Origin of the sequence: Ferruginibacter lapsinanis (genome assembly GCF_020783315.1) — a bacterium.
Lineage (GTDB): Bacteria > Bacteroidota > Bacteroidia > Chitinophagales > Chitinophagaceae > Ferruginibacter > Ferruginibacter lapsinanis.
This window is the reverse complement of record NZ_CP086063.1, coordinates 1,499,456-1,557,126: the sequence shown is the minus strand read 5'-3', so window position 1 is coordinate 1,557,126 and position 57,671 is coordinate 1,499,456. Positions and strand designations below refer to the sequence as shown.

The window sequence follows — 57,671 nt, the reverse complement described above, 5'->3', positions numbered from 1 at the left end:
TTTTCATAAATTAAAAGCACTTTGAATTTCAAAGTATAAATACAAAAAAAATTATTTTGTTGAATTGATCATTTTTTCTAATGCAGCAATATGTGCTTTGAACGCTTTTTCACCTGCTTTTGTAACAGCATACGTCGTGTTTGTTTTTCTACCTATAAACCCCTTTTGAACTTTGATCGTACCGCTCTCTTCCAAAGCTTTTAAATGACTGGCCAAGTTACCATCGGTGATACCCAACAACTCTTTCAACTCATTAAAGTTCACTTCCTCATTCACCATTAACGCACTCATTATACCGAGCCGGACACGGTTATCAAAAATTTTATTTAATTGCTCAATTAAATTCATATCCTACTCCTCTCTTTAATAAATTAAATGCCAAAATTATGTCTACTACTATTGCCTTTCATATTTATACCACATTACTATTCCATAAAAAATATGCAATATCCCAAACCCTATAGCCCAAAAATAAAGACCATAACCGATCAACCACAAATTTAATATCCCCAACACCAATTGGCCATAGCCGAGGTAACGAACCTCTCCCAGTGTGTATTTGCTTGCATTGACCAATGCCAATCCGTAAAATATCAAACAACCAGGTGCTACTAATTCAAACTCACCTAACTGCATCAACCTTATCAAAAAAAGCCCCCCAACAGCAATCGGTATAGCCGTATTCCAAAATAAACGAATGGTTGCAGCACCCCACATCGGCGTATTATTTTTTCTGCTGCGTAAATAAGTAAAAAAGAAAGCTGATATAAGAGCTGCTGCAAAAGTTATCAACGCTATCCAGATCAAGTCATTCAATAACTGAAGATCTGATTCTCTCATTAATCTGTTCAATCCGCAATCACCATTTAACCAACAGTTGATCTTTCTTCCGGCAAACCAAGCGCCAATTAAAGCACAGATGCCCGCTGAAATACCGCTGAGTCCGCTTAAACTGATAAAACGACTGCTGCGTTCCATCATCGTTTTGATGTGCTGCAGCTCTTCGAGGGTTTGTTGTTGTTCACTCATAAAAAGCACTTTGAAAAACAAAGTAAACACATAAATTTTACATTTGCAAGAAAATTCTTGATAAATTAAAAAATACCTTTATTCCGAAGATGAGGAAGCTTTAGCAAACTTTACCAGTTGCCAATAAGGAGCCTGGTAACCATTTTGTTGTTTAAACTTTGCGGCAAGTGCTTCTACTTTAGTTTTGGTATTTACATGCATGGCAACAAAGGTTTGATTCTTTAATGCTTGTGTGGCACTCATCCCTTCCGGTATCATACCAGGTTTCCCAAAGATATTCTGTATCATACAATACCCTTTAATGATACGTACAAGTGGCAGCTGCCAGATATTGTAACCAATCTGTTTTCCTTCATTCGCCTTTTCAAGCAATGCATCCATTACCGCATTATCAATATGATCTTTAAACAATGTCTCCGGATCACGCCATTCAGCCACCACTGATAATTGCGGATCATACTCCAAATCAGCTGGCATTTGTGTTACAAAATTTTCTACCCCAAAATCATGCAACCAGTTTACTACACCTTGCGAAGAGATAGTTGAAACAGCCTGCCATAATTGTACACCATTATTTTTATATGTATAAGAGGCCACTTCGGAACAGAACAAAGCGGAGGAGTCATGAAAATTCATTTTAAAATCATAAGGTATATGCCCTTCCAACGCATGTTCATACATTTGTTTAGCAGCCTTTTGCGGCAACATGCTATCTGCCTTTACCGAAGACAAATCTGCTCTTAACCGCATTACCATAAAACGCAATTTTTTATCCTTCACATATTGCTCAACAGAAGAAACAGCCACACCTTTTTCAATATGCGCTTCTATCAGATACGGACGATTGGTCTTTTCTTCTACATAGATTAACGCTACATGAGAAAAATTTCCGGGATAATCATTCCCTCTTGAAATCAGTGCAGATACTTCTGCACCACCTCGTGACACCAACAGATCACCACTATGCACTTCTATCCCAAAAATTTTTGTAGCCGGTGTATAGGATCTTTCAGGAGTTACAAACATAGCGGAGGGAAATTTTACAGTGTCCCTTTGCAACAACACTTCCTCTACTGCCTGACGCATCCCGTACAGCAACGAATAGATCGAATTTCTTGATGCAGGATCATTTACATCCCACTGCCTGGATTGTTGTTTTATAAACACCCTGAAATGGTTGTAGTAATCAATAAAATCTGGCAAAGCCTGTTGTCTTACTGCTACCAAAGGTGCCAAAGAAAAAAATATATTTTGTATCGAAGCCAGATCTGTATCGGTTGCTGCAACAGTTTTATTTTGAAGAGCTACTAATTTAGTATTCAATACCTGATTGAGTGATTGAATACCTGAATCAAGTGTAGCTACAGAACTTTGCCTGGCTTCCCTGAAATTTTCCTCTAACTGCAGCCATAAAGCATCACTCTTCCATTCAAATGGTTGCTGAGAAGGCTGAACTATTTTATTATTGTTGCCCATGTCGGGGATCAATAATACCAGATACAGAACAACAGCTACTATAATGGTACGAAGACTAACCTTTTTTAATGTTGTCATAAATAATGAGGATTGCTCTTATTAAGCGGTCAATAACTGAATGATCTTTACACAGGCAATTTTTATTTCTTCTTCACTTATCGTCAATGGAGGTGCGATACGCAAGCAATTGCTGGCAAATAAAAACCAATCAGTAAATACACCTTCCAGAATCAGGGCATCAATTAGTTTTTTATTGGTATCAAAATCTTTAAAGGCAACTGCAATCATCAAACCACAACTGTTTACTGATAGAATTGCAGGATGCTTCAATAATGAAACAAATAATTGTTCTCTTTCCTTTACTGCATCTACCAGTTTTTCTTCCAGCAATATATTAAATGCAGCCAACCCTGCGGCACAACAAACAGGATGCCCACCAAAGGTATTGATATGCCCAAGCACAGGATTATGTGATAACGAATCCATTATTTTTTTATCGGCAACAAAAGCACCTAAAGGCATTCCTCCTCCCAACGCTTTGCCCAACAATAATATATCCGGCACAATATTGAATTGTTCAAATGCCCATAAAGAGCCATTTCTGCCAAAGCCACATTGTATCTCATCCAATATAAACAAAGTCCCGGTCTCTGTACAGCGTTTACGCAATGCCGTAAGCCATTCCTTTTCAGGTGTAATTACTCCGGCTTCTGCCTGCACTGTCTCTGCAATAACACAGGCTGTTCGGTCAGTAATATGCTCCAGGTCTTCGAGTGAATTATAATTGAGTTGCCTGGTATCGGGCAATAACGGACGAAAAGCATTTCTCCAATACTCATCTCCCATTATACTTAAAGCTCCTTGTGTGCTCCCGTGATATGAATTTTTAAAAGAAATGATCTCTGTTCTACCAGTAAATCTTTTTGCCAATTTCATAGCCCCTTCAGTAGCTTCGCTGCCACTGGCAGTAAAAAAAACAGCATTAAGTGATGAGGGTAAATACTGTGTCAATTTTGTCGCATAGGCTACCTGCGGACTTTGCACCAACTCTCCATACACCATAATGTGCATGTAATCATCTAATTGCCTTTTAATGGCCTCAATCACTTTTGGATGCCGGTGCCCCACGTTGCAAACACTAATGCCACCAATCAGGTCAATATATTCTTTCCCGTCTACGTCATAGAGTTTGCAACCCTCTGCCTTCACAATTTCTAATGCCAACGGAGCTTCGGAGGTTTGTCCTACATGTTGAAGAAATAAGCTACGATTATTCATAAGTAACAAATTTCGTGAAGAAAGTTTGATATTTGTAGTACAAGGCAAAAAAGTAATTACACTTTTCCGTTTTCACTTTCGAATTCGGACTTTGCTGAATAAAGATTTACTGTACAAGAGTGCGACGCCAATGAAGCTAAATAGCTATTCTGAAGCCGGGCTCAAAAAAAAAACAAAAATTATGGCTTTAATTCTTCCGGTAAAAGGTGTGCTGCCGCAAATGGGTGGCAACTGTTTTATAGCTCCCAATGCCACCATTGTGGGTGATGTAATAATGGGTGATGACTGTAGTGTATGGTTCAATGCGGTGATCCGTGGAGATGTAAATAGTATCCGTATGGGCAACAAGGTAAATGTGCAGGATGGGGCAGTTATTCATTGTACTTATGAAAAAACCAAGGCCATTATTGGAAATAATGTTAGCATCGGACACAATGCAATTATACATGGATGCGTTATAGAAGACAACGTGTTGATCGGTATGGGGTCGATTGTGATGGATAATGTAAAAGTTGGCTCTAACAGCATAATAGCTGCGGGGGCTGTGGTACTCGAAAATTCAGTGGTTGAACCGGGGAGCATTTGGGCAGGAGTTCCTGCAAAAAAAGTAAAAGACATCAGCCAAAACTTGATAAGTGGCGAGATTGACCGGATTGCCAATAATTATTTAATGTATAGTGGTTGGTTCAAGAACGTTTAAAAGGTTTAACGTTTGATGGCATTGGGTTTAAAAGAAAATTTTTATCTTTACTACATGAAAAAAATTATTGTTGCAGCGGTTTGTATTTCTTTAATAGGCAGTTTAAACAGTTGTTCTGTTTTTAGAAAAAAAGAGAAATACGGTTGTCCGGGTAGTCCGCAAGCAGGGCAGTTAACTACTGACCAAAGAATTGCATCCGGAGAAAATGTAAAACAGAAAAAAATGAGAGTCAAGACGGGTAATGTGTGGAGAGGGCAATAGACAGAAACCAATAAAATCCTAATACCATGAGTTACCAATTACAAAATCAATATGGCAACACCGAAGCCGTGATTGATGACAATTGTGGCATTTCAAAGTTCTACGCCATTGCTGAAACATTAGCTGCAACCCTCAGAGTGAAATTCCTAAACCAGGTAGATGATGCAGAAGTATTAAACTGGGATTTTAAATACAAGAAACAGTTTTTAACGCTGCACTATAACATCTTCAACGGGGTATCTATATTCCCTCATCATGTAAAAAATGTAAAGGAAGAAAATAATGCAGTGATGGAGATCGCTCATTTTTTAGAGCGTAGGGCTTACTAGATCAATATGATTTTTCTTCGATCTTTTCAAGGATGTTACAATAACTGATGTAACGATCCATATGTATTGTGCCGTTTTCAACGGCACTTTTTATTGCACATTTTTTTTCATTGATATGCATACAATTATTGAACTGGCATTCATTGATCAATTGCCTCATTTCAGGGAAATAATGCGATAGCTCTTGCTTTGGAATATCTACCAATCCTAATTCTCGAATGCCGGGTGTATCAATTATTCTTCCGCCAAAAGGCAGATCGAACATTTCTGCAAAAGTGGTAGTATGCATTCCTTTTCCGCTCCAGTCGCTTACTTCCAACGTTTTTAAATGTAATTCAGGAAAGATAATATTAATGAAAGAAGATTTCCCCACTCCGGAATGACCACTCAATAAAGTGGTTTTATCTTTTAATAAGTTCTTAACTTCTTCAACTCCCACATTTTTTTCGATGCTCATGCTCATCACTTTGTAACCGATCGATTCGTAGATAGATTTTACTTCGGTAAATTTTTCGGTTTCTTTCTCTCCGTACAGATCTGATTTATTAAATACAATGATGGAAGGAATATGATATGCTTCGGATGTAATTAAAAAACGATCGATAAAACCCTGGGACGTTTTGGGGTCTTTTAATGTAGCAAACAGCAAACTCTGATCTAAATTAGATGCGACAATATGATGTTGATTTTTATTATGCGGAGAGATACGGGTGATATAATTTCTTCTCTGTTCAATGTTGATGATCGTTAAAGTATTTTCTAACTCATTTTCCATTTCTGCTATCACTACGTCTCCAACTGCAATAGGATTAGTGGAGGTAATATTACCGATCTTTAATTTACCTTTTATACGGGCATTAAACATCTTTCCCTCATCATCTTTAACAATGTACCAACTACCGGTGCTTTTATAAACTGTTGCTCTCATTTTCACTAATTAAAAAAATTACACAGATTACACGAATTAGTAATCACGGGTTTAACCGATATTAACTTAAATACTTCCCTACTATTGGAACACGTCTTCCTACGCCAAATGCTTTGGGTGATACACGTATGATCGGACAAAATTGATTTCGTTTGTATTCATTCACATTTACCATTTTCAATACCCTGTCAACCAGTGCGGCATCAAAACCTTGCGCTTTTATTGCTGCCGGCCCCTGCCTACATTCGATGTATTGATATAAAATTTTATCCAATATTGAATAATCAGGCAAAGAATCTGAATCTTTTTGACCTGGCCTCAGTTCTGCAGAAGGTGCTTTGGTGATGATATTATTTGGAATGATCTCTTTGTCTCTGTTGATATACTTCGCCAATGCATACACCTGTAACTTGTAGCAATCTCCTAATACACCGATGCCGCCGGCCATATCACCATATAACGTACCATAGCCTGTCGCCAGCTCGCTTTTGTTAGAAGTGTTCAACAAAATATACCCGAATTTATTAGCAATGGCCATCAATAAATTTCCTCTTGTTCTGCTTTGAATATTTTCCTCGGCCAGGCTAAACGGCAGTTCGTTGAAAATAGGTTTCAGTTCAGTTAAAAAACTTTCATAAATATTTTTTATCGGCACTATATCATAAGGGTTGCCTAAATTTTTACTCAATTGCTCTGCATCATCTACTGAATGGTTAGTAGAATATTGCGAAGGCATCAGTATCGCTCTTACATTTTCTGCTCCCAATGCACTGCAAGCCAATGCCAGCACAACTGCACTATCTATACCACCACTACTACCTAGAATAGCTTTAGAAAAATTCATTTTAGAAAAATAATCTCTGATACCCATTACCAATGCATCATGTATATGCCCAATGTTCAACCGTTCATCGAGTACGACTGGATTCAATTCTTTATCAGGAATTTCTGCAGCATATTTAACAACAGCTCCATCGATCATACCATCATCCTGCAGCATAAAAGATTCCAATGATGTTTCAAACAATGGTAATTGTCCGCAAAGATTGGCTGCCTTATCAAAAACAAGCGATGCCCCATCAAATACAATTTCAGTTTGACTCCCTACTGCATTGCAATAAAACATCGGTAGTTTATATTTCAACACATTCGCCTTAATAATGGCCATCCTGTCTTGCTCATGTGTATAATCAAATGGAGATGCAGATATATTGATCATCATATCCGGATGATGTTCCATTAATTTGTCCATTGGACATATCCGGTATAATGGATTGTTGCCCAAATTCCAAATATCTTCACAAATAGTAATCGCTATTTTCTTACCCTTGTATTCAACAATATCCCATTCATAAGCCGGCTCAAAATACCGATACTCATCAAACACATCGTAGGTTGGTAACAATGTTTTATGAGCAATATGTTGCACCTGCTTATTATTCAAAAAATAAGCGGCGTTAAAAAGATCCTTCCCTTCCTTGATCGTATTTCTGTCCGGTGCACCAACGATCACCGCTATGCCATCCGCATACACTTTGATTGCATCGATGGCTGCATAACATTTATTAATAAAATCATCGAATTCTAAAAAATCTCTCGGAGGATAACCGCAAACACACAATTCGCTAAACACAATTATATCACCTCCCTGCTGCTTGGCTTCTTCGATAGCGCAAATAATTTTTTGCGTATTACTTTCAAAATTGCCGATGTGATAGTTTTGTTGTGCTAAAAATATTTTCATGCCTCTTTTCCTTAAAGGAGAATATTTACGTTTCGTTTACAAATGATTCTATTACTTTGTAAAGTTAAATCATTCAACAATGCGATCATTACTTGCTTTATTTATAAGTGTTTTAGCCTTTTCCTGTAACAACAGCAGTAAAACGCCTGACGTATCAAATATTAAAGTAGAACTTTCTACAAAAAGATTTGAACAGGAGTTATTCAAAATAGATTCAGCAAACTTATCTACGCAACTAGAACAGCTGATTGCCAAATACCCTTCTTTTGGAGAAAATTATCTAAGTACAATTTTAGGTGCAGACCCCAGATGGCCGATGGATAGCACAGCTGCATATGTTGGGGGCTTTATTAATTCGTACAAATATTTGTACGATACAAGCCAATTGATCTTTAAAAATTTCGACCGATACGAAAAAGAAATAAAGAAAGGGCTGCAATTCGTAAAATATTATTTTCCTCAGTACAAAACCCCAAACAAAATAATAACCTATATCGGACCGGTAGATGGATACGGAGATATCTTAGCCGACGATGCTTTCCTGGTTGGCTTACAGCAACATCTTGGTAAAACCTATTCGCTATACAAATCTACTTTGGTACAGGAAACTTATGCTGAATATATCTCTAACAGATTTGAACCGGAGTATATTTCAATTAATTGTTTAAAAAATATTACAGACGATCTTTTTCCTGAGAAAAATGAAGACAAGCCTTTGGTCAATCAAATGATTGAAAAAGGGAAACGATTATATCTGTTAAGTAAATTTTTGCCCGATGTTGATGAATACAAACTAATCGGTTATACTAAAGAACAACTGGCTGATTGTTACAATCATGAAGCGGTAATATGGGATCTGTTTGTAAAAAATTCTTACCTGCAGGTAACAGATAAAAATATTACCAAGAACTATGTTGACGAAGGCCCAAAAACTCAGGAATTGGGAGAAAAGGCTCCAGGTAATATAGGCTCTTTTTGCGGATGGCAAATTGTAAAAAAATACATGGAGAAGCACAATGAAATAAGTTTACCACAATTAATGGCAACAGATGCTGAAACTATTTTTCAGGAAACTAAATATAAGCCTTAAGCAGCTTTTCCTTGAACCTGCACCATTTCAACTGGCTTCTGCCCTAATGATTTCATTACCCTGAAATGTGATGCCAATGCTTCCCACATTCCATCGTATTTGTTGTAAGGCAGATTATACTCTTTACATTTTTCCATCACAATCTTACTGATGGCAGGATAATGTATGTGGCTTATACGAGGAAATAAATGATGTTCAATCTGATAATTCAATCCTCCTACAAACCATGAAATAGCTTTGTTACCCATTGCGAAATTTGCAGTAGTTCTCAGTTCGTGTTCTGCCCAGGCTGTTTCTAAATGTTTTGTTTCATCCAAAGCCACATTTTCAAATTCAGTTATTTCTACCACATGTGCTAATTGAAATACCAGAGACAATGTAAGGCCCATCACTGCGTGAGCAATGAAGAAACCTGCAAGCCAAGGTAAAAATCCGAACTTAATGATAGGAAGTACAATATAAAAAGTCAGGTATCCTGATTTGGTAAGCCAGAAAACAATTTTATTTTTTAACGACATTTTCCACGCTTCTGTTGTATAAATTTTTCGTGAAAAATATTTAGTGAAATCCATGATGAATATCCAGAAAATAGAAGACAATGCATAGATAGGTACTAAATATAAATGCTGGATCTTATGTGCCGGCACCCATTTTTGTGTTTCACATTGACGAATGATCGGGCTTTTTGCAATATCATCATCTATACCGTCTACGTTAGTATATGTATGGTGAATGATATTATGTTTTTGTTTCCAGAAATAAGAGTTAGCACCAAGAAAGTTGGCAGATAGACCAATGGCATCATTCAATAACGGCCTGGTACTGTAACTGCCGTGATTGGCATCATGCATCACACTAAAACCAATACAGGCAAATGTGAAACCTAACAACGCACATAATAAAACCGCAGGTAATGCTGGCACATTCAATAACATTAAAGCGGAATACGCTGCTATAGCAGTGCCTATAAGAATAACCGATTTCAGATACAATCTGTAGTCGCCTGTTTTTTTAATCTTATTGTCTGAAAAATATTTATCGACGGATATTTTTAAACTTTGATAAAACTCATTATTTCGGTTGTCGAAAGTGACTTTGGCCATACAAAAGTTATGTGTTAAAAATGATTAAAACAGGATGTTGATTTATGATGCTAAGGTACGCCATTATAGCTTATTAATCTAATTCATCTTATACGGAACCATCATCTCAAAAGCTGGAATGATCACTTCAAATTGCTTTTGATTACTGATATTTTCCATAGTATAAGTACCCTGCATTTTCCCCATCTCCGTACGTAAATTACAACCACTTACATATTGATAATTTTCGCCGGGATTTATTTGAGGTTGCACACCTACAACTCCTTCACCCTCAACCTCTCTCAGGCTACCATTCGCATCATGAATATGCCAGCATCTTCTTAATAATCTTACAGAAAAATTGTTATTATTCACTATAGTAATGCGGTACGCAAACATAAACTCACTGTTTACAGCATTGCTGTAATCGGGTTGAAAAAAGACCTCAACACTAATTTTAATGCCTTCGGAAACTTGTGAGACCATTTTATGATGGGTTTATTGTAAAAATAACTGAAAAAATCTATCTTTCGTTGTAAATTGAAACAACATTTATGTTAAAGACAATTCTATTCTATGCCGATAAAAACTCATAAATACACCAATGGAGAAATTACTGTATTGTGGCAACCCGATATCTGCATTCATTCTGCTATCTGCTTTAAAGGACTAGCTGAGGTTTTTGACCCACGAAGAAAACCATGGATCGACATGAATCAGGCTGATACTGAACGTATTATCGATCAGGTAAAGAAATGTCCGAGTGGGGCGATCAGCATTATAGAGAAGAAAAATTAAGTATTGATCAACCGATCTTTTTAGCTCCGGAATAACCATTTTTGAGGAACCATTGGATAACTTTGTCCCTGTTATCTCCTTGCACAATGATTTCTCCATCTTTTACAGAACCTCCTGTACCACAGAAAGTTTTTAACTTTTTGCCAAGTTCTTCCATGTCACTTGTTATACCTACAAAACCCTCTACAAGCGTTACAGCTTTACCTGCTCTGTGCTTTTTATCCAGTCTTACTTTTATTTTTTGCTGAGCTGGTAATAAGGTTTCTTGTTCTTCCTCATTAACTGACTCCGGTTTAAAATTCGGATCAGTTGAATACACCAGCCCGCCAAATGAATTTATTTTTTTTCCTGCCATTATATTTATTTTAAAGAGTCATCAAATTAATACTGCCTTCAAACTCAAGTCCAGGCTCCTGGCCTGGTGAATGACCGCTCCACTGCTGATGTAATCAACTCCTGTAGCAGCATAGGTTTCAATATTTGACAAATTAATACCACCACTTGCTTCTGTTTCATATTTGCGATTGATAATTTTTAATGCTTCGCTGATCTTTTCAGGAGTAAAATTATCCAACATGATACGATCAACTTTCCCTGTATTCATCACCTCTTTAACATCATCAATTGTTCTGGTCTCTACCTCGATCTTTAATTGCTTGTTATGCTTTTGTACATAGTCGTAAGCTTTATCAATCGCTTTCTTTATTCCACCGCAATAATCAATATGATTGTCTTTCAACATGATCATATCATACAAACCAAACCGGTGGTTTACGCCACCCCCGATACGAACAGCTTCTTTTTCTAACAACCTGAAATTAGGCGTGGTTTTTCTGGTATCCAGTAATTGGGTGGTGTATCCTTGCAATTTATCAGTGTAAAGCCTGGTCAAAGTAGCAATACCACTCATTCGCTGCATTGTATTAAGCACCAGTCTTTCACATTGCAAAATAGTATGCACTCTTGCCTCCACCTCAAAAGCTATTTCACCATATTTCATTGTATCGCCATCTTTTTTAAATGCCGTAAAAATGACGTCGGGCTGCATATAATAAAATATTTTTTCTGCAACAGTTACCCCTGCCAATACCCCTGCCTCTTTAATTTTCAATACCGCTTTCCCTTTTGCCTGTGCATCAATACTTGACAAGGTAGAATGATCTCCATCTCCTATATCTTCTGCCAAAGCATTTTTAATCAATGTATGTAATTGCTCTTCGTAATTCATCATCTGCAAATCTATTAAAAATAAAAGTCGACAGGGTATCCTGTCGACTTATTTAAAAAAATATGGTTATTGATCAGTTATCTGTTCTCGAATCTCAACTCCTGCAGCACTTGCACATCTGCTTTTTGTTTCATAAAGATCGTTGTGCGATAAGTACCATTTTTGGATTTAAGTGTTCCTATGCAGTACTGAGATCCTCCGTTTTCGCCTTTATGGATAATATCAAACCCTTTAATACTGTTTGTAGTAAAAAAATCTTTTAAAACCAATGCAGCCTGACTACGGCTATAGCTATTACTCTTGTCGGGCATACTTATCTCTACATTAGTATCAAAAAATTTTGCCACTTCGTTATAATTACCTGCTTTCATCGCATCTACTACATCATCAATACCCGACTGTATGGTAAAAGATGAAATGATAGCTACTAATGATATATATGTAATAATTCTCTTCATAAAATCCTGTTTGTTTCTAATTATTTTACTAAAAACGTGCCAACCTGTGTTAAAAATACATTTTTAGTGCTCCTATTTGTACACAAAAGATAAGAAGCTTTTATTAAAACAACTAATTTTGCAAAATGAAAGCAAAAAAAGCAATATTAGTTATCATGGATGGCTGGGGATTGGGCAAAGTTAAAAGCAGCGATGCAATTCAACATGCCAAAACCCCATTTGTAAGTTCTTTATACAGTAAGTACCCTAATGCTACATTAATCACTTGCGGCGAGGATGTAGGACTTCCCGAAGGACAAATGGGAAACAGTGAAGTAGGGCATTTGAATTTAGGTGCTGGCAGGATCGTTTATCAGGAATTACAAAGAATTAATGTCGCTATTCGTAGCGGAGAATTTCAAAAAAATGAAAAACTGCTTAGAGCGATCAACTACGCCAAAACAAATAATAAACCGTTGCATCTCATTGGATTGGTAAGTGATGGTGGCGTACATTCTCATATTAACCATATCAAAGCCATTGCAGATGTTTGTAAAGCAGAAGGATTGAATAATCTGTTGATTCACGCCTTTACCGACGGCCGTGACACAGATCCAAAAAGTGGTCTTGGCTTTTTAACTGATCTTCAGAATCACCTGAATACCTCAACAGGAGCTATTGCAACCATTACAGGCCGATATTTTGCCATGGACAGAGATAAGAGATGGGAAAGAGTAAAAATTGCTTACGATGGTATGGTAAATGGCATTGGAGAAAAATCTGACGATATTTTATCTGCTGTAAAAAAATCTTATGAAGCAGGAACAACAGATGAATTCATAAAGCCGATCATCAATACAAAAGTAAAAGATGCTTCCATTAAAAATGGCGATGTTGTAATTGCTTTTAATTTCAGAACAGACCGTTGCAGAGAGATCACTGAAGTACTTACACAAAATGACATGCCTGATTTTGGTATGAAAAAATTAGACTTGCATTACACTACTATGACTCAATATGATCATACATTTAAAAACGTAAATGTTATGTTTGAAAATGATGATCTGAAAAATACATTGGGTGAAATATTACAGCAAAATAATAAAACCCAAATACGTATTGCTGAAACAGAAAAATACCCACACGTAAGTTTCTTTTTTAGTGGTGGCAGAGAGAAACCATTTGAAGGAGAAAGCAGGATCATGATCCCTTCTCCTAAAGTTGCTACCTATGATCTGCAACCAGAAATGAGTGCTTATGAAGTTGCTGCAGCTATTGTTCCCGAAATAGAAAAAGGTTCGGCAGATTTTATTTGCTTAAACTTTGCAAATGCAGATATGGTAGGCCATACAGGAGTTTGGGATGCTGTCATTAAAGCAGTAGAAACAGTGGATGCTTGTGTAGAAAAAGTAGTGACTGCTGCGCTGAAAAGCGACTATGCTGTTTTTCTTTTAGCCGATCATGGCAATGCAGATTATGAGATCAATGAAGATGGAAGTCCTAATACAGCGCATACCACCAACCTGGTGCCATTGGTAGTTATTGACAACGAATGGAAAGGCACAGTTAAAAATGGCAAATTAGGAGACATTGCACCAAGTATTTTGAAAATGATGGATCTGCCTATACCAAAAGAAATGACTGGTAACGTATTAATTTAATTTCCCCCTTATGAAAAAAAAGATCAAAGTTTTTTTACTGATTTTATTGTGTGCATTTGTTATCATTCAGTTCTTTCATCCCGCCAAAAATGAGGATACAAAACAAGATGGGGTCATAAAAGATATCGCTACAGTTTTTTCTGTTCCGGACAGCGTTAAAAATATCCTGCAGACAAGTTGTTATGATTGTCACAGTAACAGTACCAAATACCCTTGGTATGCCAGTTTTCAACCTGTAGATTGGTGGCTCAACAATCACATACAAGAAGGTAAGAAAGAACTTAATTTCAGCGAATTTGCATCATACAGAATAAGAAGGCAGTATAAAAAATTTGATGAAATAATTAAAGAAGTAAAAGAAGATGAAATGCCTTTGTCATCTTATACACTGATCCATACAGATGCCAAATTAAGCGATGGGCAAAAAAAATTGCTGATAGATTGGGCTACAGGTTTGAGAGCTCAAATGAAAGCGCAATACCCGGCAGACAGTCTTGTTAAAAAATAAAGTTATTTTATTATTTAATATACAAATAATTGATATACAATAAAATAAAATTTTCCCCTTTACTAGCCTCAACTTTTAAACACTTTCTCAAAAGCAGCAATACTTAAAAGTATTTTGTCTATATTTATAGTCTAAAATATTTATATGACCGAAGAGCAGATGCTTGCCGGATGTCTCAATAATAACGCTGCTTCTCAGGAAGTTTTGTATGCCAGATTCAGCCCCCGCATGTTAGGGGTATGTTATAGGTTTGCAAAAAACAGAGAAGATGCAGAAGACATGTTGCAGGAAGGATTTATTAAGATTTTCTCACAAATACATCAATATAGAAACGAAGGTGCTCTTGAAGGCTGGATAAGAAGAATTATTGTTCATACTTGCATAAACGTATTGAAGAAAAATAAGAAATTTTCTGATTGCGTAGATATCTCCCATGCACAAGGCCTCCACATAAAAGAAGAAAGCGTTACATCCATCATACAGGCAAAACAAGTAGTTGAATGCATACGATTGTTACCTCTTGGATATCGTACTGTATTAAATCTTTATGCAATTGAAGGATATTCACACCGGGAGATCGGTTATTTGTTAGACATTGAAGAAAGTACAAGCAGATCGCAATACACGAGAGCTAAGGTTATGCTTGAAGACATTCTAATAAAAAAGAGAATTTTGTCAAAACCAAAAGAAAAAAAACTATTGACGGCTATTGCTAAATAAACCTTATTAAACAACCAGTTTTTGCCAGATGGAAAGAAGAATGAACACAGACAATTTTGAACGCATGCTTCGGGAAAAAGCAGATGAGTTTAAAATGTACCCCTCTGCAAGAGTGTGGCATAGCATATACAACAATATGCACCCTAGCCGTCGTTGGCCTTCATTAACCATGAGTATTGTATTGATCGCATTACTTATGCTGATTGGGTATACCAATAGTGAAGTAACTCCAAATCAATCTGGTAAAATCGCTGCAAATAATATATCTTCTGAGCATAAAATATCTACTAATAACAGTTCCGAAATAGTAGCAAGTAACTTTAAAGTTACTTCTACAAAAGAAAATATCTCATCTGCAAACAATACAGCAACGCCACAATCGATTGTGCCAGTCTCTGTTAAAGTACATACGCAACAATCAATACATCCTATTAATACAAGATCGATCAATACAGCTGAGCTGAACATTAATAAAACATCAGCAAAAGAATATGCCAGCCCAAAAACTACTCATACGATAGCAATTGCGGAAAATCCTGAACTGACAAAAATTATACCTGTCAGAAATCTGCTTGAAACAGATGAAAAAGGAAATTTGGAAAATGCCTCAATTGAAAACAATAATTTGACTTCAAAAAAAGAACAAGGAAAATTGGGCTTGCAGATTTATGCCGCTCCTTCAGTTGTTTATGGAACTGAAAATTTTGAAGACAATTCATCTGCACAAAAGCCTTCAGTTGGTTTAGAAGTTGGTGCCTCTATGCAATATGCCATATTTAAAAAGCTCAAACTAAAAACCGGATTACAACTTAATTATACCAACTATAATACGCAAGGATATCAAAATCCGGATTTTTATGCCTCAAATAATATCTATGCGCCGGTAAAACTTAATAATGAAACGTATCAATTATCCTTACCAGTTGGTGTAGAATTAAAATTACTTGGAAAAGACAGATTGCATTGGGATATAGGAGCAACAATACAACCTACATACGTAATTGGAGGAGGAAATGCCTATACAGTGGCTTCCGGAAAAGCCAGCTACATCAAAGAATCATCGATGCTTAATAATTGGAACCTGAATGCCGGATTTGAAACTTTTATTACATACAAAATCAATGGTTTAACCTGGCAATTAGGGCCTCAATTCCGTTATCAGTTTATGCCTACATACAATAAGAACTTCATAATAAATGAAAATCTTGCCAATTATGGTGTTAAACTAGGTGTAAGTAAAGTATTACAATAAAACCTTCCGATAAAATTCCTCTCATCACACAATTTTTTATTTGATATTACGTTTAAGTAATATCTCATAGTAGTTAATATTTAAAAAGCCGCTGCTTCGTACCCTGCAGAGGCTTTTTTATTTTACTATACTTTACGCTAATTTTGAAAAATGAAAATTAAATTAGCCGTTGCCGCAGTAATCCTAACCTCACTTTTTTGCTGTACACAAAAAAAGCAAACAAAAGCATTCGCTGAACAGGATACACAAAAACAAAAAGCAGATTCTTTTTTCCCTGTCACATCTTTTTTAAAAGGACAATTAACAATAATAGACTCTCTGCCAATCACTCCTTTGTATAAGATAACCGTAAAGGAAAAAATGGACTCTCAGTGGTTGAAAAAGGATGAGCTGCGTAAATTTTTACAACCTTTTATGTCTTCTGAAATCAATGAAACAAATCTTACATCCTTGTTTAAGGAAACAAAATTTAGCGACTTAAGCATTAATGCGATCACTTTTACTTATGATCCTATTGCTCAATTGCCCGACTCCGTTCAATTACATCATTGGGATGTATATGTAAATCCAGAAACGGGAGTAGTGAATAAAATATATCTTGTAAAAGAATTTAAAGAAGGCAAGAAAAACATTACTCAGCAACTTACCTGGCAAACAGGTAAATATGCAAAAATTGTTTCTATCGAAACCAAGCCGGATGAATCTTCTGAAATAATGAAAGAAGAGGAAATCATCTGGAGTTTTTGATATTCGATTAAATGATGCATTACAATGACCCAAAAAGAATTCTCCTCGATTGCTGGCACTATCCCTCTTCAGCCCGGAATATATAAATATTTTGATGCTGACAGTGAATTGCTGTATGTTGGTAAGGCAAAGAGTTTACGCAAAAGAGTCAGTTCATATTTTTCAAAAACTATAGACAATGCAAAAACCAGAGAGCTTGTAAAACGAATCACTAAAATAGAATTTACCATTGTTAATGATGAACAGGATGCTTTCTTACTTGAGAACTCTTTAATAAAACAGTTTCAACCTGTTTTTAATATTAACTTAAAAGACGATAAAACTTATCCTTACATCGTTATCAAAAATGAACCGTTCCCAAGAGTTTTTTTTACAAGGAAAAAAATAAATGACGGCTCAAAATATTTTGGGCCTTACACTTCAGTAGAAAATGCCAAAGAACTACTTGCTTTTATTAAACAAACTGTTTTACTTAGAACATGTAAACTCAATCTTACAAGCAGAAATATTGAAAAAAAGAAATTCAAAGTTTGTTTGGAGTATCATTTAGGTAATTGCAAAGGTCCTTGCGAAGGACTACAAAGCGCAGAAGATTACAATGATGGCCTACAACAACTGGAAAGTATTTTAAAAGGAAATTTACAACCGGTAATTCAACATTATAAAGTATTGATGCAAGAGTATGTGCAGTTGTTAGAATTCGAAAAAGCGGCCCAGATAAAAAATAAGATCGATTACCTCTATCAATACAAGGCTAAATCAACCATTGTAAATAATAATATAGGAGATGTAGACGTATTCAGTATTTTAGAGGAGGGTGATACAGCTTATGTCAATTATCTTGCTATCAGTAACGGGACAATCGTCCAAACAAAAACCACAATCCTCAAAAAGAATCTGGATGAACCCGCCAGTGATGTGTTGATATTTGCAATAGCTCAAATAAGAAATACTTTTAGCAGTACTACAAAAGAGATCATAGTACCCTTTTTAATCGATTATCCTGAAAAGGATATCATCATTACGGTTCCCAAGGCCGGAGATAAGAAAAAATTACTCGAGCTTTCAGAAAAAAATGTGAACTACTTTAAGGAAGAGTTGAGAAGAAAAAAAATACTGCATGTAGAAAGTAAAACGTCGGAAGAGATGAACAGTATATTGAGCCAGATACAAAAAGATCTTCATTTAAGCTCTCTTCCTTCGCACATAGAGTGCTTTGATAACTCTAATTTCCAGGGGAGTTACCCTGTTTCGGCAATGGTGTGTTTTAAAAATGGATTGCCCAGCAAAAATGATTATAGAAAATTTAATGTAAAGACAGTTGAAGGCATTAATGATTTTGCGACTATGACAGAAGCTGTTTACAGGCATTATAAAAGAGTTTTAGAAGAAAAGAATCCAATCCCTCAATTAGTGATCATTGACGGCGGAAAGGGACAGTTAAGCGCTGCTATGCAAAGTATTAACAGTTTAGGCCTTGCAGGTAAAACAACAGTTGTTGGATTAGCAAAAAATGAAGAAGAGATCTTTTTCCCCGGAGATAGTCAATCTATAAAATTGGCGTGGGATAATGAAGGACTAAAGCTCATCCGAAGAATTAGAGACGAGGTACATCGGTTCGGCATTACATTTCATAGAAACCAACGCAGTAAAGGAACTTTTAAAAATGAACTGGAACAAGTAGCCGGAGTAGGAAAATCTACTATTGATACCTTATTAAAAAAATATAAATCAGTAAAGAAAATAAAGCTTTTGACAGAGGCAGAGCTTGCAGATACAATAGGTGCATCTAAAGCGGGCATCTTATTCGCCGGACTTCATAAAATCTAAACAGCCCACTCAAAAATGAATGGGCTGTAATGTTATTTTATACAACAGGATTAATAACTCCACAAATCCTGTTCATAGTTAAATATCTTTTCTTTAATGCGTTCGCCTTCTAACAATTGGAAAACACCATTTTCCTTAAGTCCTGGCATCTCTTTAAATTGTCTGTCAAACGGATTATCGATGGTACTTTTTATAATTCTACCACTGAACATACGACTTTCGAATAATTCTTCCCAACTCATTCTTGCTCCAAAGTTTTTACCGTTGTAAATTTCGTATTTAGCAAAAATTGGTCTCATATCCGGATAGTACACCCAGAATAATTCCGTTTCACCCAACACAACACCGGTAGAACCTACAACAACACTTTTTACAGGAGCTATACCCAAGATCCTCCAGAATAAACGAGATGCTTCCTTATCAAAAACAACCTCTTCTTTAATTCTGAATTTGTAGAAAGAATCTAAGTTAACTTCCGCAGTAATTTCTTTTGTACCAGTTTGAACACCTAATGAATCAAAAATAGGTACTGAGACTTTACCACCAGAAATTTTCTGAGCAACCTGAGAAATAGTTAATGGAGTGGTGAATCTATCATCAATCGCATCAAAAACTGTAACAGCACTATCTTGTATTGCTTTCATCAAGATAGAAATAAAGCGCTGGTTACCATTATTCTCATCAGCAGCATACATGAATGGCAAATTGATCTTTTCTCTTGCATCAATCTCTCTCCATATTTTTTGACGATAAACGGCATCATCTACTCTTAAATGTTCGTAATCCAAAGGCAATCTATCTTTAATATCCTTTGAATCTACCGCCTCATCTCTGCGAAGAGATTTTTTCACTACTCTGATAGGTAAACTATCAACTGTAGGAGGAGCAGCAGCAGGTGCAGGAGCTACTACAGCTGTTGCCAAAGAGTCAACGCTTGCAGTAGGAGATATCTTTGCCTTTGTTTTTGATTTAGTTGTTTTACGGGTCGTCGTACCGGTACGCTTAGTAGCAGAACGACCTTTCTTTTGTGCATCCGCTATATTTACGACTAAACACAAACAAAAAGAAATCAAAAAATATTTAACCAAATGCTTCTTCATAGCACGAATTTTTTACAAAATTAATATAACACAATACCAACACCTTGAATTGTACGTTGCTTACCATCCGGGCCTTGAACTTTTACATTATCAAATGTAATAGCACTACCAGGACCACAACGTTGCATATACGCACTTAACGAACTAAGATTGTTTCCTGTTAATGTAGCAGTTTGCACATTACCAAAGTTTGCACCAGAGAAATATACAGTGGCACTTACTACACTAAATCTTGCATCGAAGTCAAAGTTTTCCAGATCAGCACGACAGAACTGTTGATTTTTAAAGGCAACAGAAGCCATTCTTGTTCCACCCGGACCTACTTTAAATACAGGGTTAGGAATTTCTTTTACTCTGAATTCGAAACTGCTTGTTTTACCGTCAGCAGTTACATTGATGGTAGCTTTACCCGGAGTTGATACAGATACTACTCTGTTTCCGTTACTTCCGCTAAGGGTACCACCTGTCATTGAAACAGTTGTTTTATCCCAACCTGTACCTGATGAAATGGTAATAGGGTTTGGTACACCAATATAAAACACATTCATTTTGTCAAGCATGATAGCTGCTCCACCCGGAGTACCCACTACATATTTAACTTCAGAAGTAGCAGTTTGATCCACGCCATTCTGATCTTTATAATGAATAGTTACCGGAATAGATCTTGAGCCTGCACCACTAACAGTAGTTTTGTAAGTTCCTTTACCATCTATTACGGCTACAGATGAACCACCTATAGATATTTGAGGAGCTGCAGCAGAGCTATAAGCGCCCACACCTGCAGTAACTTCCAATTCCTGACCTGGCATTAAGTAGTTAGAACTTTGCCCAACTAATACACCGAATTTATCAAACCGAACTTTTACCTCACCAATTTTACTGTGACAAAATGAAGCTACCTGGTTTTCAGCATTTTTGATATTATTTTGAAATTTACTCAAAATAGTTAATGCAGCCACCGTAGGCGTCATATGAAAATATGCATTGGTGAAATCTTTTTTTGTTCCATCCTGACCAATTGGAGGAGAAGCATCTACTGGAAAATTTTGTTCAAATTTTTCTTTGATTTCAGGATCTATTGCAAGAATAGCTTTCTTAAAATCTTCCAATTTTTGTTTTAATTCAGGACCCTTTTTCTTTCCGTGCTCGCCATCACCAAATAAACGTGTAGCAGCATCAAGATTATCTTCTTTGAAAGTTTCTTTTCCGTCAACTAATGCCAACCCTGATTCTACTTTCAATTCTTTTTTAAGATCGTTTAAGTAAGCATCCATTTCATCAGCCAGTTTATGTGCTTGCTCGGCTTTTGGTTGCCAAACTTTAGCCATTTCTGCTGATTTAGGATCCGTTAACTTTTCTTCTAATGATTTGTATAAAGTTGAGCTTGCGTTGGTAAGGTTCAAGTTTGAATTGATCAAACTTTTATCCACCACTTTAAAGGCATTTAAGATTTCACTTGATACGTTCATGGCTAACAAGGCTGTTAGTACCAGGTACATCAAGTTAATCATCTTCTGCCGGGGCTCTTTAGGTAAAGCCATAAATAATTAATATTTTGATATTGTTAATTGAATATTGTTGAATCCATCTTGAAAATTGACAATCGTCAATTGACAATATTATCTTCCTTGCATTGCACTTAGCATATTTCCGTATACTGAGTTCAATTTACCCAAGTTAGTAGCCAAAGCACCAATTTGTTCTTTTGCTTTATTTGCATCATCAACACTACTCATCATAGCCTGACTAGCTTCAGCCATTTTACCGTAGAAGCCATTTAATGCTTTAAGGTGATTGTTACTTTCTTTCAATTCCAATTCATAAATAGTATTTAAAGAACCTAAGTTTTTAGTCAATACCTGAACTTGTTCGTGGAACCCTCTTGCACTTTCAGATGCATTGTTGAACGAAGCCATTGTATTAGCGCTATTAGTGAATGCTGTAGACATTGAACCAATTGCAGCTGTAGCTTCTTTAGTTTTTGCTCCAAAATCGCTGGTAGATTTTACCACATCTCCAATTTCAGTCATACCACCTACAGTAGCACCTAATTTTTGGAAACCTTCGCTTAATTTTTTCATGTTTGCAGGAGTAATATCTGCTTCCTGTAACATTTTGTCCATACTTTTTAAGGCAGGGTTACCGCTTTCAGCAGCAGCAGCCGCTGGCATTGGAGCTTCTGGAGGAGGAGCAAACACATATAATAATGCATATCCTAAGAAGATCACAGACTCAGTATATAAACCAATTTTTAACCAGATATCAGCACCCGGAGCATGGGTGATTTTGAAAAGTGCTCCTAGTAATACCGGCACTGCAGCCGCAGAAACAAAAATGTTAAGAATACGATCGATTGGACGAGATTGACCAGCTGCCATAGTTTTTAAAATTTAGATTTTTTGATTGAGAGTTATTATAGTTTTTAATTTAAAAGCAATCGTTAATACATTACACACACAGCCATCCACACGAATGAACAAGGTTCATAAGTTATGCAAAATGCATTGTTAGTTTTGGAAACACTTCTTCTTTTCTTCTATTTTTTACCTTTAGGAGACGGAGGCAAATCGATCACACAACGGAAACCGATATAGCATTTCGATGTATCCTGATACTCATAGTTACGAGTACTGGTTTGCAAGAAATACCCAACATCTTTCCAGCTTCCACCACGAACTACCTTACGTTTCATACGTGGAGGATCAGTATCTTTTGCATTCCAACGAATATCCGGATTCATATCATGTTGAAAATTATAACCACCTTCATAATATAGAGAAGAAGTCCATTCTGATACGTTACCGGCCATATTATACAAACCGAAATCATTTGGCCAATATGCATCCGCTCTTACAGTGTAAAAACCTCCATCTTCTGGATAATTTCCACGACCAGGTTTGAAGTTAGCTAACAAACAACCTTTTCTATTTCTTAAGTAAGGACCACCCCAAGGAAATTGAGCTTGAGAACGGCCACCACGAGCAGCATATTCCCATTGTGCTTCTGTAGGTAATCTGAAATCAGATTCAGCAGAACGTTTTTTGCTCTCTAGGAAAGAATTCAAATAATGAGTTCTCCACTCACAAAAAGCAGTTGCTTGCTTCCAGGTTACACCCACCAAAGGATAGTTACCAAATGCAGGGTGACTAAAATATTTTTTAGCCATTGGCTCATTGTAAGAATAAGAGAAATCTCTAACCCATGACAAAGAGTCCGGGTAAACCATGATATCTTTTTTTACGATAAATTTTGAACGGGGAACAGAAGCGTTTTCTCTTTTAGCAGCTTCTTTATAATCGAATATTTCTGAATGATAAACGATCTTAGACGGGTCTAGTTCTTTTTTACCAAAAATCCTATTGTCCGGTGTAACGATCATAGCATCGATCTTTTCCAACGTTGCTTTATCACCCCATTTAATAGTAGCAGCTTTCTTCCAATCTATATATTCATTACCATCAGCACCTTGTTTGATATATCCCATTTGCTTTGCAGCAATAGAATCTCTTACCCAATAGGTAAACTGACGATATTCATTATTGGTAATTTCTGTAGCATCCATCCAAAAACCACTGATAGACACTTGTTTGTTACGTGCAGTATAGGCATAGTTAACATCTTCATCACTAGGCCCCATGTGGAAAGTTCCTGGTGGGATATACACCATTCCGGGAGGTTTTGGTAAACTCCAGTGTGATGCCGGAGCAACACCATGTAATTGCCCGTCATTAGGTAAGTTTTTACCTTTCTTATTTTTACCAAGCATTTTACAACTTGATAACGATGCGATAGAGACTACCGCCACAAGAATTAGCAACCGATTCTTCATTGTTATAACATTGAGAGTTAATGAACAAATGTAATGATTATTTTCGTTTCCGAACAAATTTCACTACTTAATTAGGATATTTTTGCGATAACGTTTGCATTATCACGTCCAAGTGAAACGGTATTTGGATGAAAATATTGTGCCTGATCATTCGAAATAATCAGTCTTTTCAATGATTTTCATTAATTCTTCAACACTGGTGAAAGGAGCTAGACACATATAATTTTTACACAAATAAATAAATGTTAAACTTTTCGAAAATTTGCCTGTTGAAATAGGGAAGTCATTATCACCATCAACCGCACACATCAAAACCTTATTTGGTATATAATTTTTATGAATATGTTTGCCCCAAAAGCCTGCATCAGGCCCACTTACAGTGATTTCATTGATGCTTGTAACCAAACCAAAGATCAACATTGCCCAATTGCCAAATGAAGTAGGATATTTGACAACCATTTCCTTTAACGTTTTTACCATCAATTCTGCCTGTTTTCCCCATTCCGAATTATTGTAAACCAATGCAAGATGCTGAATGTTTTTTGCCATTATCGCATTTGCGGAAGGCATGGCTCCATCGTATATTTCTTTTTTCCTGATAACAACATCTGTTTGGTGCAGATTTGTAAAGTAAAAGAATGCATTTTCTTCGTCGATAAAGTTCTCAATGACATAATTACAATAATTATGTGCAGTATGTAAATACGCAGGATCAAATGTCAGCTCATAAAGCGCTATACATGCCTGTATGAAATAGGCATAATCATCTAAAAAAGCCGGGTATTTTACAATACCATTTTTACAAGTATGATACAACTCAAAAGAATCGTTATCCTTTTTGAAGTTTTTTATAATGAAGTTGTAATTGTTTTTCGCTAATATATAATACTGCTCATCCTGCAATACTGCTGCCGCTTTGGCAATAGCATGAAGCATTAAAGCATTCCAACTTAAAATGATCTTATCATCCAATCCCGGCCTCACCCTGGTATTGCGAAACTCCAGTAATCGTTGCCGGCTATTTTCAATTAAATCGTTAAACGCAGAAACTGTAAGATCATGCTTTTTCACAAATTCCTCCGTCGGCAATAAAATTCTGAGGATATTTTTGTGCTCCCAATTCCCTTCTTCAGATACATCAAAATATTCACAAAAAATAGCCGCATCTTCACCCAAAATATTATCTATTTCTTGTTTTTGCCAGACATAATATTTACCTTCTTCCCCTTCGCTATCTGCATCAAGCGCCGCATAGAAACCTCCTTGACTATTCATTAATTCTTGTTGAACAAATGAAATTGTCTTTTCTATTGCTGCTCTGTATCTTTCACTTTTTGTGATCTGGTACGCATCGCATAATACATTTACAAGTAACGCATTATCATATAACATTTTTTCAAAGTGAGGGGCCAGCCATTCCGCATCTGTACTATATCTGGCAAGGCCTCCGGCCAAATGATCGTAGATACCCCCCTGCAACATTTTATCAATTGACAAAATAGCTTGTGTCAATGCAGTTTCATTTTTTGTAAAATGATAATATTGCAATAAATACTGAATAGTAAATGTTTGCGGAAACTTGGGTGCTCTGCCAAAGCCTCCCCACTCCTTATCTGCCGAAACCATGATATTATTGAAAATAGTATCACAATGACTTTTGTCAAATACTTTTTCGGTTTGATCTGGTACGATATTTTTCGGCTGGGCCAGATCGTTAGTTTTATGCAGATAAGCCAATAGATTTTCTGCCTGCGATTCTATCTCATGCTTTCTATCTTTCCATGCCTGCGCCACTCCATGCAGTACCTCTGTCCATGATGAACGATTGAAAGCATTTACCGGAGGAAAATAAGTCCCCCCATAAAATGGTTTTTTATCAGGGGTCAGAAACACATTTAAAGGCCACCCTCCGCTGCCCGAAATAGCCTGCACTGCATCCATATAAATAGCGTCGAGATCAGGCCTTTCCTCTCTGTCAATTTTTATATTGACAAAATGATCGTTCATTATTTTGGCTACTGCTGCATTTTCGAAACTTTCATGTTCCATTACATGACACCAATGACAAGCCGAATAACCAATACTTACTAATATGGGTTTGTCTGATTCTTTTGCTTTTTGCAACGCCTCCTCTCCCCATGCGTACCAATCCACCGGATTGTATGCATGTTGTAAAAGATAAGGACTTGTTTCCTTGATTAACCTATTGGGAATTTGCTGAGACATAAAAGGATTACCCGAAGGATGAACGTCTCCGGAATTTGATTTTTTGTTGATACAAATGTACCATCAACAAACTTATACGAGGTGTATTATTTCTTTTTTTGTCCTGATAAGAATAGCTCTAATGCACTCACCATACTAGGAGCCTGTGGTTGAGGAGCTTTAATATCAAGCACTAAACCTGCTTCTTCAGCTGCCTTAGAGGTATTAGCACCGAATGCACCTATTTTAGTACCATTCTGTTTATACTTAGGAAAATTTTCTAACAAACTTTTTACGCCGCCTGGAGTAAAAAAGCAGATAACATCATATTTACGATCTACTACTTCCTTAATATCATTGCTTACTACATTGTATAAAACCGGTCTTGCATATTCGCAATTATTGGCTTTCAACCAGTTTGTAATTTCGCTATCAAAGGATTGCGAACATGGATACAGAAATTTTTCGTTGTCTTTATGTTTATTGATCACATCAAACAAACTTTTGTTAGTGCCATCAGCTCCGTAAAAAACTTTACGTTTCCTGTATAAAATAAATTTCTGAAGATATAGTGCTATTGCTTCTGTAATGCAATAATATTTAGTGTCCTGAGATACAGTGATCTTCATCTCTTCGCAAATACGGAAGAAATGATCAATTGCATGACGACTGGTAAAAATTACAGCTGTAAAATTTACCATGTCAACTTTTTGCTTCCTGAATTCTTTCGCAGGAATCCCTTCAATGATAATGAATGGATGAAAATGTAGCTCAATATCATGCTTCTTTGCCAAGTCAAAGTACGGAGACTTTTCGCCTTCAGGCTTAGGTTGAGTAATGAGTACTTTTTTTATTGATCCGGCCTTTGCTCCTGTATTTTTATCCCCTATTTTAGCCATGTGCAATTATAAGTTTTCCTATCGTACTGCAAAGTTAGAGATTTTTATTTAATAAAACCATCAAGCCTTTGTAAATGAGTAGCAGGGGAATTATTTCCACTCCGGCGATATATAAAAGAAAATGAAACCTACTGACTTTTAATTTATTCTGTAACAATCCATAAGATCTGACAAACCTGAGAATCAACATCAATGAAACCAGCAATAAAGAGATCAATACAGCACTGCTTGCTAATGCTTCGGTCGAAAAAGCTATCACGGTAATAAAAGGTAACAGAAAAATCCCCAAGATCTTATTTATAAGAAATACCACAAATATATATGTATTGGTTACCTCCCGCTGCCCTGTAAGCCAACCTGTAAACTTAATGGTAAGATACTTACCGGTATATATCAATGCTATTGCCAGCACACATAGTGCCAGCTGAAACAAGAGACCTGATCCACCCAACCATTTGAAATGGTATAACAAAAAATAGAGATATACCCCTCCTGATAAAACAAAGAAAACATTGAAAAATAATGAAGGCAACTTTGCCTGCAACAATTGATCTGTAAGTTGGCTCTGCCTTAGCGATGTATTAAAAAACACCCTGAAAAGATTATTGAAATACCTAGCATAGGAAAATTTAAAGAATGCCAGAAAAAATGCCATCCCGGCAATCAAATAAAAATAAATGGCCTGGTCATTATCAATCTTTTTGGGAAGTGCTGTAAGCGCTATAGATTGGCTTTTATGATTTACTAAAATGTTCTTTGCCAGAAAACTATCCAATTTTGCCTTGTACTTAATCCCACTTGTAAGCAATATTGTGTCTTGTGTAAAATTCAATAAGGAATTTTTTGCTAAGAATTGGTTGATAGGGTTAGTGCTTATGGTATCGTGTAAAACAGTGTCCTGTTTAATTAACGAAGAGTCTGCCGTTTGTGAAAAGAGAAAAACAGGCGCCGCAATAAAAAGCAAAAAAAATAATACTACCTGTTTCAAAAGAAATAATTTTATGCTGCAAAAATATAGATGATTAAAGGATAATAGACAGTATTTGATATATTTTTAAAAATAATTGATATAACCAAAATGTATTTTCGCTGCTTGACGAAAATCCTGTTTTATGTCATTTCGTTTACCTATGGCAAAACTAATATTTAATAAACCTAGTTTAGTTTCAAAGGCCAGTCCTGCCCCAGAAGAAATAAAATTATTATTTACGTTGATAGACTGATAATGATTTTTCACCCATCCGGCATCCACAAAAGCAAACAAATACGAATTAAGCCCCAACAGATACCTATACTCTGCCGTGGCTACACCATACTGGGTAGCATAAATACTTTCCTCATCAAACCCTCTTAATATTTTATATCCACCTATTTGAAACAATTCGTTGCGAAAGGTATTCTCGCTATTATACAGTCCTGTATTTAATACTGCTTTTAGTGTACTTAATTTACCCAAAGGGAAAAAGTGTGCTGCAGATATTTTTACTCTAAACTGATATGTTTTAAGTTTCAATGAATCGTATAAAGATCCGTAGTCAAACAAAGGGTCTTTTAAACTCAGCACATCATTATTCTTTGTAATTTTTTTTACCCCGACAGATGCCGTCAATTTCAATTCATTTCCCTTTATCGGGTTATAGAGATAATTGGTATTATTCCATTCGTAATCCAAACCCACATTAGTAGCACTAACATCAATATTCAACGGTAACTGCTTAGTAGCTTTTACCTGATCGGTATCTACACCAGACGAAAGCAATACACTACTTTGTTGTTGAAAAAATATTTTACCCGATTGATTGGCAGATAAAAGATATTGCAACCCAAGTTGAGTATTTAATTGTATAAAAGTTGAATCTTTTTTAAATAGGTTAAATGAAAAATCAATGCCAAAAGGAGACCTGAAAATATAAGGTTGTTGAAAACCAATATTCAATCGGGGAGATTTTGCCTGCAATTGCTGCCAGTTAAGCAAAAGCGTTTCGCCATGTGCCAACACATTTTTCAAATTCAAATTAACATCACCGGTAAAACGAAGTTTTCCCGTTTGGTTATCTGCAGGCAAAAAGCCAACCAAAAAATTTATCTGGCTGCTTGGCTTGGGTTGTAAATAAAGATTCAGAATAGAACCTGTGCCCAAGAGTGTAATATCAGAAGGTTGTTGTTCCTGGAGGTATGGTAAGTTTAATAATCGTTTACCAACATTTTGCAACTTTTCTCTGCTATAAATACTTGAGTTTTTTATGCCTAAATATTGCTGTAAAAAAACATTAGAGATTTTCGCTTTCCCATATACCCTGATACTGTCTATGTGATACAAAACACCTTTATCTATTTTAAGTGTTGCTGTCATGGCCACATCGTTAAAGCTGATACTATCTAAATAAGTTGAAGCAAAGGGGTATCCATTATTTTCATAGTAATTCAAGATCCCTTGTTGCAGCTTTTGAATTTGCAAAACATCAAGCGATCGTTCCGAATTACCCACAACTGAAAAAAGCTTTTTATCTCCTCCATCAATATGTAGTTTTATCTTTTGAAATTGTTTGCCTACATATAATTGTATGATTGCAAAACCGGCATAATAAGCCACACTATCTACTGATGCTACAGGATATCCTTTGGAATGCAATAATCCGGGTAGTTGATTGATATAATTTACACAAGCAAGATTATTGCTAAAGCTGGTAGTTAATTTTAACGACTGCGGATTGAAGAGTGTATCTTTATCGACAAAATTTATTTTAAGTTGATATTGAGCAGTGGACTTGCTAAAAATAAACAGGCAGACAATTAGTATAATTGATAATTGACGATTAATGACCCATGATTTGTTTACTTTGTTTATCATTCCTTGCTCCTGCTGTCAATATTAAATATTAAATACTAAACCAAAAATTATATTGTCAGGAATTTATATTCATATCCCCTTCTGCAAGCAGGCTTGCCATTATTGCAACTTTCATTTTTCTACTTCCTTAAAACAGAAAGATGAACTGATAGCCGCCTTGATAAAAGAGATAACACTTACTTCTCCTGCAGAAGAAGACAAAGATATTGAAACCTTGTACTTTGGCGGCGGCACACCCAGTATCATATCTATAGATGACCTGCAATTAATTTTTGATGCTCTGCAACAAAAGTTTACATTTTCTAACACGATCGAGATCACATTAGAAGCCAACCCCGATGATATCACTGATGAAAAATTACAACAATGGAAGTCTATAGGTATTAATCGGTTCAGCATCGGCATACAATCATTCATTGAAGAAGAATTGAAATGGATGAACAGGGCTCATACGGCAGCCGAATCGCTGATATGTATTGACAAGATCAGAAATGCAGGATTTGAAAATTTTTCTGTTGATCTGATCTATGGCTCTCCAATTTTAACAAACGAGCAATGGCAGAAAAACGTAGCAATAGTTACAGAAAAAAATATTCCGCATATCAGCTGTTATGCCTTAACGGTAGAACCTAAAACAGCATTGGATAAATTAATTGCACAGCATAAAAAAGCCCCGGTAGATGCAGAGAAACAGGCAGAACAATTTTCTTTGTTAATGGATTGGATGAATGCTGCAGGATATGAGCATTATGAGATCAGCAATTATGCAAAGCCAGGATTTCGCAGTAAACACAACAGCAGCTACTGGCAGCAAAAAAAATATTATGGCTTTGGTCCATCAGCGCACTCATTTGATGGAAAAAGCAGGCGATGGAATATTTCCAATAACGCTGTATACATTCAATCTTTACAAAACGATGCATTGAGCTTCGAAGAAGAAATACTTACCGAGACTCAGGCATTAAATGAATACATTATGACATCGTTGAGAACTATGGAAGGGCTGAACTTAGAGCATGTCAGTTTAAAATTTGGAAAGGATAAAAGTGAAAAACTAAAAGTGAAAAGTGAAAAATGGAAAGGCAAAATAAAGTACATCAATACATCGATCTGTCTTACGAATGAAGGCAAACTGTTTGCAGATGGAATAGCAGCTGATCTGTTTTTTTGATTTACACCAAACTCTCTTCAATAATTTTAAACCCTTCTTCCGCATCCAAACCTTCCCACAAAATACGGTACACCGTTTCGGCAATTGGCATGGGCGCTTTTACAGTTTGATTGATGAGATACATACATTTACTGGCATTGTAACCTTCTGCCACCATGCTCATTTCTAACTGGGCTGCTTTTACAGAATACCCCTTACCAATCATGTTACCGAAAGTACGGTTACGGCTAAAAAGAGAGTAGCAGGTTACTAACAGATCCCCAAGGTAAACGGAAGCCGAGTAGTTGGCCGGATGTTGAATGTTGGATGTTGGATGCTCTGCATGAGGGATAATGGTCGATTTTTTCAGGAAGCCTCCCATCTCATCTGCACTGTTTGCGATGAGCACACTTAAAAAATTATCACCATACTCTAAGCCATGTGCTATACCGGCACCAACAGCATAAATATTTTTTAAGATGGCCGCATACTGCACACCATAAATATCATTGTTCTCAACAGTATTTAAATAATCTGTTTTGAAATATTTTGTTATCTCGTGGGTGGCATTCTTATCGATACCGGAAAAAGTCAGATAAGATAATTTTTCAGCGGCTACCTCTTCGGAATGACAAGGGCCGAGTACTGCAAAATAATTTTCAAGCAGCACATTGAATTCATCTTTTAAATAATCATTCAACAATAAATTATGCTCAGGCAAAATACCTTTTATTGCACTGATTATTTTTTTACCTGAAAAGATATTTCTATCAAGCTCTTGCAGAGTAACTGTAGCATAAGCAGACGGCACTGCAATAACAACACAATCAGAATGATTGATCACATCAGCCACATTAGTGGTTAATTTAATTTTATTGAGATCGAAATATGCTGTACTTAAATAGTGGGGATTGTGTCTGCGTTTTTTGAATTGCTCGATTGCCTTTTCACTTCTATTGTACCAATAAATCGTTTGCCCATTATCGGTTAAAATTTTCGCCAGGGCTGTGCCCCAACTACCACTGCCTATAATTCCAAAGGTCATTTGTTTTGTCGTTTGAAACGTTGAAGTCGTTTAATGGTTTAAAACGTTTAACGTTGATTAAATTCGTTACCTCATTGAGTTTTAGATGATTCTTTAAACTTATAGCGCTTTGTTTAAAATAAACATTAATCGTTTTAAGCCATTGAACGCTATTTTACAACCCTAATTTCTCCACCGCTAATTGAGCTGCAATCTGACTGGCATCTTTTTTATTATATCCTTTCCCCTTCGCCACTAACTCTCCATCAACAGTTGCGCCAATGGTAAACAATCGTCTGCCATTTTGAAATACTTCTTCCAAAGTTTCAAAATCCAATACTTTTCCATTTTTGTTTGCCCAGCCATACAACCTATTCTTAATGTTTATTTCAATCCCCTCGAGATCGTCGATGAACATATGTGTAAGAATGATATTTTTTTCAACCCATTTCTGAGTTTTTTTATACCCTTTATCCAAATAAACAGCACCGATCAAGGCTTCTAAAGTATTCCCGAAAATTTGAGAAATTTTTAAGGCACTATCAAACTTATTATAGATGGTTATTTTTTTCAACCCCATTTTTACCCCGACATCATTCAACTGCTGACGATTTACCATTTTACTCCTCATTTCGGTCAAGAACCCTTCGCCTTTATAAGGATACTTCATAAAAAGGTAATGCGCTACTATGGAACTCAGAACCGCATCGCCTAAAAATTCAAGGCGTTCATTATTTTCATCTGCACCTTCTCTTACTGAACGGTGACTTAACGCCGTAGTATACAAGTCTAATTTACCGGGAGCAAATCCCAATACATTAGTGAGTTGCTTTTTAAACTCTTTGCTTTTAGCGGTACCTGGTAAAATGTTTTTAAGAAAATCCACGAAAATTAATAATAATTTAAACCGAAATTACTGCTTTTAGCGTAATAACAAAGTATTTACACTAAACTACTACTTAATAGTTGCAATATTTTTTATCAATGGGTTAACTTTAACTTATGAGGATTTTTATTGGCAAGGTATCAATGTATATACTATTGACTTGTATGGGTTGTTTCACTCAAAAGGAGATAACTGCTCAGACATTTGGCGGAAATGACTCCCATATTTTATGGCAACAAATAAACACGGATACCGTTCGCATCATCTTCCCGAAAGGACTTGAAAACCAAGCCACGAGAATCGCATCCGTACTACATCGGATACAACAAACACAGGATAGCTCTATCGGTACTAAGATCAGGAAAATAAATATCGTTTTACAGAACCTTACCACCATCTCAAATGCTTATGTAGGCCTGGCTCCATATAGAAGCGAATATTATTTGAATTATCCGCAAAGCCCTTTTGAATTGGGTGCCACCAACTGGCTGGACAATTTGAGTATACATGAATGGAGGCATGTTCAGCAATATAGTAATTTCAATAAAGGCTTATCTAAGTTTGCTTCATTGATTTTAGGAGAGGAAGGACAAGCGCTTGCTAATTCTGCCAGTGTTCCCGATTGGTTTTTTGAAGGAGATGCGGTGTTTAATGAAACAAAGTTATCATCTGGTGGCAGAGGACGACTTCCTGTGTTTTTTAGTGGTTTCAAAAGTATTGTATTGAATAACCTGCATTACAATTACATGCAGCTCAGGAATGGTTCTCTTATAAAAAACATTCCTAACCATTATAACCTTGGCTACTTATTAGTTGCTTATGGCAATAACAAATACGGTAATGATTTTTGGCAAAAAGTAACGTCTGACGCCGCTGCATTTAAGCCATTATTTTATCCAATGCAAGGCGCTGTAAAAAAGTATTCGGGCATTTCTTTCAAACAGTTTGTTAGTAATGCTCTAACATTTTACGAAAATCAATGGAAACAAGAAGCAAGTACACCCTACGAATTTATTACTCCATTGAAAACAAAAGATGTAATGAACTACCAATATCCTTATGTTGGACAAAATGGTGATATTATAGTTTTAAAAAACAGCAATAAAAAAATACCGACATTTTACAGCATTGACAATAAAGGCAATGAAACAAAGATCGCTGTAAAAAAAATAAGCGTCGATGAGTACTTTTCATACAATAACGGCAAGATCATTTACGCAAGTTATAAACCTGATGCTAGATGGGGCAACAAAGATTTTAGTCAAATAACAATACTAGATATTGTAACGGGAAAGCAACAAACGATCAAACAGCGATCCAGATATTTTTCTCCGGATATTTCTCATAAGGGCAAAAAAATTACAGCTGTTGAAATTGATCCTACTGACACTTACAGTTCACAATCAAAAATCGTTATCATGAATACTGATGGCGCTGAAAAAACAATTGTATATTCAGATGGACATATATATTCTTTTCCAAAGTTTTCAATGAATGACAGTTCAGTGTATGCGATCAGCAGAACTATAGATGGCAATCAAAATAGTTTGGTAAAAATAAAAGAAGGCAATATTCAAACATTATATACAACAGAACATACAATCGGTTTTTTACAAATTACAGCAGACGATGTTTTATTCACTGCAACATCAGGCGGCAAAGATGAATTATGGAGTTATAGAGAAAGCAATCACCATACATTTAACCTTAACAGGCTGGGAAGTATTCATACAGGCTTATACAAAGGTGATCGCCTAAACGACTCAACAGTTATCGCCACTACTCCTACTGCATATGGCTATCGTCTAGTAAAAATAAAACCAGTGGAAAATGATTTTTCTGAGATGAGTGCTGACACCGGTAATAATGCCTTATACAATATTCGTATAGCTGCAACATCTGAAATACTTAAAAATATTTCTGACAGAAAATTCGCCGTATCAAAATATCGTAAAGGAAGGCACCTATTTAATTTTCATAGCTGGAGGCCCCTTTACGAAAGACCGGAATGGTCTTTTACTGCATATAGTGAAAATATTTTGAACACATTACAAACTGAAGCAGCTTATACTTACAATGAAAATGAAAAAAGTCATCAGTTTAAATATTCCGCTATTTACGGAGGCAGCTTTATTCAACCTTATATCTCCGTTGATGAAACATTGAACAGAACGGCGGTTTACAATAATCAATCAGTACATTGGAATGAATTCAATCTCTCTCCCGGATTACAATTACCTCTTGATCTTTCATCAGGAAAACAATATCATTTTTTAAGATTATTCGCTTCATATACCCTCGAGAAAGTTCAATGGACAGGTATTGCAAAAAACATTTTCAATAATGGTTCTTTCCAATACCTGCATAGCGGCATTTCTTATTCATGGCAAATACAAAAAGCCGTGCAACAAATATTCCCTTCTTTTGCACAAAGTATTTCTGTGCAATACAAAAGCATGTTGAATAAATACACAGCCAACCAATTAACCGCTACCACCAGCATTTACCTGCCGGGATTATTCAACAATCATAGCCTGGTAATTGCCGCAGCCTTTCAATCAAGAGATACAGCTAATCAATATTATTATTCAAATAACTTTCCTTTTTCTCGTGGTTATACCGTTGTGGATTATCCGAGAATGTGGAAGCTGTCTGCCAATTATCATTTACCTATTTTATATCCCGACCGGGGGATTGCCAATATTGTATATTTTTTACGGGTAAGAGGAAATCTTTTTTACGATCATACTATTGCAAAAAGTTTACGAACAGGAAATACATTTCCTTTCAGAACCGCAGGAGCTGAATTACTGTTTGATACCAAATGGTGGAATATGTATCCTGTTAGTTTTGGTGTAAGATATAATCGTTTGCTAAATAACGGCCTTACTAATAAAGCGAATGCCAATACCTGGGAGTTTATTTTACCGGTATTGTTTTGAGCTTTGTATCTGCATCAAAATTTGTCCAAGCAAATTGATCAGGCATAGGCCCGGTCTTTCAGCACTGCTTTTATTTCATGTAATGGCATTTTATCTGCACTCTTTACAATCATAGTTGCAGCAGACAACGCTTTTCTCTTTTCAAGTTCTCTGTGCAATTCATATTTCACTTCGGCAGGCCCCATGATCATGATCATTTGCACTTTTGACAAATGTGACGCTACTTCTTTTACAAAAGCTTTTTGTTTTTCATGCTGCCGATTTTGAATGTGTTTTTCTTGATTGAGTGCACCCGCAAATAATCTATTCTTATTAGATGTTTCTCCGGCAAAACGTACATGACTTTCCAAAGAAGAATTCAATGATTCTGTAGTTATCTGTCCTTCTTTATTCATGCAGGCAATGATCGCTTTTTTCTGGTCGATCCAGATCGCATATTGCAGACAATTTTGACTACTCTTTTTCATATACAATCATTTATTGTGGACCTTTAAGTTACATTACGCAAGTGGTAAATCCTAGTGATTTTATCCTTAACAGAAAAAAATTGCATTAAAAAACCTTACTCGATATCGAGTAAGGTTTGCATTATAAAAGAAAAATTTTCGTATAAACCTAAGGCTTATATTTTTTTACTATCACAGAAGCATTATGTCCACCGAAACCAAATGTATTGCTTAATGCAGCATTTACTACACGATGTTGAGCTTTGTTGAAAGTAAAGTTAAGTCTTGGATCCAAATCCGGATCATCAGTAAAATGATTAATCGTTGGAGGTACAATATCCTTTGTAACGGCCATGATACAAGCCAATGTTTCCAACGCACCTGCAGCACCCAAACAATGGCCTGTCATACTTTTTGTACTGCTGATATTTAATTTGTAGGCATGATCACCAAAAACATTAAGGATCGCTTTCGTTTCTGCAATATCACCCAACGGTGTAGATGTACCGTGAACATTGATATAATCAATATCTTCAGGCTGTAGGCCGGCATCTTTTAATGCAGCTTTCATTACATTTCTTGCACCCAACCCCTCCGGATGTGGAGCGGTAATATGATGAGCATCGGCAGTAGCACCACCACCTGCTATTTCGCAATAAATTTTTGCACCACGAGCTAGCGCATGCTCCAGACTTTCTAACACCAGTACACCTGCACCTTCTCCCATTACAAAACCATCACGGTCTTTATCAAAAGGACGACTGGCAGATTTCGGATCATCATTTCTTTCGCTCAATGCTTTCATGGCATTAAAACCACCCACGCCTGCTGCACTCACAACGGCTTCACTACCTCCGGTAATAATGATATCTGATTTCCCCACACGGATATTATCAAAAGCATCAATTATTGCATTAGTACTTGATGCACAGGCACTTACTACCGCATAATTAGGACCTCTGAATGTATGACGCATAGATATGTGCCCAGCGGCAATATCCAATATCATTTTTGGAATAAAGAAAGGATTGAAACGTGGAGTACCATCTCCGGATGCAAAGTTCATCACTTCTTCCTGAAATGTGATCAATCCACCTATACCACTACCAAATATAACACCAACTCTGTCCGGGTCAACGTTATCAGCAGTGATACCGGCATCTTTTACCGCTTCATCGCTTGCTATCAAAGCAAACTGGCTAAAACGATCGATCTTCCGAGCTTCTTTTCTATCTAAATAAAGTGTTGGATCAAAATCTTTGACTTCGCAGGCAAACCTTGTTTTAAATTTAGCTGCATCAAATTGTTGAATAAAATCGCAGCCATTAGCTCCATCAGCTAACCCTTGCCAATAATCAGCAACAGTTTTCCCTAATGGAGTGAGGGCTCCCAACCCGGTTACTACTACTCTTTTTAGATCCATATAGTTAGGTGAGTAATGATTAGATAAAACAACCACATAGGCACGCCCAAAGTACTAAATTATTGCTTAGTTTCCAGGGCCTGTCTATGTGGTAAAAAAATTTTAAAGTTCCCTTTATTTAGAATGTTCTTCTAAATAAGTAACTGCTTGTCCAACTGTAGTGATGGTTTCAGCTTGTTCATCTGGAATAGAAATATTGAATTCTTTTTCAAATTCCATAATTAATTCTACGGTGTCCAAGCTATCGGCACCTAAATCATTGGTAAAAGAAGCCTCAGTGGTTACTTCGCCTTCATCTACACCTAATTTGTCAACAATAATTTTCTTTACTCTTGTTGCAATGTCTGACATAATTGTATTATTTAGTTAATCAGGTGCAAAAATATACTTTTTGTAACAAATACAAAGAAATTGTCAACAACTTAAAAAAGAGGGGGTTATTGTGTATTTATAGGGCTGTCATTTTTTAGCCTTTTTTCCTTTGGTACAAAGGGAAATTCATTGTATATTGAACATCCTTTCGAGATACTACAATCATATGCATTTATAAAAAAAACCATTATGGGGCTAAAACAAATAGACCACGGCAGCAAAGAATATGAAAAAATGGTAGCCTTACGCTATGAAATATTGCGTAAACCCTTGGGGCTAGATTTCAGGAAAGAGTATTTGGATCAGGATAAGAATGATATTTTAATTGCCTCTTTTGATGAAGATGAAATGTTGGGATGCTGCATACTAACTCCCCTGGGAGATGGCGATATTCGTTTGCGCCAAATGGCTGTACAAAAAAATTTACAGGGAAAAGGTATCGGTGAATCTATTATGATGTTTGCTGAAAATCTGGCTAGAGATAAAGGCTATAAGAGACTGATGATGCATGCCCGTGATAATGTTATTGGTTTCTACGAAAAATTTGGATACAAGATAAAGGGCACACAATTTATTGAGGTAAAAACACCTCATCATGTGATGGAAAAAAAATTGAGGTAATGCCCCGCCGCCCCCTAAAGAGGAAACTATAGCACATCTATGCCGCATTTCTTTTACAAATTAAAAGGGGCAAAAAAATTAATACATTAACAAAGGAAAACCCTTTAGGGCGCAGAGGGGGGGGGGGATTATTTTATTTTCTGTGCAAAAATTTTTCTTGCTTCGTGTTCGTCATCACCTTCGAATGCTTCTTTTGGTATTATAAAAAAAGAACGGGTATCGAAATATAGATGAAAAAAATGCGGACTCTCCATCATCGTGCTAAAGTCCGTCCAAGGCCAGCTTCGGCTACCTCTATCATTTTCAATGGTAAACTCATTATTATCCAGTGATGCTTTAAATCTATCTTTAAAGGTAGCGGACTTCCGGTAGATCATGATCGGTAAAATGAACCAGAAAATGATCATTAATGCAAACCACAAAACAGCGCTTATTAAAAATGCGATCGGTGATATTTTTTTGAAAAAGAATAATGCCGCAGATACAATGGCAAATATATTTACCAGTATCATCATTATTTTAATTTCTTTACGGGTAATAAAATGATAGCGTAATGCCTGAATTACTTTGCCTTTATTGTATGTAAAAAATTGAGAAGTCATGCTGCAAATATACCTGATAATTATTCACATACATCTCCGGCCACTACCCCACCACCATCTCCCGGCATTCCTCCGATAAGATGCCCACGAATTGCTGCATTCATAAAACTTATTCTCGTATTAGCTGCTCTTCCTTCTGGCGTACTATTATCAGCAATCGGTTTTTGACTACCGAAACCTACTGCTAACAATCGTTTACAATCAACGCCTAATTCAACCAGGCGCTTACATACTGCCTTTGCCCGCTGTTCGGACAAATATTGGGCTGCGGATTCATCTCCTGCAGAATTGGTGTGTCCTTCTACACGTAACAAAGAAATGTAGGTTTTAGCCTCTAAATAATTTTTAATGACTGTGAGGGCTTCATCACTTTCAGGTAATAGGGTGGCTGATGCGGTCTTAAATAATATTGGTTTATCTATTTTCACTTCATTCCCCTCTATTATATAATCTTGTGCAGACGCAACAAAGAAAAGAGCCGAAAACAGTATAGTGGAAAACAAGTATTTCATATTTTCTATTTTGTCTATAAATTTCAAACAAATAATTGGGTAATCAAATACCTTGATATGGGTATTTCAAGGTTGATCTTCCGTCTTAGTCATAAAAAAAGCCCCAGGATAAAATCGAGGGGCTCTACTTTGTTTTTATGGTTAGGATTAGTAAAAAAATTAACCGCACCCACCTTGAGTTCCGCAATTTTCACATTTGTAACAAGCTCCGCTACGGGTTGTTATACTTCCGCAGTTAGTACAGGCAGGCGCATCGCTCTGACGACTTTTAGCCGCAGCACTCATCGGATCAAGTTGCTGATATGCTGCCGGTTTTGATGCAGCCGGTGTTCTGTGCGAAAGACCGCTTGTATTAGTAGGTGTTCCCACTACTCTTACTTCACTCAACTCATGCACTCTGTCTCCAATGGTTGGAGTAGAAGCGTCCCAAGCCTCATCACCTAAATTTTGTACTTCCGGTTTATCCAACACATGAACTAAATCATTTCTGCCTAAATATTCATACGCTAATGAACGGAAAATGAAATCAATGATAGAGGTAGTTGTTTTAATATTCGGATGATCCACCATGCCGGCCGGTTCAAAACGAGTGAACACAAATTTTTCTACAAATTCTTCTAAAGGAACACCGTATTGTAATCCGATAGATATTGCTATCGCAAAGCAGTTCAGCATACTGCGTACAGTGGCTCCTTCTTTTGCCATATCGATGAAGATCTCTCCTACAGTACCATCGCCATATTCGCCTGTTCTTAGGAATAATGCCTGTCCGTTGATCTTTGCTTTCTGTGTAAAGCCTCTACGTTTCGCCGGCAATGTTTTTCTTTCTACGATTTTAGCTAAACGTCCTTTCAACACTGTATCAGGGCTATTTTGCATACGTTTGCTTACTTCATCCAATAATTCGTCTACAGTAAGCTTACTCATATCTACAATAGATGATTCAGGCATTGCAACTTCATCTGCTTCTGCAGTGACTTCTTCAGTGCTCGCTTTTTTCTTTTTGTCAGATTTATTGCTAAGTGGTTGAGACAATTTAGAACCATCTCTATACAACGCATTCGCTTTTAAACCTAACTCCCAGCTCAGACGATAGCAATCTGCAATTTCTTCTACTGTTGCTTCATTTGGAAGATTGATCGTTTTACTGATAGCTCCACTTAAGAATGGTTGCGCCGCACCCATCATACGAATATGCCCATGTGCATGGATAAAACGTTCACCTTTTTGTCCGCATTTATTAGCACAATCAAATACAGGCAAATGTTCATCTTTCAAATATGGAGCTCCTTCTACTGTCATGGTACCACACACATAAATATTCGCCGCCTCAATTTCTTCATCAGTAAATCCTAAGGCTTCCAATAAGTTCCAGCTAAAATCTCTGTATTGTTCTTCGGTAAATCCTAGGCGTTGCAAACATTCTTCCCCAAGTGTATACACGTTGAACACAAATCCAATTTCAAAAGCACTGCCTAAAGATTTTTCAACTTTTGCTAATTCTTCTTTTGTAAATCCTTTTGCCAATAATGTTTGTGTATTAATGTATGGGGCTCCTTCTAATGTTGCATGGCCTTTGGCGTAGTTTACAATTTCCTCAATTTCTTTTTCGCTGTATTTTAAATTACGTAAAGCCTGTGGTACACTTTGATTGATGATCTTGAAATATCCACCGCCACTTAATTTTTTAAATTTAACCAATGCAAAATCAGGTTCTACACCGGTAGTATCACAATCCATTACCAAACCAATTGTACCTGTTGGCGCAATTACTGTTGTTTGTGCATTGCGATAACCATATTTTTCGCCTAACTGTACAGCATCATTCCATGCATTTGTAGCAGCAGTCAATAAATAATCAGGGCAATATTTTGCGTTGATCCCTTGTGGTTTTATTTCTATTCCTTCGTATGCTTCCTGTGCATCATAAGCAGCAGCTCTGTGATTACGCATTACACGTAACATGTGCTTTTTATTTTCTTCATACTTAGCAAAGGTTCCTAAGAAAGAGGCCATCTCTGCAGATGTTTTATAAGAAACACCTGTCATGATAGCTGTGATTGCACCTGCTATTGCTCTAGCTTCCTCACTGTCGTAAGCAATACCACTTACCATTAGCATTGAACCTAAGTTAGCATAACCAAGACCTAATGTTCTGTAATCATAACTTAATTGTGCCACTTCTTTAGAAGGGAACTGAGCCATTAATACAGAAATTTCCAACACTACTGTCCATAAACGGCAAGTATGTTCAAAGCCTTTTACGTCAAAACTATTATCACTTTCATCAAAGAAACGACGAAGGTTCACAGAGGCTAGATTGCAAGCAGTGTTATCTAAGAACATATACTCACTGCAAGGATTAGACGCTCTTATTGGGCCTCCTTCTGGACATGTGTGCCATTCGTTGATGGTGGTATCGTATTGTGTACCCGGATCAGCACAACGCCATGCAGCATAATTTATTTCATCCCATAATTTTCTTGCTTTTATGGTCTTCATCACTTTTCCATCGCTTCTGCCTTTTAATTCCCAATCGCCATCTGCATCCAATACTTTAAAGAATGAATTTGGAATACGAACTGAATTATTGCTGTTTTGTCCGCTAACCGTACGATAGGCTTCTCCTTCATAATCGCTTGCATAACCTGCAGCAATTAAAGCAGCAACTTTATCTTCTTCTTTTAGTTTCCAGTTTACAAATTCAGAAATTTCAGGATGATCCAAATCTAAACAAACCATTTTAGCGGCTCTACGGGTGGTACCACCACTTTTAATAGCACCTGCGGCTCTATCACCAATTTTCAGAAAACTCATTAAACCTGACGAAGTACCGCCGCCACTCAATTTTTCTCCTTCGCCACGAATGCTGCTGTAGTTAGTACCAACACCACTTCCGTATTTAAATATCCTTGCTTCTCTCACCCAAAGATCCATGATACCACCTTCGTTCACTAGGTCATCATCTACACTTAAAATAAAACAAGCATGAGGTTGAGGACGTTCGTAAGCTGAAGTAGATTTTTTTAACTGACCATCTTTTGCATCTACATAGTAATGCCCCTGCGGTTTGCCTGCAATGCCATACACTTCGTATAAACCTGTATTAAACCATTGTGGACTATTAGGCACACAACCCTGGTTTAAGATCGAGTAAACCAATTCATCATAAAATACCTGCGCATCATTTGCAGATGCAAAGTATCCGTTTCTTTCACCCCACACACGCCAGCAATGTGCCATACGATGTGCAACTTGTTTAACGGTTGTTTCTCTTCCGGTTGTACCATCTGCTTTTGGTACACCTGCTTTACGGAAATATTTTTGTGCAAGAATATCTGTTGCGATCTGGCTCCATTGTTTGGGAACTTCTACATCATCCATTTGAAAGACGACCTCACCCGACGGATTCTTAATTACCGATGTACGGTAATCGTACTCAAACATATCATATGGGCTCACTCCGTCTTTAGTGAACTGCCTGCTAAACTGCAATCCTTTAGCTGCTTGTTTCTTTGTTGGCATATTAATAAGGTCGTTAAATGGGTTAAGTAATTGTTAAGGCTTGTGTTAACGAAAATATTTTTTGCTAACGACATTTCACATTTTTGATATTAACAGAATGTGGAAAAGGGATGTGTAAAAAATTCATAATGCAATACCCTATTGAATTGGCGGACTTTTCCCCACCTGAAAAAGTAAAATGTTTGTTTAATTTCTTGGATAATTGGATAAAATTTCAACAACCACCACTGACGTGGTTTTACTGATTTTTAAACGATCAAAACCCTTTACAGTAAAGAATCTACACATTTTCAATACGTAAGAATTGCGCTGGTATTGGGCTTTATTTAAATAAGCAAATTATATAATATGAATAAATCGTAATTTGATGCTTTTCAAAAGTTTTGCACAGGACACAATAAACGGGAAAAGCTTTACTGTTAAGCATTGTAGAAGATGTTGTATTTTCCCGTCTATTTAAAAAAAGAAGCAGGTCACTAAAAATAAGTAAGAACATACATCATGAGAGCATTAATACAACGAGTTTCAAATGCAAGTGTAACGGTATTGAATAGACGAATATCTGAAATACAAAAAGGGTTACTTGTTTTTATTGGTATTGAAGACGCAGATACAACTGATGATATTCAATGGCTAAGTAATAAAATTATTAATCTACGCATTTTTGATGATGAGAATAAAGTGCCAAACATTTCTTTAAAAGACAATGGTGGAGATATTTTGCTGGTAAGTCAATTTACTTTACATGCCAATACAAAAAAAGGAAACCGGCCTTCGTATATACGAGCCAGTAAGCCAGACTTTGCAAGACCAATGTATGAACAAATGATTGTACAGATAGAAAACGATCTGGGTAAAAAAATATTTACCGGAGAATTTGGAGCCGATATGAAAGTGGAATTATTGAATGACGGGCCTGTGACTATCTGGATAGATACTAAAGACAAGGAATAATTTCTTTGTTAAACTTTGTGTACTTTGTGCTTTAGTGGTTAAAAAATAAATTATGCAGGAAATCACAATTAAAAATGCTCAAGAGCAAGTAGACAGTTGGATCAAAACCGTTGGCGTAAGGTATTTTAGTGAACTTACCAATCTGGGTATTCTAATGGAAGAAGTTGGAGAGTTGTCCAGGTTAATGGTAAGGAAATATGGGGAACAATCTTTTAAAGAAACAGATAAAGGAAAAGAATTATCGGATGAAATGGCAGACATATTGTTTGTATTAATTTGTTTAGCAAACCAAACAGGCGTAGATTTAACAACAGCGCTGCAACAAAATTTTGAAAAGAAAAACCTAAGAGACAAAGACAGGCACCTGAATAATGAAAAACTAAAATGATCATATGAACGCTTCGATAAGATTTATCTGGCCGGTACTAAAGCAATCCTTTAGTGATTTTATCGACAACAGGGTATTGAAACTGAGTGCCGCGTTAGCTTTTTATACCATCTTTTCTTTGCCCGCCATGCTCATCATTATCATTTCGGTCAGTGATATCTTTTACGGACGTGCCGCAATTGAAGGTACACTATACAACCAGATATCCGGATTCATTGGCACTGAAGCTGCCTTGCAAATACAACATACAATAAGTAATGCCGCTTTATCACAAAGCAATAAGATTGCAACGATCATTGGTGGCGCTACCCTATTATTTGGTGCAACCGGAGTATTTAATGAAATACAGGATTCAATTAATTTTATCTGGAAATTAAAAGCCAAGCCACGTAAAGGAAAAGGGTTCCTGAAATTGCTTTTCAACAGAATCATTTCATTCTCCATTGTAATCAGCCTTGGTTTTTTATTACTGGTCTCCTTACTTATCAATGGGTTGATGGGATTGCTGATCAACCGTCTTACACAACTATTCCCTGAATTAACGGTGATCATGGTATATGTTTTTAATGTGTTACTCACATTTGGTATCACTGCATTACTTTTTGGGATGATATTCAAAGTATTACCTGATGCACATATAAAATGGAAAAGTGTAAGGGCCGGCGCTTTTACAACTGCCATTCTTTTTATGGCCGGTAAATTTTTGATTGGATATTATCTTGGACATAGCAAATTATCATCTACTTACGGAACAGCCGGCTCGGTGATCGTAATGTTGCTTTGGGTGTATTACTCAGCTATCATATTATATTTCGGTGCAGTTTTTACACATGTATATGCCATATATACCAGATCAAGGATATACCCTAATCATTATGCCGTGTGGGTACAGGAGATTGAAGTTGAATCAGTAAAGTCCATACAGGAACAACCCGAAGAAAAAGCTGTAATTACAACTCCGGAAACACCTCCGGCCCAACCTCCTGCATAATACAAGACATCCTACGCTCTGATAAAAGCTCAATAAAGTGATGAAGTGCAAGAGTGCCCTTCGTTCCTCAGGATAAATGGTACCACTAAAGTTGAATGAAGTTGTTTTTGCCCGGCTCATAAAAAATAGCGTAGCTAAGTTTATGAGCCGCTAACAATCTTTATATTTGCAGCCATTATGGCAAACGAAGCAAACAATTTTCAGGAGTTAATATCTCATTGTAAAGAATACGGGTACATATTTCAATCGTCTGAAATATATGACGGTTTATCTGCCGTTTATGATTATGGACAAAACGGTGCTCAGTTAAAAAAGAATATCCGTGACTATTGGTGGAAAAGCATGACGCAGTTACACGACAATATCGTGGGTATTGATGCGGCTATTTTTATGCACCCTACTGTATGGAAGGCAAGTGGGCACGTTGATAATTTCAGTGACCCGATGATTGACAATAAAGACAGCAAGAAACGGTACAGAGTTGATCACTTAATTGAAGGATTTGCTGATGAACAAATTGCAATTGGCAATGAGCAATTGGCCAAAGATGTGTTGGCCTCAATGGATGCATTGCTGACAAAAGATGATTATGTGGGATTAAAAAAATTAATTGAAGACAATAAAATAAAATGCGCCATCAGCAAAACCAGCAACTGGACAGATGTTCGTCAGTTTAACCTGATGTTCTCTACAGAATTTGGTGCAGTAGCTTCAGATAATCCTGAAGACAACAAAGTATACTTACGTCCGGAAACGGCCCAAGGTATTTTTGTAAACTTTTTAAATGTGCAAAAAACCGGCCGTATGAAAATACCTTTTGGTATTGCACAAACCGGCAAAGCTTTCAGAAATGAAATTGTTGCAAGACAATTCATTTTCAGAATGAGAGAGTTTGAACAAATGGAAATGCAATTCTTTATTCGTCCCGGCTCTCAAATGGAATGGTATAACTATTGGAAAGAAACCAGAAAAAAATGGCACGAAAGCCTGGGTATACCTGCCGAAAAATTGCGTTTTCATGATCACGTTAAATTAGCTCACTATGCAGATGCCGCATTGGATATAGAATTTGAATTCCCTTTTGGCTGGAAAGAATTAGAAGGTATTCATAGCCGTACTGATTTTGATCTGAGCCAGCATCAAACATACAGCAAAAAGAAAATGCAGTATTTCGATAATGATATTGACCCTGCAACCGGAAAGGCTTACGGGAACTACGTTCCATATGTATTGGAAACATCCGTTGGATTAGACAGACTTTTCTTAACTATCATCAGCCTGGCTTATGCCGAAGAAAAATGGTTGAAAGAAGATGGCACTGAAGACAGCCGTGTTGTTTTAAAGATCCCTGCAAAAATTGCTCCTACAAAACTGGCCATCTTACCATTGTTGAAAAAAGATGGATTACCAGAAATTGCAAAAGAATTATTTGATAGTTGCAAAGAATCTTTTCATTGCTTTTATGAAGAGAAAGATGCTATAGGTAAACGATACAGAAGAATGGATGCCGTTGGTACACCATTTTGTGTAACCATCGATCATCAAACAAAAGAAGACAATACTGTTACTATCAGATACAGAGACACAATGACCCAGGAACGTATCGCATTAAAAGATGTTAAACAATTGATAACAGAGAAAATTTCGTAGGTATCTCAGGCTGTAAATACTTATTTTACAACTCCAATGAAAAAAAGATTATTTACAGCCTTTATCTGTTTACTGTCGGGATATGTTCATGCTCAATCTGCTTATCCGTTAAAAATTTCTTGTCAGAAAAATGTAACCAATGATACGGTCTGGCTTACAGTGGTCAATCCAATTCAACAAAAGCCGGGAACATTATTGGTTACCGCTTATCAAACCACAGCAGCTAAAACGGATAGTTTTTATCTCCCTGTAATTGACACGATCAATTATTATGGCATTGTTATTCCTGCCAACTATCAGAAGGGAACATTAAAATTAAGGGCAGCATTCTTTCCGAAAATTTTTGAAGTAAGTGGAATGGTTTTAAACAGAACCAATAGCGAAACAATCAATGCATTATTGATCACTAAAAACCAGCGGATATACAACAAAACAATAAAACTAACGGATGATAAGCAGTTTACGCTACCCGGGCTGATCTTTGAAAATAGAGCCAGTTTGGTTTTTAACTATACCCTCGCAAATAAAAAGGATAAACCTAATATTCTTATTAAACAATCTCCTTCTTTAAAAGACTTTACCGATTCAACATTCAGTACATCGATCATCTTACAGGAAGATACACCTGTATCAATGGATACTGTAACTGCTCATAATGACACAAAAAAAACAACCGGCCACGACAAAAACAAATCAGTTCTGTTAAAAGAAGTTACTGTAACAGCTATAAAAAAATCAAGAGCAGAAAAATTTAATAAAGAATTCAGTACCGGATTATTTAACGATGGAGATGAACGGGTAGTAGATTGTTTAGACAACAATGATATATTATCTTATCCTGATTGCATTTCTTTTTTACGTAGCCGAATAGCGGGGCTAACCACTACGATCAGTCGTTTTGGCGAAAGTGAAGTGGTTTGGCGGGGCAAAACAACTCAGGCTTTCTATATAGATGAGATGGAAGTAGATCTTGACCAGATATTAAATATAAATGTGGCAGATATTGCCATCGTAAAAGCATACCCTCCTCCTTTTTGGGGTGCAACAGGTGGCACGGGTGATGGTGGGGCTATTGCTATCTATACCAGAAGAGGTGAATATCAAAGAGAAAATGCCGTTAATAACAGATGGCTGTTTCCTATCACAGGATATTCTCCGGCAATACATATTTTATTTGATGGAAAATAACTATCCGTACAATTCCTGATGGATCGCTTTTCTATCGTATCCTAAAGCTTGTATGCTTTGCTTTGCTTCATCGATCATTGCTTTCCACCCACACAGGAAGAAACAAGCGTCCTGCTGATCTTTGCATAACTCTTTGTATACAGCATGTACATACCCTTTACCGGCTCCTTCCCACTCCTCTCTTGACAAAACCGGATGGTAATGAAACCCCGGCAGATCTTTTTCTAACTGACGTAATTCATCATAATACAACAGATCCCTTTGTGTACGGCAACCAAAAATCAGGTGCACATTTTTATGTGCAATGTTTTTTAATTTGATATGATTGACCATACTGCGAAAAGGCGCAATGCCCGTTCCGGTAGCAATTAAAAAAATATCTTTTTGGAAATTTTCTTCGTGAAGACTAAAAACTCCTACAGGACCACGTAAAGTAATTTCGCTTCCTTCTTTTACTTCATTAAAAAGATAGGTAGTTCCTGCACCGCCTTCCAATAAAACAATACATAATTCAAATACATTCGTTCCATCAGGCCAACTGCTGATAGAATAACTACGCCAGCGTTTGTTAGGTTTTTCGTGTATAGGTAAATCCAGCGTTACAAACTGCCCAGGCTTAAAATCAAAAGAAGTCAGTTCAGGCACCTGTATGAAAAAGCGACGTGTATTGTACGTTTGTTGTTCGATCTTGATAACTTTTCCAATACGCCAAGGTTCTACAGCCATAATCGTTATTTTTTTTAGCAATGCAATGATACAAAAGAAAGAATTGATTTATACCGGCAATCACATTGATATTTATGCAAACGTTGCCAATTGTGATTCAAATGATACTAAATCTTAAGGCATAATTATTTTCCATTAACATCTAAACTGACTCCGGGATTTACTGTTACTGTTGCATTTAAGTGTACCCGAATGCTTTTTACTGAAGTGTTTGCAACAACCACCGGATACCTTACTAAACCGGCAGGAATAACCACATCTGTGTATTGATTTGGAACTGCATTGCAACTCCAGTTAGTGGCAACAAACCAATCGGTACTTGTTGCTCCTGTCCAGATAGATGTGAATCTCAATGTATTTTCAGGACCATTAATTCCATTCACTACACAACGATATTTATACCCTGCATATGAACCGGGTAAATTTATCAATTGTAACGTATTGGTAGTAGCACCTGCATAATTGGGGCCATTAACGACATTAATATACCCGGTACCGTTATCTTCCTGCCATTGAAAGGATGTTCCATAAGCAGCGGCTTTAAAAGTAACCGTACTACCAATACATGTACTTATTGCCTGGGGTGTAATGATATCTTTACTTAACCAAAACTCACTAAAGCTATTCACAGCAAACTCGGCATAATAACCGGTATCGTATGGAACTATATCTGTACTAGCAGGAGAAATAAGATTATAGTACCCCGAAAAATTATCATCGAGGGTTCCATTTTCATTGGCACCATTACCACTAAATTTAGTAACTCCCAACTCATACGCATCAATAGGTTTCAAACAAGTACTGCAGCCGGTCGCACTTATAAGGCTATCAGCTTCAGCATTCGTAAAATAAAAACGAACGCCTACATTTCCTGCTGGCGCATGCTCACTTTGTATAACAATATTCCTGTTGGCATAATACTGGTTATTACTGTTTCTCACAATACCTGTATATGGATACACTTTAACGGTTGTTGCACCTAAGTTCATTCCATTTGAATTAACGGAAGCCACTCTTTTCCCTCCGGAAGTAAAATGAACCCAATTATTCCCATTCACATTTTGAGTAATATTGGAAACAGGCGCACCTGTATAGATCTGGGCTTTGTCAAATACATGCACATCATCTACTCCAACCCCTTCGTATGTCAATCCTTCATCACTGCTCATTACAAACCTGAATCGTACAACCGTTCCCGTTACCGGTAAATCGATACTTGCAACATGCCATTTCTTTTTAGATGACCGCCAGACATTATTCACTATTCCATCGTACCAATTGGTGCCATTGCCTGCATTGCCTAACTTTTGCCAGGTAATGCCATCTGTTGAATACTCAACCCAGGTATAATCAAAATTCAATTCAATATCATAAATATGACTAAACGACAACACCGGCTGCTGTAGTCCTGCCAAGTCAAAACAAGGAGAATATAAATAAGAAGTTTCGTTATTATTATATTTTCCTGTAAGATCTGTTACCCACGCCTTGTTACCATTTGCCGCTTTATTAATAACAGTACTTGCAGGAATCCCCCATTGCCAGGATGAATTCGTTCCTTTAGTATAAAAATATCCATCATTATTTTCAAAACGTTCTAAATAAGGATAGCTGGCAATAAGCGGACTACTATGAATCTTATAATCCAGTATACTGTCATTATCCGGATAATCATCTCCTGCATATTTTACCCATACTCTAATTGTATAGTCTGTGTATGCAGACAGATCAACCGTTTGCGTAAATGCATAATCCAATATCTGATTAGCTGTTATTGCACCGATCGTTTCTGTAACTATCGCTCCGTTATTTACCTGATAGCTTGCCTGTAAATTATTCAATGTGATAGCATTAAAATTTTTGATCTTAATACTGATCGTTTCTGCTGAAGACAAACTACATTCTGCAGGTGAAGGTGAATTGATTTTTGTAACCGCAATATCATTGGTTGCCTGTTTTAAATTCAGGTCATCAAATGTATACCCATCATCTATATCAGTTTCAGGTGAGGGTGAATTCGCTGACGTTTGACCTTCTTCTCCTATTTTAAGTTGAAATGTAGCAGTTATGGTTTGTGGAGGCAATGCATTGCTCAACACATCATTAATATTAATTACCCCATGCTTCCAACCTCCCAATGCTGCCTGGTTAAGATACAGATCATATGCTTCCACCCATTGGTCATTTTCACTACCCCTGATCCAAATTTTATTAGCAAGATTATTAACCGTTTGTCCATGATTCTTGTAATAGAAATCATACCGAAGCTGATTCGCTGTTTGTGCAGACAGATTATAATTTACAATTAAAGAATCTGTTGATGTACCTTCATTATAGGGTGCCTGATCTAATGTGATCGCTTTACTTCCACTATACGCAAAACCAGTATTTACAAATGTTCTGGCCCTGCCACGAATTGTATTGGCAGAAAAATCTATTCGTTGATTATCCCCAATTGCCATTTCAGGGGTGATAAAATCTGCCGCCGCCATAGACTCAAAATTCTCTGTAAGCGGAAGACTTGTTACAGGATCATTCGCAATCAACTTTACGATTTTATATGCCGTATCATTATTTTTAATCCCATCAGCAATATTATTTGTCCATGCCTTAAAAAGGTAATTAAAACTTGAAGATGTTGGATATGGAGTTGCAAAAGTATAGTTGACAGTTGAACCGGCGGGGATTGATGTATTGACAACTTCTGTGGCTACTAAAGAATCATGTATACTATATGATACAGTAAATGGGCCAGGTATAGTAATGCTACCATTATTTTTAATATTGATCTTCACCGGTCGTGTTGCATCAGTGGCATTGGCAAAAAATGCCCTCGCTGTTGATGGCTCCAGAATGCTATCAACCTTTATATCATTATTGAACACTGAAAGAGAGCAAGCTCCTGTGTTAGGAATCACTGATACAGAAAGTGATCGTCTGCCTGCAACAGTGCCGTTTTTTGCACGTACCCCAAGCCAATAGTTTGTATATTTATTTAAACCGGTTAGTATAAAAGATGTATCGGTAGTATTATTAACTGCTTGCATACTATCCCCTACAAGCTTCATAATATCGTAAGAAGTAGCCCCTGAAATAGTATTCCATTTAAGTTCTACAGCACCCTCACAAATTTTTGCAGTAGTAACTACCGGTCTGCCTAAAACAGAAAAATTAAAATCACTTTGATCCAACAAAGCAGTATTTTTTGCAGAAACTTTTATTAAAGCTGTTGTAGTTATTGTTGAAGGCACAGTCCAACTATACACTCTTTTAGAAGCAAGCACATTTGTATCAATCGGAATCCAGGAAGAACCATTATTAACAGAATATTCTATTGTAAAATTATTATTGCCAGTCCCGTAGGCATCCCATCGTATGTTTTCAATATCTCCCGGCACCAGCGTTTCGCCACCAAAAGGATATTCCACTGTAACAGATGGTTTTGTAACTTCATAAGTAACCACATAATCCTGTTTACCAAACGGCAACAAAAAACCATTCACATTAATTGAATACGTTCCGGCTGCAGGATCATCGATTACGATCTGTTCAATATTGTTGATATGATCAACTCCTTCAACAGCTACATCAGTTACATTAAGCGGTGATGGATTTAATACGAGTGGCTTATGTACTGCCAAAGAAACATCTTTTACTGTCAGATCCAGATCATTGACCAATGTACTGAATGTATTTAACGATGCTTCTTTATCAGGCCAATACAACAGTATCTTTAATTGCTTGGCAGCCTGTGGCAATGTAATTGTATGCACATTATTTTCGCCGTTAGCAATGCTATCAATAATATATCGGTTGCTGTCAATTGCTTCCACCGCTCTCCTTACATTCAACATACCAAAACCGAAAGTAAAATCCGGTCCGGCATTTCCAAGATCTTCTGCTGTGTTACAAGCCAATGCTTTTAGCAATGCGGCAGAGGGATTTGCTTCCGAGTGCAATTGCCTATAACGTTCAACCGCCAACGCCAATGAACCGGTTACTGCAGGTGAGGCCATACTGGTGCCTTCCGTAGTGTAATATTGATTGTTACTGATTGTTGATGTAATATTTACTCCACCTGCGCAAATTTCAGGCTTTAGTCTTCCGTCATCTACCGGACCTCTACCACTAAAAGAAGCTATCGTGTAATCCTGTGTATTAATCGCACCAACTGTCAATACATTTTTTGCGCTTTGCCACCCTGACTTCACCGTACCAAAAAATGCAGGATAAGGTGAGCAGGTAAAATCACCATCATTACCTGCTGCGATCATATGCAGTAATTGTTTGTAGCTGTTGGTTTGCTCATCTACAAAGCTGCTCAATAAATCATATTCACCTTCACCAGGACAACCCACATCAACAGAATAATAAGAGTTATTGGTAAGCACCAGGTTATTATCTGCTATATAAGTTGGTGCCGTTGTAATGATATCACTAAAAAACTGGCTGATGATGGTCGCTTTTGGAGCCATCCCTTTATACTTCACATCTAATATTCCTCCGCCGGCAGCTGTACCCGATGTATGAGTTCCGTGATCTGTTACTATCCACGGCGTACGATTGATCAACCGTCCGGCAAAGTCAATATGTGTTGAAATATCTGCATTGTCCCCCACTCCAATGGTCACATTTTTTCCATTCAGGTTTTTCCCTGCCGCTGAATTAAGCGCCCCTACTCCGTGAGCCGCAACACTGTTATAATTTAGTGGCTTATCTTTTATCGTTTGCAAGCTTATGTAAGTAACAAAAGGGAGATCCGCCATCAGATCAACAACAGTTTTATCAGCTTCCACAAAAACAACACCGGCACTTGATATTTTTGTAGGAATTATTTGAGCACCTGCTTTAAGTAATTCATCCTGCACCATTTTCGCATCTGCCGAAGCAGAATAACTCACCGCTACCAAACGAAGATTCTCTTTATCAATAACCGGATCTGTTTTTTTTAGCCGATCATCTATTTTATAAACAGGGGGGATCTGAGCAATAGTATTAATTGAAAAACTTTTCGCTGCTGTAAAATTAAAATCTTTTGGTATGCTTGCTAAATAGGCATTTGAAGAAATATATCTATCTAATTTAACTCCTGCATGTTTTAATGCATTTTGAATTTTTTGTGAAGGAACTGATTCGAACTGAACTAATACAAAATACCGGTCATTAAATAATGATCTGTTGATTGCCTGTTTAGAAAAATTTCCTGCGGCTATATTTCTATTTGTCGGTAAAACGCCGCTTTTAAACCTAACCAATTGCTCAGGTCTCTGAGCCATCAGGTAAGATGAAAGAAAAGACACAACAAGAATAAAGAGAACATGTTTTTTCATTAACAAGAGTTTATCAGGACTTTTGACTTTTACATCACTTCAAAAATATATATAAATCCCCTGATAAGAGAGTATAAACATCTCTTTTGTTGCCTATTAACCAATTGAGACACTTAAGTATCCGCCAAATCAGCCCGATTTTACAGCATTTTACAAATGCACAAATTATTACTTCTAAAAAATCTTACTTTATCTTTGCAGCAGATGAACCTGGATGTGTTGCTGAAAGAGTATACAAATGACCCCCGCTGTTTTTCAATAGCGGACAGGATCTCTTTGTCTCAACCTCAAAGAATTCTTCTTTCTGGCCTTAGCGGCAGTGCTTCACAATTTATTGTAGCCGGCGTTTTCAACAATCCTGCTGCGGCGCAATTAAATCACCTCATCATTTTAAGAGACGCAGAAGAAGCAGCTTATTTTCATAATACTCTTGAAAACATCACCAAGGCCTTAAATCTTTTTTATTTTCCTTCTTCCTTTAAGAATAAAAAAAATTACAGACTTCTCAATAGTAGTCATGTAATGTTGCGTACAGAAGCGCTGACAAAATTAGCCAGCGGCGGAAATAAAAACCTGATCATTACTTATGGTGAAGCATTATTTGAAAAAGTAGTTTTATCAAAAACCCTTGCGGAAAATATCATTTCTATAAAACAAAATGACACCATTGATGTAAATGGTATTTTATCAAAATTTGTCGACTACGGTTTTGAAAGAACCGATTTTGTGTATGAGCCCGGACAATTTGCTATTCGTGGAGGTATATTAGATATTTATTCTTTTGGAAACGAAAAACCATACAGGATAGAATTGTTTGGTAACGAGGTTGACAGTATCAGAATATTTGATCCTGAATCTCAATTGAGTGAACGGAAATTATTACAGGTAAACATTATTCCTAATGTAGATATTTTGCAGGATGACAGTGGCGAAAAAGTGTCGTTATTGGAATCATTGCCGGATAATACTGTTATCTGGACTGAAGACTGGCAATTTATTAAAGAAAAAATTGAACAACAGGAAGAAGACCTTCAGCTCTTTTTAGCATTACTTAAGACCGATAGCAATCAACCTGTAACAAATGAAAGTGATGATGAATTACACATAAAGAAAGAGCTGAGTGAAAATGATTTTGTAAAAGCAGCGGCTATTGAGGAGCTGATGGCTCAGAGGCATATTGTAGAATTTAATAACAAATCTTACTTCTCCAGATCGTCAACCTCCAACTTCATACATCCAACATTTACTATTCATCCGCAACCTTCTTTCAATCGTCAGTTTGACCTGCTGATAAAAAACCTGAAAGAATACGAAGCAAAAAAATACAATATTTATCTTTTTGCTGAAAACCCGAAACAACTGGAGAGACTTCATGTAATTTTCACAGACCTGAAGGCTGAGATAAACGTAATTCCAGTGCCTACCAGTATTCATGAAGGATTTATAGATGATGACCTGAAAGTTGTATGCTATACTGATCATCAGATCTTTCAACGATATCATAAATACAAAGTAAAACAAGCGTTCAGCAAAGGGAAAGCTCTCACATTAAAAACTTTAAGGGAATTACAGCCCGGTGATTATGTTACGCATATCGATCATGGCGTAGGCGTGTATAGTGGGTTACAGAAGATCAACGCTAATGGCAAAATGCAGGAAGCTGTTCGGATACAATATAAAGACGGAGATCTTTTGTATGTGAACATTTCTTCTTTACATAAAATAGGTAAATACAGCGGCAAGGAAGGAAGTATTCCCAAAATGAATAAACTGGGCAGTGAGGTTTGGGGCAAGCTGAAAGAAAAGACCAAGAAACAGGTAAAAGATATTGCAACAGACCTTATCAAATTATATGCTCAACGTAAAGCTCAGGAAGGCTTTGCTCATAGTCCTGATAACTATATGCAAACCGAACTGGAAGCTAGTTTTATTTACGAAGACACCCCTGATCAGAATAAAGCAACCATTGATGTAAAAAGAGATATGGAAAGACCATCTCCGATGGATCGTTTGGTTTGCGGAGATGTTGGTTTTGGAAAAACTGAAGTAGCCATAAGGGCAGCATTCAAAAGTTGTTGTGATGGCAAACAGGCAGCAGTATTGGTTCCTACCACTATATTAGCTTATCAGCATTATAAAACTTTTGGCGAAAGATTGAAAGATTTTCCCGTAACAGTAGATTTTATCAATCGTTTTAAAACTGCCAAAGAAAAAAAAGAAACACTGCTAAAATTAGCAGAAGGAAAAATAGACATCATCATCGGTACACATGCCTTACTAAGTAAAGATGTCAAGTTCAAAGACCTGGGAGTAATGATCATTGATGAGGAACAAAAATTTGGTGTGGCCGCAAAAGAAAAATTAAAACAATTAAGAACTACAGTAGATAGTTTAACACTAACAGCCACGCCTATACCAAGAACATTACAGTTTAGTTTAATGGGAGCCAGAGACCTTAGTATCATCAATACACCTCCGCCTAACAGGCAGCCCATACAAACTGAAGTAATGGTCTTTAATGAAGATGCAATCAGGGATATTATATATTATGAAACAGAACGGGGAGGACAGGTTTTCTTCATACACAATCGTGTAAATGGTTTAGCAGAAATGAAGGGATTGATTCAAAGTTTATGCCCCGACATCAGCATCGCATTTGCTCATGGACAAATGGATGGTGATCAGTTAGAAGATACTATCCTCGATTTCATGGATAAAAAATATGATGTACTGGTTTGCACAAACATTGTAGAGAGTGGTGTCGACATCCCTAATGTAAATACGATCATTGTAAACAATGCTCATCAATTCGGATTAAGCGACCTGCATCAGTTACGTGGAAGAGTTGGCCGTAGCAATAAAAAAGCATTTTGTTATTTACTGGCCCCGCCAATGAGTACACTTCCTCCTGACAGCAGAAAACGTTTATCTACATTAGAACAATACAGCGATCTGGGAA

Annotated in this window: 50 protein-coding genes (2 of these 50 running past the window's edge); 20 read left to right on the top strand and 30 right to left on the bottom strand. The window is 36.7% G+C overall.

Features of this window, described 5'->3' with window-relative positions; translation table 11 throughout:
* The 5 genes from LK994_RS06790 to LK994_RS06770 all read right to left on the bottom strand — a co-directional run.
* Positions 1–7 carry the start of a hypothetical protein gene (locus LK994_RS06790; protein ID WP_229762143.1) on the bottom strand. 401 nt of this gene lie to the left of the window's left edge, so the window shows 7 of its 408 coding nt (coding positions 1–7); the start codon lies at positions 5–7; its stop codon lies off the left edge, out of view.
* A 44-nt stretch (positions 8–51) separates the two neighbouring features.
* Positions 52–348, bottom strand: coding sequence for a winged helix-turn-helix domain-containing protein (locus LK994_RS06785; RefSeq protein WP_229762142.1), 297 nt, complete (start codon positions 346–348; stop codon positions 52–54).
* A 48-nt stretch (positions 349–396) separates the two neighbouring features.
* Positions 397–1,029, bottom strand: coding sequence for a hypothetical protein (locus tag LK994_RS06780; RefSeq protein ID WP_229762141.1), 633 nt, complete (start codon positions 1,027–1,029; stop codon positions 397–399).
* Between the two features lie 78 nt (positions 1,030–1,107).
* Positions 1,108–2,583, bottom strand: a complete 1,476-nt coding sequence (locus LK994_RS06775) for a YiiX/YebB-like N1pC/P60 family cysteine hydrolase (RefSeq protein WP_229762140.1) — start codon at positions 2,581–2,583, stop codon at positions 1,108–1,110.
* A gap of 21 nt (positions 2,584–2,604) precedes the next feature.
* The gene (locus LK994_RS06770) at positions 2,605–3,783 is read right to left on the bottom strand and encodes an aspartate aminotransferase family protein (protein WP_229762139.1); all 1,179 of its coding nucleotides are present in this window, start codon (positions 3,781–3,783) and stop codon (positions 2,605–2,607) included.
* A 181-nt stretch (positions 3,784–3,964) separates the two neighbouring features.
* On the opposite strand from LK994_RS06770, the gene LK994_RS06765 reads away from it, so the two are divergent.
* From LK994_RS06765 to LK994_RS06755, 3 genes are read left to right on the top strand one after another with little or no spacing between them, the layout of a single operon-like run.
* The gene (locus LK994_RS06765; protein ID WP_229762138.1) at positions 3,965–4,483 is read left to right on the top strand and encodes a gamma carbonic anhydrase family protein; all 519 of its coding nucleotides are present in this window, start codon (positions 3,965–3,967) and stop codon (positions 4,481–4,483) included.
* A gap of 54 nt (positions 4,484–4,537) precedes the next feature.
* Positions 4,538–4,744 (top strand): hypothetical protein, encoded by a 207-nt coding sequence (locus LK994_RS06760; protein ID WP_229762137.1) that lies wholly within the window; start codon positions 4,538–4,540, stop codon positions 4,742–4,744.
* Positions 4,745–4,770: 26 nt separating this feature from the next.
* Positions 4,771–5,073, top strand: coding sequence for a hypothetical protein (locus LK994_RS06755; RefSeq protein ID WP_229762136.1), 303 nt, complete (start codon positions 4,771–4,773; stop codon positions 5,071–5,073).
* A gap of 1 nt (position 5,074) precedes the next feature.
* Here LK994_RS06755 and rsgA read toward each other — a convergent pair whose 3' ends face one another.
* On the bottom strand, positions 5,075–6,001 hold the full coding sequence (gene rsgA / locus LK994_RS06750) for a ribosome small subunit-dependent GTPase A (RefSeq protein ID WP_229762135.1): 927 nt from the start codon (positions 5,999–6,001) through the stop codon (positions 5,075–5,077).
* Between the two features lie 61 nt (positions 6,002–6,062).
* The gene (locus LK994_RS06745; protein ID WP_229762134.1) at positions 6,063–7,745 is read right to left on the bottom strand and encodes an NAD+ synthase; all 1,683 of its coding nucleotides are present in this window, start codon (positions 7,743–7,745) and stop codon (positions 6,063–6,065) included.
* Positions 7,746–7,824: 79 nt separating this feature from the next.
* On the opposite strand from LK994_RS06745, the gene gldB reads away from it, so the two are divergent.
* Positions 7,825–8,835, top strand: a complete 1,011-nt coding sequence (gene gldB / locus LK994_RS06740; RefSeq protein WP_229762133.1) for a gliding motility lipoprotein GldB — start codon at positions 7,825–7,827, stop codon at positions 8,833–8,835.
* Here the strand turns inward: gldB and LK994_RS06735 are convergent.
* Both LK994_RS06735 and apaG read right to left on the bottom strand, forming a co-directional pair.
* Positions 8,832–9,938 (bottom strand): fatty acid desaturase family protein, encoded by a 1,107-nt coding sequence (locus tag LK994_RS06735; protein ID WP_229762132.1) that lies wholly within the window; start codon positions 9,936–9,938, stop codon positions 8,832–8,834. The two genes, gldB and LK994_RS06735, sit on opposite strands and share 4 nt — an antisense overlap.
* A 78-nt stretch (positions 9,939–10,016) precedes the next feature.
* Positions 10,017–10,403, bottom strand: a complete 387-nt coding sequence (apaG, locus tag LK994_RS06730) for a Co2+/Mg2+ efflux protein ApaG (protein ID WP_229762131.1) — start codon at positions 10,401–10,403, stop codon at positions 10,017–10,019.
* Between the two features lie 90 nt (positions 10,404–10,493).
* Here apaG and LK994_RS06725 point away from each other — a divergent pair, with 90 nt between their 5' ends.
* A complete protein-coding gene (locus tag LK994_RS06725; RefSeq protein WP_229762130.1) occupies positions 10,494–10,715 on the top strand; it encodes a (4Fe-4S)-binding protein in 222 nt (73 codons plus the stop codon).
* A gap of 7 nt (positions 10,716–10,722) precedes the next feature.
* Here LK994_RS06725 and LK994_RS06720 read toward each other — a convergent pair whose 3' ends face one another.
* From LK994_RS06720 to LK994_RS06710, 3 genes are all read right to left on the bottom strand, one after another.
* The gene (locus LK994_RS06720; RefSeq protein WP_229762129.1) at positions 10,723–11,070 is read right to left on the bottom strand and encodes a translation initiation factor; all 348 of its coding nucleotides are present in this window, start codon (positions 11,068–11,070) and stop codon (positions 10,723–10,725) included.
* 21 nt (positions 11,071–11,091) lie between these two features.
* Positions 11,092–11,946 carry a carboxylating nicotinate-nucleotide diphosphorylase gene (nadC, locus tag LK994_RS06715; protein WP_229762128.1) on the bottom strand — a complete coding sequence of 285 codons (855 nt, stop codon included), beginning with the start codon at positions 11,944–11,946 and terminating at the stop codon, positions 11,092–11,094.
* Positions 11,947–12,020: 74 nt separating this feature from the next.
* Positions 12,021–12,401 carry a DUF4783 domain-containing protein gene (locus LK994_RS06710; RefSeq protein WP_229762127.1) on the bottom strand — a complete coding sequence of 127 codons (381 nt, stop codon included), beginning with the start codon at positions 12,399–12,401 and terminating at the stop codon, positions 12,021–12,023.
* 125 nt (positions 12,402–12,526) lie between these two features.
* On the opposite strand from LK994_RS06710, the gene gpmI reads away from it, so the two are divergent.
* The 6 genes from gpmI (at position 12,527) to uvrC (ending at position 19,098) form a co-directional block, all read left to right on the top strand.
* The gene (gpmI, locus tag LK994_RS06705; RefSeq protein ID WP_229762126.1) at positions 12,527–14,041 is read left to right on the top strand and encodes a 2,3-bisphosphoglycerate-independent phosphoglycerate mutase; all 1,515 of its coding nucleotides are present in this window, start codon (positions 12,527–12,529) and stop codon (positions 14,039–14,041) included.
* A gap of 10 nt (positions 14,042–14,051) precedes the next feature.
* Complete coding sequence (locus LK994_RS06700) at positions 14,052–14,549, top strand: heme-binding domain-containing protein (RefSeq protein ID WP_229762125.1); 498 nt, start codon at positions 14,052–14,054, stop codon at positions 14,547–14,549.
* A gap of 144 nt (positions 14,550–14,693) precedes the next feature.
* A complete protein-coding gene (locus tag LK994_RS06695; RefSeq protein ID WP_229762124.1) occupies positions 14,694–15,269 on the top strand; it encodes an RNA polymerase sigma factor in 576 nt (191 codons plus the stop codon).
* Between the two features lie 28 nt (positions 15,270–15,297).
* Positions 15,298–16,521 carry a hypothetical protein gene (locus tag LK994_RS06690; RefSeq protein WP_229762123.1) on the top strand — a complete coding sequence of 408 codons (1,224 nt, stop codon included), beginning with the start codon at positions 15,298–15,300 and terminating at the stop codon, positions 16,519–16,521.
* 150 nt (positions 16,522–16,671) lie between these two features.
* Positions 16,672–17,268 carry a hypothetical protein gene (locus LK994_RS06685; protein WP_229762122.1) on the top strand — a complete coding sequence of 199 codons (597 nt, stop codon included), beginning with the start codon at positions 16,672–16,674 and terminating at the stop codon, positions 17,266–17,268.
* A 24-nt stretch (positions 17,269–17,292) separates the two neighbouring features.
* Complete coding sequence (gene uvrC, locus LK994_RS06680; RefSeq protein ID WP_229762121.1) at positions 17,293–19,098, top strand: excinuclease ABC subunit UvrC; 1,806 nt, start codon at positions 17,293–17,295, stop codon at positions 19,096–19,098.
* A 50-nt stretch (positions 19,099–19,148) separates the two neighbouring features.
* Here the strand turns inward: uvrC and porN are convergent, their stop codons facing one another.
* From porN to LK994_RS06640, 8 genes are all read right to left on the bottom strand, one after another.
* Positions 19,149–20,198, bottom strand: coding sequence for a type IX secretion system ring subunit PorN/GldN (gene porN / locus LK994_RS06675; RefSeq protein WP_229762120.1), 1,050 nt, complete (start codon positions 20,196–20,198; stop codon positions 19,149–19,151).
* A gap of 20 nt (positions 20,199–20,218) precedes the next feature.
* Positions 20,219–21,739: a type IX secretion system motor protein PorM/GldM gene (gene porM, locus LK994_RS06670; protein ID WP_229762119.1), complete on the bottom strand. Its 1,521-nt coding sequence runs from the start codon at positions 21,737–21,739 to the stop codon at positions 20,219–20,221.
* Between the two features lie 78 nt (positions 21,740–21,817).
* Positions 21,818–22,576, bottom strand: a complete 759-nt coding sequence (gene porL, locus LK994_RS06665; protein ID WP_229762118.1) for a type IX secretion system motor protein PorL/GldL — start codon at positions 22,574–22,576, stop codon at positions 21,818–21,820.
* Positions 22,577–22,734: 158 nt separating this feature from the next.
* Positions 22,735–24,027, bottom strand: coding sequence for a T9SS ring complex lipoprotein PorK/GldK (porK, locus tag LK994_RS06660; protein WP_229762117.1), 1,293 nt, complete (start codon positions 24,025–24,027; stop codon positions 22,735–22,737).
* 147 nt (positions 24,028–24,174) lie between these two features.
* Entirely contained in the window at positions 24,175–26,253 is a 2,079-nt protein-coding gene (locus LK994_RS06655) for a thioredoxin domain-containing protein (RefSeq protein ID WP_229762116.1), read from the bottom strand.
* Positions 26,254–26,339: 86 nt separating this feature from the next.
* Positions 26,340–27,131: a uroporphyrinogen-III synthase gene (locus tag LK994_RS06650; RefSeq protein ID WP_229762115.1), complete on the bottom strand. Its 792-nt coding sequence runs from the start codon at positions 27,129–27,131 to the stop codon at positions 26,340–26,342.
* Positions 27,132–27,165: 34 nt separating this feature from the next.
* Positions 27,166–28,119, bottom strand: a complete 954-nt coding sequence (locus LK994_RS06645) for a DUF4271 domain-containing protein (RefSeq protein ID WP_229762114.1) — start codon at positions 28,117–28,119, stop codon at positions 27,166–27,168.
* 66 nt (positions 28,120–28,185) lie between these two features.
* Complete coding sequence (locus LK994_RS06640; protein ID WP_229762113.1) at positions 28,186–29,982, bottom strand: ShlB/FhaC/HecB family hemolysin secretion/activation protein; 1,797 nt, start codon at positions 29,980–29,982, stop codon at positions 28,186–28,188.
* 52 nt (positions 29,983–30,034) lie between these two features.
* On the opposite strand from LK994_RS06640, the gene hemW reads away from it, so the two are divergent.
* Positions 30,035–31,153, top strand: a complete 1,119-nt coding sequence (gene hemW, locus LK994_RS06635) for a radical SAM family heme chaperone HemW (protein WP_229762112.1) — start codon at positions 30,035–30,037, stop codon at positions 31,151–31,153.
* A 1-nt stretch (position 31,154) separates the two neighbouring features.
* Here hemW and LK994_RS06630 read toward each other — a convergent pair whose 3' ends face one another.
* On the bottom strand, positions 31,155–32,177 hold the full coding sequence (locus tag LK994_RS06630) for an NAD(P)H-dependent glycerol-3-phosphate dehydrogenase (protein ID WP_229762111.1): 1,023 nt from the start codon (positions 32,175–32,177) through the stop codon (positions 31,155–31,157).
* Positions 32,178–32,331: 154 nt separating this feature from the next.
* Complete coding sequence (gene rnc / locus LK994_RS06625; protein WP_229762110.1) at positions 32,332–33,042, bottom strand: ribonuclease III; 711 nt, start codon at positions 33,040–33,042, stop codon at positions 32,332–32,334.
* Between the two features lie 116 nt (positions 33,043–33,158).
* Here rnc and LK994_RS06620 point away from each other — a divergent pair, with 116 nt between their 5' ends.
* On the top strand, positions 33,159–35,984 hold the full coding sequence (locus tag LK994_RS06620; RefSeq protein WP_229762109.1) for a hypothetical protein: 2,826 nt from the start codon (positions 33,159–33,161) through the stop codon (positions 35,982–35,984).
* A 38-nt stretch (positions 35,985–36,022) separates the two neighbouring features.
* Here LK994_RS06620 and LK994_RS06615 read toward each other — a convergent pair whose 3' ends face one another.
* The 3 genes from LK994_RS06615 to LK994_RS06605 all read right to left on the bottom strand — a co-directional run bounded on the left by LK994_RS06615 (position 36,023) and on the right by LK994_RS06605 (position 38,204).
* Positions 36,023–36,451: a hypothetical protein gene (locus tag LK994_RS06615; protein WP_229762108.1), complete on the bottom strand. Its 429-nt coding sequence runs from the start codon at positions 36,449–36,451 to the stop codon at positions 36,023–36,025.
* A gap of 148 nt (positions 36,452–36,599) precedes the next feature.
* Positions 36,600–37,853 carry a beta-ketoacyl-ACP synthase II gene (fabF, locus tag LK994_RS06610; protein WP_229762107.1) on the bottom strand — a complete coding sequence of 418 codons (1,254 nt, stop codon included), beginning with the start codon at positions 37,851–37,853 and terminating at the stop codon, positions 36,600–36,602.
* Between the two features lie 114 nt (positions 37,854–37,967).
* Positions 37,968–38,204 carry an acyl carrier protein gene (locus LK994_RS06605; RefSeq protein WP_229762106.1) on the bottom strand — a complete coding sequence of 79 codons (237 nt, stop codon included), beginning with the start codon at positions 38,202–38,204 and terminating at the stop codon, positions 37,968–37,970.
* Positions 38,205–38,414: 210 nt separating this feature from the next.
* On the opposite strand from LK994_RS06605, the gene LK994_RS06600 reads away from it, so the two are divergent.
* Complete coding sequence (locus tag LK994_RS06600) at positions 38,415–38,846, top strand: GNAT family N-acetyltransferase (RefSeq protein ID WP_229762105.1); 432 nt, start codon at positions 38,415–38,417, stop codon at positions 38,844–38,846.
* 128 nt (positions 38,847–38,974) lie between these two features.
* On the opposite strand, the gene LK994_RS06595 is transcribed toward LK994_RS06600, so the two are convergent.
* From LK994_RS06595 to LK994_RS06585, 3 genes are all read right to left on the bottom strand, one after another.
* Positions 38,975–39,448 carry a YcxB family protein gene (locus LK994_RS06595; RefSeq protein WP_229762104.1) on the bottom strand — a complete coding sequence of 158 codons (474 nt, stop codon included), beginning with the start codon at positions 39,446–39,448 and terminating at the stop codon, positions 38,975–38,977.
* A 20-nt stretch (positions 39,449–39,468) separates the two neighbouring features.
* Positions 39,469–39,960: an OmpA family protein gene (locus tag LK994_RS06590; RefSeq protein ID WP_229762103.1), complete on the bottom strand. Its 492-nt coding sequence runs from the start codon at positions 39,958–39,960 to the stop codon at positions 39,469–39,471.
* Positions 39,961–40,119: 159 nt separating this feature from the next.
* Positions 40,120–43,485, bottom strand: a complete 3,366-nt coding sequence (locus LK994_RS06585; RefSeq protein ID WP_229762102.1) for a vitamin B12-dependent ribonucleotide reductase — start codon at positions 43,483–43,485, stop codon at positions 40,120–40,122.
* A 501-nt stretch (positions 43,486–43,986) separates the two neighbouring features.
* Here LK994_RS06585 and dtd point away from each other — a divergent pair.
* From dtd to LK994_RS06560, 5 genes are all read left to right on the top strand, one after another.
* Positions 43,987–44,439: a D-aminoacyl-tRNA deacylase gene (dtd, locus tag LK994_RS06580; RefSeq protein ID WP_229762101.1), complete on the top strand. Its 453-nt coding sequence runs from the start codon at positions 43,987–43,989 to the stop codon at positions 44,437–44,439.
* Positions 44,440–44,491: 52 nt separating this feature from the next.
* Entirely contained in the window at positions 44,492–44,827 is a 336-nt protein-coding gene (locus tag LK994_RS06575) for a nucleotide pyrophosphohydrolase (RefSeq protein ID WP_229762100.1), read from the top strand.
* Between the two features lie 4 nt (positions 44,828–44,831).
* Entirely contained in the window at positions 44,832–45,818 is a 987-nt protein-coding gene (locus LK994_RS06570) for a YihY/virulence factor BrkB family protein (RefSeq protein ID WP_229762099.1), read from the top strand.
* A gap of 177 nt (positions 45,819–45,995) precedes the next feature.
* Positions 45,996–47,468 (top strand): glycine--tRNA ligase, encoded by a 1,473-nt coding sequence (locus tag LK994_RS06565; protein ID WP_229762098.1) that lies wholly within the window; start codon positions 45,996–45,998, stop codon positions 47,466–47,468.
* A 36-nt stretch (positions 47,469–47,504) separates the two neighbouring features.
* Entirely contained in the window at positions 47,505–48,656 is a 1,152-nt protein-coding gene (locus LK994_RS06560; RefSeq protein ID WP_229762097.1) for a hypothetical protein, read from the top strand.
* Here the strand turns inward: LK994_RS06560 and LK994_RS06555 are convergent, their stop codons facing one another.
* Complete coding sequence (locus LK994_RS06555; protein ID WP_229762096.1) at positions 48,657–49,382, bottom strand: ferredoxin--NADP reductase; 726 nt, start codon at positions 49,380–49,382, stop codon at positions 48,657–48,659. It lies immediately after the preceding gene.
* Positions 49,383–49,507: 125 nt separating this feature from the next.
* A complete protein-coding gene (locus LK994_RS06550) occupies positions 49,508–54,712 on the bottom strand; it encodes a S8 family serine peptidase (RefSeq protein WP_229762095.1) in 5,205 nt (1,734 codons plus the stop codon).
* A gap of 156 nt (positions 54,713–54,868) precedes the next feature.
* Here LK994_RS06550 and mfd point away from each other — a divergent pair, with 156 nt between their 5' ends.
* Positions 54,869–57,671: the 5' portion of a transcription-repair coupling factor gene (mfd, locus tag LK994_RS06545; protein ID WP_229762094.1), read on the top strand. 665 nt of this gene lie beyond the right edge of the window; the window shows 2,803 of its 3,468 coding nt (coding positions 1–2,803); the start codon lies at positions 54,869–54,871; the stop codon falls past the right edge of the window.

Coding starts and splice junctions, on each gene's coding strand:
- LK994_RS06785 (WP_229762142.1), bottom strand. CDS start 348: ATGAATTTAATTGAGCAATTAAATAAAATTTTTGATAACCGTGTCCGG.
- LK994_RS06780 (WP_229762141.1), bottom strand. CDS start 1,029: ATGAGTGAACAACAACAAACCCTCGAAGAGCTGCAGCACATCAAAACG.
- LK994_RS06775 (WP_229762140.1), bottom strand. CDS start 2,583: ATGACAACATTAAAAAAGGTTAGTCTTCGTACCATTATAGTAGCTGTT.
- LK994_RS06770 (WP_229762139.1), bottom strand. CDS start 3,783: ATGAATAATCGTAGCTTATTTCTTCAACATGTAGGACAAACCTCCGAA.
- LK994_RS06765 (WP_229762138.1), top strand. CDS start 3,965: ATGGCTTTAATTCTTCCGGTAAAAGGTGTGCTGCCGCAAATGGGTGGC.
- LK994_RS06760 (WP_229762137.1), top strand. CDS start 4,538: ATGAAAAAAATTATTGTTGCAGCGGTTTGTATTTCTTTAATAGGCAGT.
- LK994_RS06755 (WP_229762136.1), top strand. CDS start 4,771: ATGAGTTACCAATTACAAAATCAATATGGCAACACCGAAGCCGTGATT.
- rsgA (WP_229762135.1), bottom strand. CDS start 6,001: ATGAGAGCAACAGTTTATAAAAGCACCGGTAGTTGGTACATTGTTAAA.
- LK994_RS06745 (WP_229762134.1), bottom strand. CDS start 7,745: ATGAAAATATTTTTAGCACAACAAAACTATCACATCGGCAATTTTGAA.
- gldB (WP_229762133.1), top strand. CDS start 7,825: ATGCGATCATTACTTGCTTTATTTATAAGTGTTTTAGCCTTTTCCTGT.
- LK994_RS06735 (WP_229762132.1), bottom strand. CDS start 9,938: ATGGCCAAAGTCACTTTCGACAACCGAAATAATGAGTTTTATCAAAGT.
- apaG (WP_229762131.1), bottom strand. CDS start 10,403: ATGGTCTCACAAGTTTCCGAAGGCATTAAAATTAGTGTTGAGGTCTTT.
- LK994_RS06725 (WP_229762130.1), top strand. CDS start 10,494: ATGCCGATAAAAACTCATAAATACACCAATGGAGAAATTACTGTATTG.
- LK994_RS06720 (WP_229762129.1), bottom strand. CDS start 11,070: ATGGCAGGAAAAAAAATAAATTCATTTGGCGGGCTGGTGTATTCAACT.
- nadC (WP_229762128.1), bottom strand. CDS start 11,946: ATGATGAATTACGAAGAGCAATTACATACATTGATTAAAAATGCTTTG.
- LK994_RS06710 (WP_229762127.1), bottom strand. CDS start 12,401: ATGAAGAGAATTATTACATATATATCATTAGTAGCTATCATTTCATCT.
- gpmI (WP_229762126.1), top strand. CDS start 12,527: ATGAAAGCAAAAAAAGCAATATTAGTTATCATGGATGGCTGGGGATTG.
- LK994_RS06700 (WP_229762125.1), top strand. CDS start 14,052: ATGAAAAAAAAGATCAAAGTTTTTTTACTGATTTTATTGTGTGCATTT.
- LK994_RS06695 (WP_229762124.1), top strand. CDS start 14,694: ATGACCGAAGAGCAGATGCTTGCCGGATGTCTCAATAATAACGCTGCT.
- LK994_RS06690 (WP_229762123.1), top strand. CDS start 15,298: ATGGAAAGAAGAATGAACACAGACAATTTTGAACGCATGCTTCGGGAA.
- LK994_RS06685 (WP_229762122.1), top strand. CDS start 16,672: ATGAAAATTAAATTAGCCGTTGCCGCAGTAATCCTAACCTCACTTTTT.
- uvrC (WP_229762121.1), top strand. CDS start 17,293: ATGACCCAAAAAGAATTCTCCTCGATTGCTGGCACTATCCCTCTTCAG.
- porN (WP_229762120.1), bottom strand. CDS start 20,198: ATGAAGAAGCATTTGGTTAAATATTTTTTGATTTCTTTTTGTTTGTGT.
- porM (WP_229762119.1), bottom strand. CDS start 21,739: ATGGCTTTACCTAAAGAGCCCCGGCAGAAGATGATTAACTTGATGTAC.
- porL (WP_229762118.1), bottom strand. CDS start 22,576: ATGGCAGCTGGTCAATCTCGTCCAATCGATCGTATTCTTAACATTTTT.
- porK (WP_229762117.1), bottom strand. CDS start 24,027: ATGAAGAATCGGTTGCTAATTCTTGTGGCGGTAGTCTCTATCGCATCG.
- LK994_RS06655 (WP_229762116.1), bottom strand. CDS start 26,253: ATGTCTCAGCAAATTCCCAATAGGTTAATCAAGGAAACAAGTCCTTAT.
- LK994_RS06650 (WP_229762115.1), bottom strand. CDS start 27,131: ATGGCTAAAATAGGGGATAAAAATACAGGAGCAAAGGCCGGATCAATA.
- LK994_RS06640 (WP_229762113.1), bottom strand. CDS start 29,982: ATGATAAACAAAGTAAACAAATCATGGGTCATTAATCGTCAATTATCA.
- LK994_RS06630 (WP_229762111.1), bottom strand. CDS start 32,177: ATGACCTTTGGAATTATAGGCAGTGGTAGTTGGGGCACAGCCCTGGCG.
- LK994_RS06620 (WP_229762109.1), top strand. CDS start 33,159: ATGAGGATTTTTATTGGCAAGGTATCAATGTATATACTATTGACTTGT.
- LK994_RS06615 (WP_229762108.1), bottom strand. CDS start 36,451: ATGAAAAAGAGTAGTCAAAATTGTCTGCAATATGCGATCTGGATCGAC.
- fabF (WP_229762107.1), bottom strand. CDS start 37,853: ATGGATCTAAAAAGAGTAGTAGTAACCGGGTTGGGAGCCCTCACTCCA.
- LK994_RS06605 (WP_229762106.1), bottom strand. CDS start 38,204: ATGTCAGACATTGCAACAAGAGTAAAGAAAATTATTGTTGACAAATTA.
- LK994_RS06600 (WP_229762105.1), top strand. CDS start 38,415: ATGGGGCTAAAACAAATAGACCACGGCAGCAAAGAATATGAAAAAATG.
- LK994_RS06595 (WP_229762104.1), bottom strand. CDS start 39,448: ATGACTTCTCAATTTTTTACATACAATAAAGGCAAAGTAATTCAGGCA.
- LK994_RS06590 (WP_229762103.1), bottom strand. CDS start 39,960: ATGAAATACTTGTTTTCCACTATACTGTTTTCGGCTCTTTTCTTTGTT.
- LK994_RS06585 (WP_229762102.1), bottom strand. CDS start 43,485: ATGCCAACAAAGAAACAAGCAGCTAAAGGATTGCAGTTTAGCAGGCAG.
- dtd (WP_229762101.1), top strand. CDS start 43,987: ATGAGAGCATTAATACAACGAGTTTCAAATGCAAGTGTAACGGTATTG.
- LK994_RS06575 (WP_229762100.1), top strand. CDS start 44,492: ATGCAGGAAATCACAATTAAAAATGCTCAAGAGCAAGTAGACAGTTGG.
- LK994_RS06570 (WP_229762099.1), top strand. CDS start 44,832: ATGAACGCTTCGATAAGATTTATCTGGCCGGTACTAAAGCAATCCTTT.
- LK994_RS06565 (WP_229762098.1), top strand. CDS start 45,996: ATGGCAAACGAAGCAAACAATTTTCAGGAGTTAATATCTCATTGTAAA.
- LK994_RS06560 (WP_229762097.1), top strand. CDS start 47,505: ATGAAAAAAAGATTATTTACAGCCTTTATCTGTTTACTGTCGGGATAT.
- LK994_RS06555 (WP_229762096.1), bottom strand. CDS start 49,382: ATGGCTGTAGAACCTTGGCGTATTGGAAAAGTTATCAAGATCGAACAA.
- LK994_RS06550 (WP_229762095.1), bottom strand. CDS start 54,712: ATGAAAAAACATGTTCTCTTTATTCTTGTTGTGTCTTTTCTTTCATCT.